At 73.8% G+C, this 47,895-nt stretch carries 39 protein-coding genes and 2 pseudogenes; 26 read left to right on the top strand and 15 right to left on the bottom strand.

Annotation, left to right across the window (positions count from 1 at the left end; translation table 11 throughout):
* The first annotated feature begins 354 nt into the window (after nucleotides 1-354).
* The 3 genes from AB0927_RS10035 to AB0927_RS10045 all read left to right on the top strand — a co-directional run bounded on the left by AB0927_RS10035 (nucleotide 355) and on the right by AB0927_RS10045 (nucleotide 2,670).
* The gene (locus AB0927_RS10035; RefSeq protein WP_366667056.1) at nucleotides 355-663 is read left to right on the top strand and encodes a hypothetical protein; all 309 of its coding nucleotides are present in this window, start codon (nucleotides 355-357) and stop codon (nucleotides 661-663) included.
* Nucleotides 664-720: 57 nt separating this feature from the next.
* Entirely contained in the window at nucleotides 721-1,980 is a 1,260-nt protein-coding gene (locus tag AB0927_RS10040; protein ID WP_366667057.1) for a nucleotide sugar dehydrogenase, read from the top strand.
* Between the two features lie 156 nt (nucleotides 1,981-2,136).
* Nucleotides 2,137-2,670, top strand: coding sequence for an EF-hand domain-containing protein (locus AB0927_RS10045; protein WP_366667058.1), 534 nt, complete (start codon nucleotides 2,137-2,139; stop codon nucleotides 2,668-2,670).
* A gap of 167 nt (nucleotides 2,671-2,837) precedes the next feature.
* Here AB0927_RS10045 and AB0927_RS10050 read toward each other — a convergent pair whose 3' ends face one another.
* Genes AB0927_RS10050 through AB0927_RS10075 form a run of 6 tightly spaced genes read right to left on the bottom strand, consistent with a single transcriptional unit; the run spans nucleotide 2,838 to nucleotide 8,585 of the window.
* Nucleotides 2,838-3,278 carry a hypothetical protein gene (locus AB0927_RS10050; RefSeq protein ID WP_366667059.1) on the bottom strand — a complete coding sequence of 147 codons (441 nt, stop codon included), beginning with the start codon at nucleotides 3,276-3,278 and terminating at the stop codon, nucleotides 2,838-2,840.
* The gene (locus AB0927_RS10055) at nucleotides 3,275-4,240 is read right to left on the bottom strand and encodes a Gfo/Idh/MocA family oxidoreductase (protein ID WP_366667060.1); all 966 of its coding nucleotides are present in this window, start codon (nucleotides 4,238-4,240) and stop codon (nucleotides 3,275-3,277) included. The genes AB0927_RS10050 and AB0927_RS10055 overlap by 4 nt, the downstream gene beginning before the upstream one ends.
* The gene (locus tag AB0927_RS10060) at nucleotides 4,237-5,352 is read right to left on the bottom strand and encodes an Ldh family oxidoreductase (RefSeq protein WP_366667061.1); all 1,116 of its coding nucleotides are present in this window, start codon (nucleotides 5,350-5,352) and stop codon (nucleotides 4,237-4,239) included. The genes AB0927_RS10055 and AB0927_RS10060 overlap by 4 nt, the downstream gene beginning before the upstream one ends.
* Nucleotides 5,353-5,360: 8 nt before the next feature.
* Nucleotides 5,361-6,641 carry a M20/M25/M40 family metallo-hydrolase gene (locus AB0927_RS10065; protein ID WP_366667062.1) on the bottom strand — a complete coding sequence of 427 codons (1,281 nt, stop codon included), beginning with the start codon at nucleotides 6,639-6,641 and terminating at the stop codon, nucleotides 5,361-5,363.
* Nucleotides 6,638-7,516, bottom strand: coding sequence for a sugar phosphate isomerase/epimerase family protein (locus AB0927_RS10070; RefSeq protein WP_366667063.1), 879 nt, complete (start codon nucleotides 7,514-7,516; stop codon nucleotides 6,638-6,640). Before AB0927_RS10070 ends, AB0927_RS10065 begins: the two co-directional genes overlap by 4 nt.
* A 1-nt stretch (nucleotide 7,517) precedes the next feature.
* Nucleotides 7,518-8,585 (bottom strand): Gfo/Idh/MocA family oxidoreductase, encoded by a 1,068-nt coding sequence (locus AB0927_RS10075; protein ID WP_366667064.1) that lies wholly within the window; start codon nucleotides 8,583-8,585, stop codon nucleotides 7,518-7,520.
* 377 nt (nucleotides 8,586-8,962) lie between these two features.
* On the opposite strand from AB0927_RS10075, the gene AB0927_RS10080 reads away from it, so the two are divergent.
* From AB0927_RS10080 to AB0927_RS10115, 8 genes are all read left to right on the top strand, one after another.
* Nucleotides 8,963-10,057 (top strand): DegT/DnrJ/EryC1/StrS family aminotransferase, encoded by a 1,095-nt coding sequence (locus AB0927_RS10080; protein WP_366667066.1) that lies wholly within the window; start codon nucleotides 8,963-8,965, stop codon nucleotides 10,055-10,057.
* The gene (locus AB0927_RS10085) at nucleotides 10,054-11,196 is read left to right on the top strand and encodes a DegT/DnrJ/EryC1/StrS family aminotransferase (RefSeq protein WP_366667067.1); all 1,143 of its coding nucleotides are present in this window, start codon (nucleotides 10,054-10,056) and stop codon (nucleotides 11,194-11,196) included. The genes AB0927_RS10080 and AB0927_RS10085 overlap by 4 nt, the downstream gene beginning before the upstream one ends.
* Nucleotides 11,197-11,317: 121 nt before the next feature.
* The gene (locus tag AB0927_RS10090) at nucleotides 11,318-12,292 is read left to right on the top strand and encodes a UbiA family prenyltransferase (RefSeq protein WP_366667068.1); all 975 of its coding nucleotides are present in this window, start codon (nucleotides 11,318-11,320) and stop codon (nucleotides 12,290-12,292) included.
* Complete coding sequence (locus AB0927_RS10095; RefSeq protein ID WP_366667069.1) at nucleotides 12,289-13,659, top strand: FAD-dependent oxidoreductase; 1,371 nt, start codon at nucleotides 12,289-12,291, stop codon at nucleotides 13,657-13,659. The genes AB0927_RS10090 and AB0927_RS10095 overlap by 4 nt, the downstream gene beginning before the upstream one ends.
* Nucleotides 13,646-15,217 (top strand): class I adenylate-forming enzyme family protein, encoded by a 1,572-nt coding sequence (locus AB0927_RS10100; RefSeq protein WP_366667070.1) that lies wholly within the window; start codon nucleotides 13,646-13,648, stop codon nucleotides 15,215-15,217. Before AB0927_RS10095 ends, AB0927_RS10100 begins: the two co-directional genes overlap by 14 nt.
* A 191-nt stretch (nucleotides 15,218-15,408) precedes the next feature.
* Entirely contained in the window at nucleotides 15,409-16,218 is an 810-nt protein-coding gene (locus AB0927_RS10105) for a methyltransferase domain-containing protein (protein WP_366667072.1), read from the top strand.
* On the top strand, nucleotides 16,215-17,951 hold the full coding sequence (locus AB0927_RS10110) for a CoA transferase (RefSeq protein ID WP_366667073.1): 1,737 nt from the start codon (nucleotides 16,215-16,217) through the stop codon (nucleotides 17,949-17,951). The genes AB0927_RS10105 and AB0927_RS10110 overlap by 4 nt, the downstream gene beginning before the upstream one ends.
* On the top strand, nucleotides 17,948-19,636 hold the full coding sequence (locus AB0927_RS10115; RefSeq protein ID WP_366667074.1) for a class I adenylate-forming enzyme family protein: 1,689 nt from the start codon (nucleotides 17,948-17,950) through the stop codon (nucleotides 19,634-19,636). Before AB0927_RS10110 ends, AB0927_RS10115 begins: the two co-directional genes overlap by 4 nt.
* A gap of 104 nt (nucleotides 19,637-19,740) precedes the next feature.
* Here the strand turns inward: AB0927_RS10115 and AB0927_RS10120 are convergent, their stop codons facing one another.
* Nucleotides 19,741-20,727, bottom strand: a complete 987-nt coding sequence (locus AB0927_RS10120; protein ID WP_366667075.1) for a L,D-transpeptidase — start codon at nucleotides 20,725-20,727, stop codon at nucleotides 19,741-19,743.
* Nucleotides 20,728-20,890: 163 nt separating this feature from the next.
* On the opposite strand from AB0927_RS10120, the gene AB0927_RS10125 reads away from it, so the two are divergent.
* Nucleotides 20,891-21,085, top strand: coding sequence for a hypothetical protein (locus tag AB0927_RS10125; RefSeq protein ID WP_366667076.1), 195 nt, complete (start codon nucleotides 20,891-20,893; stop codon nucleotides 21,083-21,085).
* Nucleotides 21,086-21,818: 733 nt separating this feature from the next.
* On the opposite strand, the gene AB0927_RS10130 is transcribed toward AB0927_RS10125, so the two are convergent.
* The 3 genes and pseudogenes from AB0927_RS10130 to AB0927_RS10140 all read right to left on the bottom strand — a co-directional run bounded on the left by AB0927_RS10130 (nucleotide 21,819) and on the right by AB0927_RS10140 (nucleotide 24,016).
* Nucleotides 21,819-23,030, bottom strand: a complete 1,212-nt coding sequence (locus AB0927_RS10130) for a HEAT repeat domain-containing protein (protein WP_366667077.1) — start codon at nucleotides 23,028-23,030, stop codon at nucleotides 21,819-21,821.
* Nucleotides 23,031-23,083: 53 nt separating this feature from the next.
* Nucleotides 23,084-23,722 (bottom strand): annotated as a pseudogene (locus tag AB0927_RS10135) (DUF6461 domain-containing protein).
* Between the two features lie 27 nt (nucleotides 23,723-23,749).
* Complete coding sequence (locus AB0927_RS10140; protein ID WP_366667078.1) at nucleotides 23,750-24,016, bottom strand: DUF6059 family protein; 267 nt, start codon at nucleotides 24,014-24,016, stop codon at nucleotides 23,750-23,752.
* 214 nt (nucleotides 24,017-24,230) lie between these two features.
* On the opposite strand from AB0927_RS10140, the gene AB0927_RS10145 reads away from it, so the two are divergent.
* The 4 genes from AB0927_RS10145 (at nucleotide 24,231) to AB0927_RS10160 (ending at nucleotide 27,916) form a co-directional block, all read left to right on the top strand.
* Entirely contained in the window at nucleotides 24,231-25,031 is an 801-nt protein-coding gene (locus AB0927_RS10145; RefSeq protein WP_366667079.1) for an AfsR/SARP family transcriptional regulator, read from the top strand.
* Nucleotides 25,032-25,146: 115 nt separating this feature from the next.
* Complete coding sequence (locus AB0927_RS10150) at nucleotides 25,147-25,947, top strand: alpha/beta fold hydrolase (RefSeq protein ID WP_366667080.1); 801 nt, start codon at nucleotides 25,147-25,149, stop codon at nucleotides 25,945-25,947.
* 116 nt (nucleotides 25,948-26,063) lie between these two features.
* A complete protein-coding gene (locus AB0927_RS10155; RefSeq protein WP_366667081.1) occupies nucleotides 26,064-26,477 on the top strand; it encodes a DUF4260 family protein in 414 nt (137 codons plus the stop codon).
* Nucleotides 26,478-26,650: 173 nt separating this feature from the next.
* Nucleotides 26,651-27,916 (top strand): cytochrome P450, encoded by a 1,266-nt coding sequence (locus tag AB0927_RS10160; protein WP_366667082.1) that lies wholly within the window; start codon nucleotides 26,651-26,653, stop codon nucleotides 27,914-27,916.
* A 27-nt stretch (nucleotides 27,917-27,943) separates the two neighbouring features.
* Here the strand turns inward: AB0927_RS10160 and AB0927_RS10165 are convergent, their stop codons facing one another.
* Entirely contained in the window at nucleotides 27,944-28,144 is a 201-nt protein-coding gene (locus AB0927_RS10165; RefSeq protein WP_366667083.1) for a hypothetical protein, read from the bottom strand.
* Nucleotides 28,145-28,285: 141 nt separating this feature from the next.
* A complete protein-coding gene (locus AB0927_RS10170; protein ID WP_366667084.1) occupies nucleotides 28,286-29,548 on the bottom strand; it encodes an FAD-dependent oxidoreductase in 1,263 nt (420 codons plus the stop codon).
* 194 nt (nucleotides 29,549-29,742) lie between these two features.
* Here AB0927_RS10170 and AB0927_RS10175 point away from each other — a divergent pair, with 194 nt between their 5' ends.
* The 10 genes from AB0927_RS10175 to AB0927_RS10220 all read left to right on the top strand — a co-directional run bounded on the left by AB0927_RS10175 (nucleotide 29,743) and on the right by AB0927_RS10220 (nucleotide 43,615).
* Nucleotides 29,743-31,671 carry an HAD-IIIC family phosphatase gene (locus AB0927_RS10175; RefSeq protein ID WP_366667085.1) on the top strand — a complete coding sequence of 643 codons (1,929 nt, stop codon included), beginning with the start codon at nucleotides 29,743-29,745 and terminating at the stop codon, nucleotides 31,669-31,671.
* Between the two features lie 208 nt (nucleotides 31,672-31,879).
* Entirely contained in the window at nucleotides 31,880-33,676 is a 1,797-nt protein-coding gene (locus AB0927_RS10180; RefSeq protein ID WP_366667086.1) for a fatty acyl-AMP ligase, read from the top strand.
* A gap of 1 nt (nucleotide 33,677) precedes the next feature.
* On the top strand, nucleotides 33,678-35,480 hold the full coding sequence (locus tag AB0927_RS10185) for an acyl-CoA dehydrogenase (RefSeq protein ID WP_366667087.1): 1,803 nt from the start codon (nucleotides 33,678-33,680) through the stop codon (nucleotides 35,478-35,480).
* Nucleotides 35,474-37,243, top strand: coding sequence for an acyl-CoA dehydrogenase family protein (locus AB0927_RS10190; RefSeq protein ID WP_366667088.1), 1,770 nt, complete (start codon nucleotides 35,474-35,476; stop codon nucleotides 37,241-37,243). Before AB0927_RS10185 ends, AB0927_RS10190 begins: the two co-directional genes overlap by 7 nt.
* Before the next feature lie 105 nt (nucleotides 37,244-37,348).
* Nucleotides 37,349-37,627: an acyl carrier protein gene (locus tag AB0927_RS10195; protein WP_366667089.1), complete on the top strand. Its 279-nt coding sequence runs from the start codon at nucleotides 37,349-37,351 to the stop codon at nucleotides 37,625-37,627.
* Nucleotides 37,627-40,686, top strand: coding sequence for a type I polyketide synthase (locus tag AB0927_RS10200; protein ID WP_366667090.1), 3,060 nt, complete (start codon nucleotides 37,627-37,629; stop codon nucleotides 40,684-40,686). Before AB0927_RS10195 ends, AB0927_RS10200 begins: the two co-directional genes overlap by 1 nt.
* A complete protein-coding gene (locus AB0927_RS10205) occupies nucleotides 40,683-41,714 on the top strand; it encodes a 3-oxoacyl-ACP synthase III family protein (RefSeq protein WP_366667091.1) in 1,032 nt (343 codons plus the stop codon). The genes AB0927_RS10200 and AB0927_RS10205 overlap by 4 nt, the downstream gene beginning before the upstream one ends.
* Nucleotides 41,711-41,983 carry an acyl carrier protein gene (locus AB0927_RS10210; protein WP_366667092.1) on the top strand — a complete coding sequence of 91 codons (273 nt, stop codon included), beginning with the start codon at nucleotides 41,711-41,713 and terminating at the stop codon, nucleotides 41,981-41,983. The genes AB0927_RS10205 and AB0927_RS10210 overlap by 4 nt, the downstream gene beginning before the upstream one ends.
* Complete coding sequence (locus AB0927_RS10215) at nucleotides 41,980-42,834, top strand: 2-oxo acid dehydrogenase subunit E2 (RefSeq protein ID WP_366667094.1); 855 nt, start codon at nucleotides 41,980-41,982, stop codon at nucleotides 42,832-42,834. Before AB0927_RS10210 ends, AB0927_RS10215 begins: the two co-directional genes overlap by 4 nt.
* On the top strand, nucleotides 42,746-43,615 hold the full coding sequence (locus AB0927_RS10220; RefSeq protein ID WP_366667095.1) for a 4'-phosphopantetheinyl transferase superfamily protein: 870 nt from the start codon (nucleotides 42,746-42,748) through the stop codon (nucleotides 43,613-43,615). Before AB0927_RS10215 ends, AB0927_RS10220 begins: the two co-directional genes overlap by 89 nt.
* Nucleotides 43,616-43,682: 67 nt before the next feature.
* Here AB0927_RS10220 and AB0927_RS10225 read toward each other — a convergent pair whose 3' ends face one another.
* The 3 genes and pseudogenes from AB0927_RS10225 to AB0927_RS10235 all read right to left on the bottom strand — a co-directional run.
* The gene (locus AB0927_RS10225) at nucleotides 43,683-46,427 is read right to left on the bottom strand and encodes a BTAD domain-containing putative transcriptional regulator (protein WP_366667096.1); all 2,745 of its coding nucleotides are present in this window, start codon (nucleotides 46,425-46,427) and stop codon (nucleotides 43,683-43,685) included.
* A 10-nt stretch (nucleotides 46,428-46,437) separates the two neighbouring features.
* Nucleotides 46,438-47,439, bottom strand: a complete 1,002-nt coding sequence (locus AB0927_RS10230; RefSeq protein ID WP_366667097.1) for an AfsA-related hotdog domain-containing protein — start codon at nucleotides 47,437-47,439, stop codon at nucleotides 46,438-46,440.
* 186 nt (nucleotides 47,440-47,625) lie between these two features.
* Nucleotides 47,626-47,895 (bottom strand): annotated as a pseudogene (locus AB0927_RS10235) (2-oxoacid:ferredoxin oxidoreductase subunit beta); the annotation flags it as partial.

A 47,895-nucleotide genomic window follows, 5' to 3' on the forward strand; every position in this document is an offset into this window, starting at 1 on the left:
CCAAGCCCTCGGGCACCCCGAAGAAGTCCGGGGTCAGCTGCACCAACCAGATCAACTACGCCGGTGACCCGAGGTCCAACGCCGAGATCAACTCCATCGGCGACCAGACCGGCTACTGCCCGCCGGTCCAGCACTGATTTCCCCCGGGTCCTGATCACAGACGGGACCGACACGAGCGTGACCGCCGCCCGCCAGGGGTGGCGGTCTTCTCATTTCCGGGAAAACGACGTTCCTGACGTCAACTTCGGTTGATCGTATCGCCGGTTCAGGTGCTTGCGAGAGGTTCTGCGCTTATCTGGTGTTCCGCTAGAAAATAATTAACTCAACGACAACGCCATCGAACTGGAGTGATACATGCGCCGTACCCGGATCGCCCTGCTCGCCGCGGCCAGTGCCCTGATCGCGGTCAGCGCCACCGCCGGCACCGCCCACGCGGCGGAAGAGGGCGACGTCGTGGTGTTCAGGACGGAACTGTCACCGTTGACCGTCTACCACGACCCGTACGGATGCCAGAAACTCCCGCTGGACGCACATGTGCTGACGAACCGCACCGACCGGCCGGTCACGGTGTACGGCGACCCCTTCTGCCTGACCCCCGGCCTGGTCGTGCTCCCCGGACACGGCTCGCACGTGGCGCCCGGCAGCGGCAGTTTCTCCGCCTGAGCCACAGCCGTCCTGTTCGCCTCACACCTGCTTCCACACCTTGGAGAACCTGCGCACATGGCCGCCGAACTCGTCGTCATGGGTCTCGGGCATGTCGGACTGCCGCTCTCCCGAGCCGCGGTCTCGGCCGGCCTGACGACCGCTGGATACGACGTGTCCCGCACGGTGGTGAACGGCCTGACCGACGGCCGCTCACACGTCGGCGGGGTCGACGACGACGATGTCGCGGCCATGTTGCGCGCGGGCTTCCACGCCACGGACGACCCCGCGGTCCTGGAAGGCGCGCAGATCGTGGTGATCTGCGTCCCCACCGGGCTCACGGACGAGGGACTGCCCGACCTGTCCGCGGTCGAGGGCGCGACCGAGGCCGTCGCCGCCCGGCTGCGCCCCGGCACGCTCGTCGTCCTGGAGTCCACCAGCTACCCGGGCACCACCGAGGACGTCGTACGGCCGCTGCTGGAGCGAGGCAGCGGGCTCCAGGCGGGTGAGGACTTCCACCTGGCGTACTCGCCGCAGCGCATCGACCCCGGCAACCCGGCCTGGGACATCCGCAACACCCCGAAGATCGTGAGCGGCCACACCGCGCTGTGCGCCAAACACGCCGTCGCGTTCTACTCCCGGTTCGTGGACCAACTCGTCGTCGCCCGGGGCACCCGGGAGGCGGAGATGGCCAAGCTCCTGGAGAACACCTACCGCTACGTCAACATCGCGCTGGTCGACGAGGTGGCCCTGTTCTGCCACGAGACCGGCATCGACATCTGGGACGTGCTGCACTGCGCCTCGTCGAAACCGTTCGGGTTCGCGCCGTTCGCTCCCGGACCCGGCGTCGGCGGGCACTGCATCCCCGTCGACCCCCGCTATCTGGCCGCCCGCGCGGAGTCCCAGGGCTTCGCCTTCCGTACCCTGGCGGCTGCCCACGACGTACTGAGCCGCATGCCCGACCATGTCGTGGACCGCGCGCTGACCCTCCTCACCGAGGCCGTCGGCCGCCCCGAGGGCGCACGGGCCCTGCTGCTCGGCGTCACCTACAAACCCGATGTGGCGGACATCCGCGAGACACCGGCACGTCAGGTGGCCGAGGGACTGCTCGCCGCCGGCGTCGAGGTGTCGTACCACGACCCCTACGTGCCCGAATTCACCGTCGGCGGCCGGGCGTTGTGCCGCGCCGAGAACCTTCAGGACGCCCTGGACCAGGCCGACGTGGCCGTCCTGCTCCAGGACCACGCCTGCTACGCGAGGGAAACGCTGGGCCAGGCCCGCTGCGCCCTGCTGGACACCCGCGGCAAGGCCGTGGGCAGCAGAGTCACCCTGCTCTGAGCCCTCATCTCCCGCCGGCCCCGTCCGGCGCATCCTCCGGCCGGCCCGAAGCCGGCCCCCCATAGCCCGCGCACCGGCACCGCCGTGCGTGGTTGCGGCCCTGCCCAGGCGCCGCGGTTCGTCATCACCGCAACACCGTCTAAAAAGGAGAAACACATGAGCACTGCTGCCGCCAACGAGCGTCTGGCGAAGCGTTTCGAGAAGTGGGACACCGACGGCAACGGAGTCCTCGACGCCGCCGACTTCCAGAGCGAGGCCGCGCGGATCGCCCAGAACCTGGGCAAGGACGCCGGTTCGCCGGAGGTGGAGGAACTCGAGAACGCCTTCAACGGGCTGTACGAGTACCTGGCCGACAAGGCCGGTGTCGAGGCCGGCGGCGCCATCAGCCGCCAGCAGTTCCTCGACGCCACCGGGGACATGCTGTTCAAGGAGGGAGAGGCCAGCTTCAACCGTGCCCTGTCGCCCGTCGTGAAGGCGCTCATCCGCCTCTGCGACGACGACCACGACGGCCAGATCGACGCCCGCGAGTTCCAGGCCTGGCTGGCCGGTGTCGGCGTGCCGGTCTCCGAGGCCGGGCTGGCCTTCCAGAAGGTCGACAAGAACGGCGACGGGCGCCTGTCCGAGGACGAACTCCTCGAAGTCGTCCGCGACTTCCACTTCGGCCGGCTCGAGGTCGAGCTGCTCGGCTGATCCACCGGACCGTCTCCGGTGAACCGGGTGGCGCCGCCGGGCTCAGCGGCCGGCGCCACCCGGGTGCCCGGCCACACCGGTGAGGAGGCGGAGGCCGGACCCGTACGGGCCCCGCACAGCCGTGGGCCCCTGTACCCGAAGGCGGGTACAGGGGCCCACTCGCGTGGTCAGGATGCTTGGGGCGCGCCGTCTTCCTCCCCGACCCGGCCCTGTGTGAAGGTGACGGCCAGCTCCGGCCGCAGCTCCAGGTCCCGGCCGCTGACCGAACGGTCCGCGTGGATCAGGATGTTGTAGTGGTTCGGCAGATGACAGGCGTCGAAGCCCAGCACCCTGCCGACCGCCGTGTCCCCGACACACACCACGTCACCCCGGTCGATCACCCCGCCGCACCCCAGCTCGACGAAGCCCAGGAAGCCCACCCGGTCGATCCGGGCACCGGGACGCGGCTCCCACTGGTCGGTGGTGACCAGCTCGTGCACCTCACCGCGCCGGACACAGCGCGCCGCGTGCTCCGCCACCCGCATGCCCCGGTCCGTGCGCCGGTGCACCAGCACCTTGACCAGGGTGCCGCGCACCACGCGCTTCGGGCCGTCCTCCGCCGGGTTCACCGGCCCGCCTCCGCCGTCGGCGCCTGCGTCGTCGGTACCTGCGCCGCGGGCAGGGCGCAGTCATAGGCCGCCGCCACCAACTCCAGCGCGGGCAGCCCCCCGTGCGCCCCCGGACCGGCCGGGCGGCGCGCCCGCACGAGCCCCGCGAACTCGCCGAGGATCGCCTCGTACTCGTGCCACAGCGACCCCTTGAAGGCGGTGTGCCCGGCGAGCATGTCCGCGCGCAGCACCGCCCCGTCGGCCAACTCGACCTCGACGTCCTTGAGTTCGCCCGGATACGACCAGTCGAGTTCGACCGACGCCGTCGCCCCGGTGCGGGCCCGCAGCCGGATCAGCGCCCGGCGGTCGACGCCGTGGCCGTCGCGCTCGACCGCGCAACCGGTGACGGTGAGGTCGCCGAGCAACAGCCGTACCACGTCGAGGGCGTTGGGACCGTTGTCGGCCAGGCAGCCCCCGCCGCACCGACCCGGGTCCAGGTACCAGTCCTCGCCGCCGAGATGGTCCTCGATGCGCTCCAGGTACCGCACGCGGACCGCGCGGACCTCCCGGCCCGCCGCCCGGCGCGCCAGGTCGCGGACGGCGGTGTTGTAGCGGCGGTGGAACGCCGTCATCAGCGGGACCTCGCGGTGGCGCGCCAGGTCCACCAGCACGCGGCCCTCGACCGCGGTCAGGGCCAGTGGCTTCTCCACGCACACCGGGACACCGGCGCTCAGCGCGTCCCGGCACACGGGCAGGTGCACGTCGTTGGGGACGGCCACGACCAGGGCGTCCGGCCGGGCCTCGGCCAGCAGCGTCCGGTGGTCGCGAAAGCGCGCCGCCGGACCGGGGAGCCGCTCCAGGGCCCCCGCACGGGTGTCGCACACGGCGGTCAGCTCCCAGCCGGGCAGCCGTGCGGCGGCGGCCAGGTAGTAGGGGGAGATGGCGCCGAGGCCGATGACCCCGAGACGCAGGGGCCGGTTCATCGGCGGCCCCCGAGCAGACCGAGCGCGGTCAGTTCCTCGTACAGATGCGGCGGCAGCGGGATGCCGTCGCGGCGGCGCTCGGCCGCCAGCTCCGCCTCCCACCAGCCCGGATAGCGCACCGGTTCGCCGTCGCGCACCGGCGGGCAGTCGGTGAGCGCGGCGAACAGGGACCGGGTCGCGCCCGCCACGTCCGCGTCGGGGCGCAGCACCTGCGGGGCGATGGCGAGCAGGAAGAAACCGATGTCGTCGTCGCTGCCATGCGGTCGGCCGTCCCCTTCCAGGGCTTCGGGCGCGGGACCCACGGCCGCGCCGGAGACCACGGCGGCCAGCAGCTCCACCGCGATGCCGAGCCCGAAGCCCTTGTGCACGCCGGTCTCGGCGCTGCCGCCGAGCCAGCGCAGGAATGCCTCGCCGCGGTCGAAGGCGGCCGGGTCGGTCACCGGCTCGCCCGCCGCGTCCTCCAGCCAGCCCGCGGGCACCGGGTCGCCGCGGCGGGCGGCGACGCGCACCTTTCCGGTGGGGGCGACGGTGGTGCTCATGTCCAGCAGGAACGGGTGTCCGTCGACGGCGGGCGCCGCGACGCTGAGCGGGTTGGTGCCGAGCATCGCCACCGCGCCGCCCGGGGGCCGCGCGATGCGCTGGCCGCCGCAGTTGCTGGCGACCACGCCGATCATCCCGGCGCGAGCGGCACGGGCGGCGTGGAACCCGGCGCACCCGAAATGGGTCGCGCCGCGCACCGACACCAGCCCGACACCGTGCCGGCCGGCCCGGGCCACGGCGTCGTCCATGGCCTCGGCCGCGGCCCACAGGCCCAGGGCGCGGCGGGCGTCCACGACCGCGCAGGCGCCCAGGTCGGTGAGGGTCCGCGGTTCGGCGCGCGGATCGCAGCGGCCGGAGGCGAGCAACGGCAGGTACAGGCGGCCGAGGTTGAACACGCCGTGGGAGTCGAGCCCGGTCAGATCGCCGTGGCAGAGCGCGTCCGCGGCCAGCCGGGCCCGCGCGGCCGGGATGCCGTGGCCGGCGAACAGGGCGGTGAGCGCGGTGTGCAGCTCCGCGTGGTCGACCAGGACAGGGGTGTGCGCGGCCGCTCGGGGAGCGGGTGGTGCCGTCATCGGATTCCTTACGGGAGGGTGGTTCGGTTCTCTTCGGCGAAGGACGTGACGAGCCGGCGGATCACGCGGGCGAAGTCCTCCAGGTCGGCGAGGTCCACGAACTCGCCGGGCGCGTGGGCGCGGTTGGCGGCCAGCGAGCCGGGCCCCAGCACCGCGGTGAAGGCGCCGTCGAGGCCCGCGGCCCAGACGGCGTCGCAGGTGAAGCCCGGGTCGTCGGCCGGGGGCCGGGCCCCCGCCCGGGCCAGGAGCGCCTCGGCCCACGGGTCGCGGTTGTCCAGCGCGGGCAGCCCCTGCTTGTCCCAGCCGAGCCGGGTGATCCGTCCCGCGTCGCGTGCGGTGCGGCCGAACTCCCGTGTGGCGCTGAAGAGTTCGGTGAAACGGCCGAGACCGTCGGCGAACTGCCGGGTCACCGCGGTCTTCAGGCGGCCGCCATCGGCGGTGGTGCGGTACGACAGGTTCAGCAGCAGCGTGCCGGTGCCGTGGACGCGGTTGTGGGTGCGGCCGGTGTGCAGCCCGGCGACGCACACCCGGGCGCCGGGCACGGCCCCGTCCAGACGGGCGGCGAGATGCTGGGCGAGGAAGCCGAGCAGCACGGTGGCGTTGTGCCCGGCGTCCGGATGGTCGTCCACCGCGTCCTCGCCCGCCACGGTGATCCGCGCGGTCATGGCGGCGGTGGCCCGGGGCAGCGCGCGCAGGCCGGTCGGCTCGCAGAACACGTTGAGCCGTCCGTGATGCCCCGCCTCCAGCAGCGGGCGGGTGCCGTAGGTGCCCAGGGCACCGCCCTCCTCCCCGGCGACGGCCTGGACCAGCACGGTGACGTCCCGTCCGACGGCGGGGTGCGCGGCGGCGGCCGTCAGCCCGGCGAGCAGGGCGACGGCGGGCCCCTTGGCGTCGACCGCGCCCCGGCCGGTGAACCGCGTGCCGTCGAAGACGGGCGGGGTATGACCGGCGACGGTGTCCAGGTGAACGTTGAACATCACCGTGTCCGCGCGGGGACGTTCGGGGCCCAGCCGCAGCAGCAGACTGGGCTGTCCGGCGAGGAAGCGCGGATCGCGGGCGGCGGCCCGGACCGTGGCCGGAACGCCGGGGCGGTCCAGGCAGCCGGCGGGCGGCGCGGCGAGCCGTACCGTGTGGAACCCGGCCTCGGCGGCGGCCGCCGCGTAGCGCTCCAGGAGCTGGGGCAGCCGGGAGGGCGGATCGTCCGGGGCCGCCTCCAGCGGGTTGACGCTCGGCAGCCGCAGCAGGTCCAGGAGCAGTGCGCGGTGCCGTCCGGTGAACACAGCGCTCACGCCGGGCCCTCCGGGAGGCCCGCCAGCAGGGCGGCCAGCGCCTGTCCGGCCCGGACGAAGAGGTCACCGGCGTCCGCACCGGCCCGGGCCAGTCCCTCGTGGGGCCGCACGGCGAGGTGCGGTTCGAGGGAGAGCGCCCCGGTGTAGCCGTGGGCGGCCAGGATCCGCAGGCACTCGGCCACCCCGGCGGCGCCCTCGCCGGGCAGGGTGTAGGCGGTGGAGCCGTCCGGCAGGCGGACGGCGTCCTTGATGTGGACGTGCGCGACGTGTGGCGCGAGCTCGCGGAGCATGGCCGGGGCGTCGTAGCCGTACGGGACGCCGTTGCCGGTGTCGAACAGCAGCCGCAGGGCGGGGCTGTCGACGGCGCGCAGCAGGCGCAGCGCGCGGTCGGCCCGGTCTCCGGCCCAGCCCGCGCAGTTCTCGTGCACCAGCAGCAGGCCCGCGCGCGCGGCGCGGTCCGCGAGGACGGCGGTGCGGGCCAGCACGCGGTCGGCCCATTCCCGCTCCGGCAGGCCGTCGTTCGGGTACGACATGATCCGCACCAGACGGCAGCCGAGGGCGGCGCACCGCTCGGCCAGCACATCGAGTTCGGCGAGGTCAGGGCCGAGGTCGCCGGTGACGGGACGCGACCAGTTCCCGATCCGGGACGCCACGGCGGTCACGGTGACGCCCGCGTCCGACAGCCGCCGGGCGAGCGTCCCGAAGGCGGTGGGGGAGAGGTCGGCCAGTGCGGTGCCGTCGACCGCGCGCAGTTCGATGGCGGTCCAGCCCAGGCGTCGTAGCGCGGCCAGTTGGCCGCCCGCGCCGGGCGCGGCCTCGTCCCCGATGCCGGCCAGCGGTCCGAAGCCGTGGGCGCCGACGTGCTGTGAGCCCATGTCAGCGGCTCCCGGCACGGGCCCGCGGTACGGTGGCGACCGGTACGGCGGCGGGCCGCGGTACGACGGCACAGTGCTCGCGGGCCTCGCACAGGAGGCGGGCGGTCGCGTGGGCCAGCGGGAAGTTCGCGGCGTCGGCCGTTCCCGAGGCGAAGCCGCGGTAGGCGCCCTCCAGGAAGTCGGTCAGGGCGTCGTCGCGGAAGACGTGGTGCCCGGCTTCGGGCCCGGCGTCCGGACCGTGCACGAGGAGCTGGGCATGGTCGTCGTCCTCGCTCAGCGGAAAGTGCGCCGTGGCCGTCCCGCCCTCGAACTCGCAGACGACGCTGCGCTGGCGGACGGGCGCGCCGAGGTCGGAGCGCAGCAGCGTCGTCACCCCCGACCGGTGCTCCAGCTCGACGTGCGCGCCGCCGAGCCGGGGCAGCGCGCGGTCCTCGCAGCGCAGGTCCCAGCAGCGCGCGGCGCCGAGTTCGGCCGGACCGGCGAGGTCCAGGGCGAGCGCCAGGGAGTGGGGGATCTCCACGTCCAGGGCGGTCGGATGGCCGTCGGTGGTCAGCGACCGCACGAAGCGGGGTTTGTGCTGGTCCACGGTGATGCGGCGGAGGGGGCCGAGTACCTCCTCGCGGACCAGCCGGCGCAGCCGCCCGGCGAGCCGGGAGCTGGTCCAGTGCGATACGACCACCACGTCGAGCCCTGCCTGCTCCCGGAGTCGGACCAGGGCGTCGAGTTCGGCCGCGGAGGCGGCGAGGGGTTTCTCCACGACCAGCCGGCGGACGCCGTGTGCGGCGAGCCGCGCGATCACCTCGTACCGCAGCCGGGGCGGCGTGCACACATGGGCCACCGCCGTGGCGGGGTCCACCCGGGCCAGGGCCTGGTCCAGCGTGCTGACGGCCGTGAGCTCACCGGGCGCGCCCGCGCTCCCCGGTGCGCCGGCGCGCGGGTCGCAGCCGACCGCGGGCAGGGCGATGAGCGGATCGTCCGTGGCCCCCGTGCGCCGGGCGAGCCGGACGAGGGTCCTCAGGTGCAGTCCGGAACCGGAACGGCCGAGCCCGACCACGAGGGGCTGCAGCACGGGGCCTCCTGGGAAAGGGGAAGAGGGGAAGAGGCGAGAGAACACCGGGCGCGGGACGCGCCGTTCGCGTCACCTCGCGCACAACTCCGGTGCGCCGCACGACTATTGCGGCCCGGTGAGGAAAGGGTCAAGCGATCCGGAACGCCGTTACCCACAAAGTGTGAAGATGATCCTTTCCTTTCTCCGTCAGTGGAAGAGTCCGACTAGCGTTGCCGTTCCACAGAAACGACGGGACGGGTGAGAGTTTGCCTTCCAGTGGACAGTTTCGGGCGTCGGCCGGGGGCGCGTCACCGACCGCCGCGGGGACGGCCGAACCGATTCCCTTCTTTTCCCAGGCCGCGACTTTCGAACGGTTGTGGCCATCCATCGAAAAAGCGTTGGACGACGTTTTCGACAGCGGCAAATTCAGCCACGGAAAACAGGTCGGACAACTCGAGGCGGCCCTCGCGCGGTACACCGGTGCCCGGCACGTGATCGGTGTCAACAGCGGCACCGACGCGCTGGTGCTGCTGCTGCGCGCCTGCGGACTGCGGCCCGGCGACGGGGTCCTGGTGCCGGCGTACTCGTTCTTCGCCACCGCCTCGGCCGTCGTACTCGCGGGCGGACGGCCGCAGTTCGTCGACATCGACCCGCGCACGTACGCGATGGACCCCGCGGCGCTCGACGCCGCCGTCACCCCGCGGAGCCGGTTCGTGATGCCGGTGCACCTGTTCCACACGATGGCCGACATGGCGGCGGTCGACGCCGTCGCCCGGCGGCACGGCCTGACGGTCGTCGAGGACAGCGCCGAGGCGATCGGCATGCGCCGGCGCGGCGTCCACGCGGGCCTGCACGGCATCGGCGGCGTCCTGTCCTTCTTCCCCGCCAAGACGCTCGGCGCGATCGGCGACGCCGGGGCCGTCCTCACCGACGACCCGGAGGTGGCGGCCACCGTCGCGGCCCTGCGCCACCACGGCAGGGGCGGCCGTACGCTGAACCACTTCCCGGCCATCTCCACCGAGAGCGCGCTGCCGGGCGCGAACAGCAAGATGGACGACATCCAGGCGGCCGTCCTGCTCGCCAAACTGCCCCTGCTTGAGGAGCACATCGCGCGCCGCGCCGAACTGGCCGCCGCCTACACCGCCCGGCTGCGGGACCTGCCCGGGATCCTCCGCCTGCCGCGGACCACCGCCGAGACGCCGGACGACCGCGACGTGCACTACGTCTACCTGATCGAGACCGAGCACCGGGACGCCCTGGCCGACCGCCTCGACCGGCAGGGCATCGGCACCGAGGTCTACTACCCGCTGCCGCTGCCCCACCAGCCCGCCTTCGGCCACCTGGGCCACCGGCCCGGCGACTTCCCGCACGCGGAGGCGGCCGCCCGGCGGGCCCTGGCCCTGCCGCTCCACCCCGATCTGAACCCCGGCGACCTGGACCGCGTCTGCGACGCCATCGGGTCCTTCCTCGCCACGACGAGGACCACCGCATGACCACCACGCCTCCCGCCGCCGTCCCCTTCTTCCCGCCCGCCCTCTTCGAGGCCGACCGCGGCGAACTGATCGGTCTCGTCCGCGAGGTGGGCCTCGACCCGGAGCAGCGTTTCATCCTGGGCGCGCGCACCGCCGCCTTCGAGGAGCTGCTGCGCGCCGATCTCGGCGCCGCCGACGCGATCGCCTGTTCCAGCGGCACCTCCGCGCTCTCGCTGGTGCTGCGCGCCATGGACATCGGCCCCGGCGCCGAGGTGATCGTCCCCGCCTTCGGCTGCGCGCCCCTGGCCTCCTGCGTCGTCGAGGTCGGGGCCACCCCGGTCTTCGCCGACATCCGGCCGGACACCATGACCATGGACCCGGACCACGCCGAACGGCTCGTCACCGAGCGGACCAGGGCGGTGCTGCCCGCCCACATGTTCTCCGTGATGGCCGACATGCCCCGGTTCGCCGAGCTGGCCCACCGCCACGGACTGCGCCTGCCGGAGGACTCGGCGGTCGCCCAGGGCGGCGTGCTGCGCGGCGTGCCGGCCGGACTGTGGGGCGAGGCGGGCGTCTACTCCTTCGTCCAGGTCAAGACGTGCGGCATGCCCGGCGAGGGCGGCATGGTGATCACCCGGGACCCGGCGCTCGGCGAGCGGGTGCGGATGCTGCGCAACCACGGCCAGCACCCCGGGCGGCGGTTCGTCCACCACGCCGTCGGCGTCAACAGCCGCTTCGACGAGATCCAGGCGGCCTTCCAGACGCACCGCTACGCCGGTTTCCCCGCACGCCTCGCGCGGCGGGCCGAGATCGCCGCCTACTACACCGAGCGCTTCACACCGCTGGCCGACCGCGGTGTGGTCCCGCCGCCGCCCGACGGGGACGGCCGGTGCTACTACGTGTACACCGTCCTCGCCGACGCCCGGGAACCGCTCGCCGCCCACCTGGCGCGGCACGGAGTGGCCACCCACGTCTACTATCCGCGCCCCCTGCCCGCGCACGGCGCCTTCGCCCCCTACGCGCCGCCCGGCGCGCGCTGGCCCGCCGCCGAAGAGGCCGCCCGCCGCCATCTGGCGCTGCCGGTGCACCACCTGCTGACCGATGCCCAGGTCCAGCGGGTCGCCGACCTCGTGTGCGCCTTCGCCACCGGACACGGCTGACGGGCGGCGGCCGTCCGCCGCCGACCCGTGCCGGCCGCCCGCCCCCGCGGGGCGAGACCCCCGCGGTCCCGCCCGGTGGGCGCGGGCACCACCTCACACAGACCCAACCTGAAAAGGCCCCATGACCGACAGCATCGTGGCCGGCCCTCCCACGGCCGCCGCCCACGCCCCCGGCAGACTGCGCGCCTACGCGCGACTCGGCAAGCTGGACGTGTACGACTACTACCTCGGCATCCTCCTCGCCCTGACCGCCGCCCTCTTCCCGCTCGGCGACTTCACCGTCCGCGCCGCGCTGGTCCTGGCGCTCTTCCTGGCCGGGGAGATCGCCGTCCTCATGGCGATGGTCGCCCTGGACGACGTCACCGGCTTCCGCGACGGCAGCGACCTCGCCAACTACGGCCCCGACAACCCGCTGCGCAGCAAGGCACGCAAACCCCTGGTCGCCGGGGTGCTGACGGCCTCCCAGGCACTGCGCTTCGCCTGGACCTGCGCGGCGGCGGGCGCGCTGCTGTGGACGGCCGCCGTCGTGCTCGCGCCCCATCGGCCGCTGTGGGCGCTCGTCGCCGCGGGCGCGCTGTTCGTGGTGTCGCTGCAGTACTCGTACGGCCTGAAAATCAGTTACCACGGCTTCCAGGAGGCGTTCCTCGTCGCCCTCGGAGCCGTGCTGGTCATCGTCCCGTACGGCCTGCTGACGGGGGAGTCCGCCGGCTTCCTGATGGTGCAGGCGGTGCTGTTCGGGTTCGGGCCGCTGATGTTCGGCGTCTACTCCAACACCAACGACGTCGAGGGCGACCGGGCCGTGGGCCGCCCCACCGTGGCCGCCCTGGTCTCGGAACGGGGCAACGCCGTCTTCATCGGGGCGCTGTCGGCGGCCGAGTTCCTCATCGGCGCCCTCGCCTCGCTCACCGGCGCGGCCCCCTGGTGGTTCGCGCCGCTGATGCTCCCGGCGACCGCGCTGCGCACCCGGCAGTACCTCACCGGGTTCGTCCGCGGCGACATCATGACCGCCCGCCGCACGGGCTTCACGGTGCACCGGCTCAGCGTGCTGCTGATGACCGTGGCCAACGTCCTCGTCGGATGGGGGGCCACCCGATGACACCCGAACTGGACGTCGCCGTCGTCGGCGCCGGCATCGCCGGGCTGACCGCCGCCCACGAACTGCGCCGCGCCGGGCTCTCCGTCCGCGTTCACGAGCAACTGCCGCACGTGGGCGGCCGGATGCGCAGCCTCCGGCACGAGGGCTGGACGATGGACACGGGCGCCGAACAGGTCGCCTCCCGCGGCTACCGCGCCACCTGGGAACTGCTGCGCCGGCTCGGCGTCACCGCGGCGGACGTGCCCCGGGTCGGCGGCGGGGTGGCCGTCTGGCGCGGCGGCCGCGCCCGTCCCGGCCTCGGGGAGAGCACCGCCGTGCTCACCGGCGCCGGGTTGTCCGCCCGCGCCCGGCTCGACCTGGCCGCCTTCTCCGCCTGGTCCGGGCGCCGCCGCGCCGGCTTCGACGGCGACCACCCGCAGAGCACCCCGCTGGGCGCCGCCACCGTCCGGGAGGCGACCGCGCGCTACCACCGGGATCTGCACGACTACCTCTTCCAGCCGGTCGCGGGCTGCTTCTTCGGCTGGGACACCGCCCGCTCGGCGGCCGCCCCCCTGGTCAGCCTGCTGCTGGAGGCAGGGTCCCCGTCCGGCTGGCGCACCTACCGGGACGGCATGGACTTCCTCGCCCGCCGGCTCGCCGACGGCACCGAGGTCGTCACCGGCCGCCCGGTGCGCGAGGTCGTCGACGCGGGCGGGCACGCCGTCCTGCGCTTCGACGACGGCGAGGTCAGGGCGCGGGCCGCGGTGCTCGCCGTACCCGCGCCCGTCGCCGCGGCCCTGCGCCCCGAAGCCCCCGCCTGCGAACGGCCGTTCCTCACCGCCTGCACCTTCACCCCGATGATGAAGGTGAGCTGCCTGCTGGACCGCCCGCTGGCCCCGGCCGCCCGGCGCCCCGTGCACATCCTGCTCACCCCGGCCGCCGAGGAACAGGTGCTCTCCGGGGTCGTCGTGGACCACGCCAAGGACCCCGGCCGGGCCCCCGCCGACCGCGGTCTGATCACCCTCGTGGCCGACCCGCACCGGGTCCCCGAACTGCTGGACGCCGACCCCGCGGAGGCCGCCGACCTGCTGGTCCACGCGGCCGAACGCTATGTCCCGGGCATCGGCGCCGCCCGCCGCCACCACTTCGTGCACACCTTCCGCCACGGCCTGCCGGAAGCCACCCCGGCGGCCCTCGCGGAACGCGCCGCCTTCCTGAACCGGCCCGTTGCCGCGGTGGAGTACGCCGGCGACTGGGTGATGCTCCGGCCCGCGTCCGAAGGCGCCGTCCGCGCGGGCGCGCTCGCCGCGTCCCGCGTCCTGAGCCGGCTGGGACGGCCCCGTCCGGCCGGCCCCGAGCGACTGGAGGAGACCGTTGCGACCGCATGACATGGGCACCCTGTTCGACGAGGCGGCGGCCGGCGGCGCCCGCACCGTGTTCCACCTGGACCGCCCCTTCGACCTGGCCCCCGAGGCCGGAACCCGCTGGAGCGTCGCCGACCTCGCGGACCTCGTCCGTGCCACCGCCGCCCGGCTGACCGACGCCGGAGTGCGGCCGGGGGACCGCGTGGCGATCGTCAAGGACAACCACTGGGACTACGACCTGCTCGCCTGCGCGGCCGTCCGGGCCGGCGCCGTCCCCGCGCTGCTGTCCGCCCGGCAGGCCCCGGACGGCCTGCGCACCCTGCTGGCACGGCTGCGCCCGGCCGCCCTGGTCACCACCTCCGACGTGCTCGCTCACTGCCGGGACGCGAGCCCGCCGGTCCGCGTCACCCTCGACCGCGCCGTGCCCGGCGCCGTCCACCTCGCCGCGCTGGACGCCACCCGGCCCCAGCCGCCGGTACGGCGGCCCGACGACGCCCCCCTCGTCATCCACCACACCTCGGGCACGACCGGGCTGCCCAAGCTGGTGGTCCACTCCACCCGGACCCTCGTGCACAAACTCGCCCGCTTCGAGGCGGTGCGCTACCCGGGCATCGGCATCCGCCGGGACGACGTCCTGCTCAACGCCGGCGCGTACGCCCACGGCCGGACCTTCTGCTGGACGGCGGTGGTGCTGTCGGCCCCACCCGCCGAGGTCGTCCTGCTCACCGGGGACGACCCGGACACCGCCGATCCGCTGCTGCGCGCCCACCCGCCCACCGTCGTCGAGGCCCTGCCCGCCACCTACGTCCGGCTGCGACCGCTCACCACCCGGCTGGACAACCCCTTCCGGCGGGTCCGCCTCTACATCAGCACCTACGACGCCGTCCACCCGCCCGCCCTGCGCGCCTACCTGGCCGCCAGCCGCCGCGCCCGCCCGCTGTGGATGCAGGGCTGGGGCCAGACCGAGACCGGACCGCTGACCTTCCGCTTCCACACCCGGCGCGGCACGCTCGCGCCGGACGCGGAGTCCACGGCGCGCCGACTGGGCCGCCCGGTGCCGGGCCGGACCCGGCTGCGCGCGGTGGACCCGGACACCCTGCGCCCGGTGCCGCGCGGCCGCCCCGGCCTGCTGCTGGCGCGCACCGCCGCCCTCGCCCTGGGCTACCTCGGCGAGGACGAGCGCTGGGACGCCAAGCGCGTCGGCGACTGGTGGTCCACGGGCGACGTGGGCGTGCTCCACCACGACGGCAGCGTCAGCCTCCTGGACCGCGAGGTCGACAGCCTGCCCGGCCTGAGCTGCCTGCGGACCGAGGACGTCCTGGAGGAACGGCTGCCCCAGGCCCTGGAATGCGTGGTCCTCGGCGCCGCGGACGGCGATCCGCTGCCCGTCGTCGTCACCGCCGACGGCCGACTGGACCCGGACGCCTGGAAACAGGCCACGAACGGGCTGCCGGCGCTGCGCGAACCCGCCGTCCTCACTTGGGACGACGTGCCCCGCACCGGCACCGGCAAGGTCCGCCGCGCCGCCCTGGCCCAGCGCCTGACCGGCGCGGGGCTCGCGGGCAGCGGGCGCTGGACCTGACCGGCCGCGCCGTCGGCGACCGTGCTTCCGGCCGGCCGCGTCTTCGCCCCACCACGTTCTCGTCTCACCGCCTCTCAGTTCAACCACCTTCCCTTCAACCACCTCCCAGTTCAACCCCCTTGTGGTTCAACCGCGTTCACGACCGGCCGCGTGATGAGCGGCCGACCCCTTCGATGAAAGGAGCCCCCCTCATGGCACCGCCGGCCCCCGCCCGCGCGGTCTTCGGCAACGGCACCGCGCACAGCCGCGACCAGCACCGCTGTCTGGAGGCCGCCTACGACCCGGTGACCCTGCCCCGCCTGGCCGCCGCCGGCGTCGGACCGGGCTGGCACTGCCTGGAACTCGGCGCGGGCGGCGGCAGCGTCTCCCGCTGGCTGGCGGACCGGGTCGCACCGGACGGCTCGGTGCTCGCCACCGACCGCGACCCCCGCGACCTCGTGCCCGGCCCGGGGCTCGACGTCGCCGCCCTCGACGTGACCCGCGACCCGCTGCCCGAGGCGGCCTACGACCTGATCGTGGCGCGCCTGGTGCTCCAGCACGTGCCCTCCCGCGACGCCGTGCTCCACGGGCTCGTACGCGCCCTGCGGCCCGGCGGGCTGTTGCAGATCGACGAGATCGACGCCTCCTACGAGCCGCCGCTGCTGACTCCGGACGCGGCGTCCGAGGAGCTGTACATCCGGTTCCTGCGGGCCAAGACGGCCGCGATGCGTGCCGCGGGCGGCGACCCGCACTGGGGACGGAGGGTGCCGGGTGCCCTGCGCGCGGCGGGGCTGACCGCCATCGACGTCCATCTGGCCATCGGCGTACGCCACGCCCAGGACCCGGGCCTGGGGCTCCAGTTGAACCACACCCGCAACCTCCGGGACCGCCTGGTGGAGCAGGGCATGACCGACGAGGAGCTGGACCGGGTGGGGCGGTTGATGCGGGACCCGTCGTTCCGCGCCGCCTCCAGCGTCTTCTACTCGGTGCAGGGCCGCCGGCCCGGCGAGGAGCACAGGTGACACCGAGCCCTCCTACCGTCGTACGGCCGGCGGTCGCCGCCGCCGGCGCCGACCGTCTGCTGCGGCACACCGGGCCGGGGGACCGGGAGGCGCGCCACACCATCGACTGGGCCGGCCCGGTCGCCCTGGACCTGCCGGACGAGCGTGCCGTACAGGCGGCCTGCGGGCTCATGCACGTGCACGGCCGGGCCACCGGCGGCCCCGTCCCGCTCGCCGTCGACTACGCCTCGGTGGTGGCCGGGGTGCTCGCCGCCCAGGGTGTCACCGCCGCCGGGATCGGGCGGGCCCGCGGGCTGGACCTGCGCGAGGTGCGGACCTCGGTGGCCCAGGGAGCGTTGCTGGCGGTCGGCCAGTACCTCGCCGCCGCGACGGCCCGCGAGGACGACGGCCCGCCCGAACCGTCGACGGCGGGACCCGAGCCGTACGCGTGCGGCCTGGCGACCCTGGAGGCGTCCGACGGCGCCCGCGTGGAACTGGAGACCCTCGACCCGCTGGCCTGGCGGGAGTTCTGGGCCCGGCTCGGCGTGCCGCCCGCCCTCGCGGGCCGTGGCTGGCTGCCCTTCCAGCAGCGATTCGCCACCGCCGTCTGCCCATTGCCCGGCGAACTGCGCGAGGCCGCCCGTCGCCGGACCCTGCCGGACCTGCGGGCCGCCGCGTACGCCACCGGCGTCAGCCTCCTCGTCGTCGGCTCCGACCCCGCCCCGGACGTACACCCCGGCCCCTGGCGCTTCACCCCCGCACCGGCACCGGCACCGGCACCGGCGCGGCCGGACACCGGCGTGCCCGCGCCACGCCGCGGCGCCGCCCCGCCTCTGCCGCTCGCGGGTCTGCGGGTGGTGGAGTCCACGCGCAGGGTGCAGGGCCCCCTCGCCGGGCACGTCCTGCGGATGCTCGGTGCCGAGGTGATCCGGATCGAGCCGCCCGGCGGCGACCCGATGCGCTGGCTGCCCCCGCTGGCCAAGGGCACCTCGGCCCGGTTCACGGCCCTCAACGCGGGCAAGCGGGTCGTCGAGGCCGACCTCGCCACGGCACAGGGCCGCGACGCGGTGCGTGCGCTGGCCGCCGACGCCGACGTCTTCGTGCACAACTGGGCCCCCGGCAAGGCCGGCCGGCTCGGTCTGGACGCCTCCGGCCTGCTGCGCGTCCGCCCCGCCCTGGTGTACGCGTGGGCCTCCGGCTTCGGCGACACCCTCGGCGACCGGCCGCCGCTGGGCACCGACTACCTCGCCCAGGTGCACAGCGGACTCGCCGCCGCCGTACGACCGGCCGACGAACCCCCGGCCCCCTCCCTGATGACCCTCACCGACGTGCTCGGCGGGCTGGTGTGCGCCCAGGGAGTGCTGGCCGCGCTGGCGGCCCGGGAACGGACCGGCCGGGGCGGCCGCGTCGACTCCAGCCTGGTCTCCGCGGCCGCCCTGATCCCGCGTCCCGCCCGTCGGGTCCGCTGGACCGAGCTGGACCGGCCGCTGCGCACCGTGGACGGCCACCTGTACCTCGGTCCCGAGGCCCGCGCGCATCCCGGGGAGGCCCGCCGCCTGCTGGGCCGCGCGGACTTCGCCTCCCTCACCACCGAGGAGGGGACACGACGGCTGGCCGAAGCGGGCCTGACCGCCACCCCCGTCCACACCGACCTGGCCGCCATGGCGGACGACCCCGCCTTCAAGACGGCCGTCGCACCACCGGAACCGGCCACCGGCCACGCCCGACCGCACGCGCCCTGGGAGTTCGCATGACCGTCGCCCCCGCCACCCTTCCCGCGGCCCCGGGCGGCCACCTGGTGTGGACCTCACGCGCCGGTGTGCCCTTCCCCGACCTCGTGCCCCGGGCCCGGCGCGAGGCCTGGGTGCGCGAGGGACTGTGCCCGGACACCGACCTGTACACGCTGTTCACCGCCCGGGTCCGTGCACATCCCGACCGCGCCGCCGTGGTGGACGACGCCGGGATGCTGTCCTACACGGCCCTGGGCGCCCAAGTCCGCCGTACCGCCGCGCTGTTCGCACGCTCGGGCCTCGCCGCCGGGGATGTGATGGCGCTGCGGCTGCCCGACGGACGCGACGCGGTGGCCGCGGAACTCGCCGTGTACGCGATCGGCGCGGTGGCCCTTCCGCTGCCCCCGGGCGGCGACGACCGCGACACCCGGGCCCTGCTCGCCCGCTCCCGGGCCCGCGCCGTCGTCCTCGCCCCGGCGGCGCGGAAACAGGCCGCGGTGGACCTTCCCCACCTGGACACCGTGTACGTACCCGGCCCGGACGACACACGCGCGCCCGGCCCGGACATCCAGCGGCCCCCGGCCCGCGAGTCCTGGCAACCGCGGCCCGTCGACCCGTACGGCCCCGCCCGCATCCTGGTGTCGTCCGGGTCCGAGACCGAGCCGAAGATGGTCGCCTACAGCCATCACGCCCTGGCCGGCGGCCGGGCCCGCTACGTCCGCTCCCTGCACCCGGACCCCACGGTGCCGCCCCGCCACCTCGTCCTCGTCCCGCTGGCCTCCTCCTTCGGCTCCCTCGGCACACCGGTCACCCTCGCCGTCCTCGGCGGAACCCTGATCGTGCCGTCGCGGTTCGACCCGGCGGGCGCGCTGCGACTGGTGGCCGAGCACCGCCCCACCCATCTGTTCGCGGTGCCCACCATGCTGCGGCGGATCACCGACCTGCCGACTCAACCGGGCGAGGACACCTCGTCGTTGCGTGCCGTCGTCGCCAGCGGCGCCGCCCTGCCGCCGGCCGTCGAGCAGGCATGCCGCCGGCGCTTCGGCCGCCCGGTGGTGACCGTCTACGGCTCCTCGGACGGCGTCAACTGCCATACGGCGGGGGAGAGTCGCCCCCCGGCAGGCAGCGCCGGCACCCCCGACCCCGCGGTCGCCCGCATCCGGATCACCGGCCCCGACGGCACACCGCTGCCCACCGGACGCAGCGGACAGATCGAGGCCCTCGGCCCCATGACACCCCTGTGCTACGTCAACTCACCGGAACTGAACGCGCGTTACCGCACCGCCGACGGCTGGGTGCGCACGGGCGACCTCGGCCGCCTGGACGAGCACGGCAGACTCCACGTCCTCGGCCGGCTCAAGCGCATCGCCGTACGCGGCGGCCGCAACATCAGCCTCGCCGAGGTCGAGCACGAACTGGCCGGCCACCCGTCCGTCGCCGAGGCGGTGTGCGTCCCGGTGCCCGACCCGGACCTCGGGGAACGCGTGTGCGCCTGCGTCCGCCCGGCCCCGGGCACGCCCCCTCCGGCACTGTCCGACCTCACCGCACACCTGCTGGACCGTGGCCTGGGCCGCCGGAAACACCCCGAACTCCTCCTGCTGGTGGACGAGATGCCCCTCGGCCCCACCGGCAAGATCTGCTACCGGACGCTCACCGCTCGGGCCGCAGCCGCCGGACGCGCAGCACGCTGGTCAGCATCGGGAGAGTGAACTCACGCGGGTGCTGGGCGCCGCTTCGAGCGCCCAGCGCACCGCGGCCCGCGCGTAGTCCGGCCGGTGCTCGGCGTACGCGACCGCGGCGCCGCCGCGGCGGATCACAGCCCCGCGGTCGTCCCCTCCCCGGAGGCGCTGCCCGCGAGCCACTGGTCCCAGCTCAGGTTGAAGTCGGCGTAGCCGTTGTCGGGCGACGCCTTGGCACGGGGCGAGCCGGTGATGGTGACGGGGTCGCCCTGCTTGACCTGGCCGTAGAACCACTTGGCGTCCGACAGGGACAGGTGGACGCAGCCGTGCGAGCCGCGGGCGCTGCCGCTGCCCGGGGACGGATCGCCGGTCGAGTAGTGCACGTACGTGCCGCTCTGGGTCAGGTGGACGTCCCAGGGCAGGGTGAGGTCGTAGTAGTTCGGGCTGCCCTTGTCACAGCTGATGCCGACGCTGCAGGAGGTCATGTGGACCTTCTCCTGCTTGTCGATGACGGCCATCGTGCCGTTCCACGTGGGGTACTGGGCGCTGCCCGCGTTGATGGACAGGGTGCGTTCCACCGTGCCGTTGCGGGTCACCTTCATGGTGTGGCCGGTCACCGAGACGTCCGCGCGCACGTCGTCGCCGATCGTGAAGGTGTGCGTGTAGTCGTGCACGCCGTAGCGTCCGGCGCCGTTGCCGACGCCCTTCAGCTCGGCGTCGATCTTCACCTTCGTGCCGGAGGGCCAGTACGACTTCGGCCTCCAGTCGGCGCGCCTGTCGCCGAACCAGTGCCAGGCACCCGCCACCGGCTGGGAGGTGCTCACCTTCATGTGCTTCTCCACCGTGGCCCGTGCCTTGGCCGCCACGGGGTTGGTGAAGATCACCGAGATCGGCATGGCCACGCCCACCGTGGTCCCGGTCTGCGGGGTGATCGTCTCCAGCAGCATCGGCGGCCCCGCGGGCTTCGTCGGCGACGGCGAGGCGCTCGCGGTCGGCTTACCCGGCGCCTTCGCGTCGCCCCCGCTCACCTTGTCGCCGCCGCCTCCACCGCAGGCACTCGCACCCACCAGCATCGCACCCGTGACCAGTGCGATCCCTATGCCGCCCTTGCGCCGTCCCACTACCTGCCCCGCTCTCTCGCTCCTCGGCCCTGACGAGCCCGACTCCCTGCCAGACAGAGAGACGACGGACCACAGTTGCGTGTGCCGCGCAAAGGTTGTCCCAAAACCTGTACGACGAGCAGCCGGTGGGCTGTCCTGGCGGTCCACCCACTGCCTTCCTCGCATGCAACGGGCCATCATCCTGAGCGCTCTCGCCGCGAACGGAACCGACACCGCGCCGCGGCGGCTCACCGAACTCGCCACCGAACTCGGCATACCGGCCGCCGACCTCTTCGTCGTCGCAGGCCACCCGGTGCCGACGGAACTCCTTCCCCGGAGCGCGACGCCGGGTCGAGTCTTCACGGCAGCCTCCCCCTGACCACCGCCCAGTTGCTTGAGACGGCGACGGAAGCGGATCGACTGAGCGCGCGCGAGGACCACGGCGTCTGGCAGCCCGTCTCCCAGGGCTTCGCCGAGGAGTGCCCGGACTTTTCCTGACGGGACCGCAGCTCAGGCCCACGCAATGATCTGGTGGACGGGACAGCGCGTCATGTGCCACCTGCGCGCCACTCCGTCAGGTCATGCGGATGCCTGATGACGGATCTGCGCGTCCCAGCATGTCAGCGAGAGGGATGCCGGTTCGGGCTGCTGCGACTCGCCGTGCTCGCAGCTGGGCTCGGGTTCGCGGGCGGAACTTGCGCTCCTTCCCGCAGCCACAGGGTTCGCGGCCCTCGTAACGGAGTCCGGCGTTCAGCACCGCGGCCACGACGGTCCATGCCTTGGTGTCCCTGCGCCGAGGAGCCGCGAAGTCGTGACCGGCGCAGATCATCGGCTCTGAACAGCGAGGACATCGGTGCTCGCCGGGCCCGGGCTGCCGCTTGAATGCGACACGGCAGCGTGCGCACGCGTAGTGCAGCTTGTAGGGCCTCGCGGCGTAATAACACACGAGGTGAACGTACCCGGCAGGGTGGCGGCCGACGAGACAGTTTTCGTGGCTCAGGTCATGGCTGCGTGAGGATGCTCGGCGTTCCGGATCCACTCCAGCAACAGGATTGGCGCATGCCGAGCCGCTGCATCGTCAGCTCGCCATGCGACGGTGCGGAAGCGCCAGCCTAATGGCCGGCCTGGGCGATCCCGGCGTAGATGCGCAGGTCAGAGGGCCTGGTCGGCACCTTCCACCGGCGCAAAGCGTCCATGGCACCGGATGGCCAGCCGGTCTCGTCCTGGTCGGCGACGAAGCGCACGACACGCTGCTGCACGTTGCTGAGGTCGGCGAAGCGTCGCGGGGGTTCGGTGGGATCGCCCGGAAAGGCCAGCGTGAACAACACCTGCGCCATGTAGTACCTGTCGTGGAACGCTTCGACGCCCGTAGCGCCGGCGAGGCCGGCCAGCATGGCATCGACTGCCTGGAGCGTCGTGGCGTCGGGTGTTTCGGCCAGGGCCATCGCCGCGAGGCCGCTGTAAGAGCCGCTCAGGAACGACATCGTCTCGGACTTCTCAGGCGGCCGGGCGACGACCTGTGTCAGCGCGTCGACGACGGCCTGGTCGGCGATGCCGAACCGCGTCAACGCGAAGGCGGAGGCCCAGCGCAGTTCGACGGTCGGGCTGTCCAGGTAACGCCTGACAAAGGGGACGGTGGCCGGCTCACCGAGCAGACCGAGGGCGACCACTCCCGTCGCCGCCGCGCCAGGCGAGCCTTCGTCGGCGATGAACGCTTTCAAGAGCGGAATCGACGTCGCCGCGGCCTCGGGGAACCACGCGAGCAAGTTCGCCGTCTCGGCCCGCAGTTCAGGGCTGTCCGAGCTCAGCAGGACAGCGAGTGCGGGAAGTGCTTCCCGGACGGCGTCATAGGAACGCACCACCGCCTCGGCGTCGGTGAGCACTTGCGCCCAGCTCCCCTCGCGCTGTTCGCGCTGCTCGTCGTCCGCCGCTTCGCGGATCCACTGAGCCCAGTCGTCGGCTTCACCGCGTAGATTCGCGAGGGAGGCACGGTCTTCCTCAGGGTCATAGCCGTTCGGCAGATAGTTGTCGTCCAGTCCGATCGCGATGGCGACCAGCAGACCGACGAACCGATGCCTGTCGACCAGTCTCGGGTCGAGAGCCATCCGCACCAGGAACGGAACGGTGTACGCCGCGGCCTGCGATCGCGTGCCCTGGTGCACGATACGGTTCGCGAGCTGCGCACCCGGCGGGTACCGGCCCTCCCGAACCCCCGCCCGCATCGCCCGGAGGTATCCGGGGACGTCGTCGGCCGTGCCGTAGGAGTGCTGCAGTCGGGCCCAGGGCACATCGTCCAGGCCGGTGAGAGGGTCGTCATCCGTCACAGCGGCGGAGCCTACTGGCGGACGCTCTTCGCTCATGCTGATCGCCGTCCGGGTCATCTGATTTTCGCGCTGCCGCAGATGAACGTCGTTCCCTGAAGCAGCTCTGGTGTGATGCGGACGCCGGTCAGATGCTCGGCCAGCGCGAACGCCGCTGGTTAGGACAGGCTCTCCGCGGTGTCGGAGGTCTCCGCCGAGAACTGGAAGCCGATGGCGTGCATGGCCTTCAGGAGTTCGTCGGGGGTGGTTCCCCATCGGCTGTCGGGGAATCCGGGCTCGAAGGCCAGGCGGCTCGTCGTGTCCTCGGCCCAGAGAAACGAGTCGACGCCGTTGATGTTGACGAAGTGCGAGACCCAGCGGGTGCCGGCGGATGCCGGCAGGGCCTTCTCCTCGGTGACACCGAGATAGCCGTTGGGCTCGATCAGCAGCGTCCACTCCCCGATAGCCGTCATGGCGACCAGTTGCCGGCTGTCGTCGGATTTCAGGAGGTCGAAGGCGGCCTCCACTATCTGCTCCGAACCGGTCCGCGGAGACTCCTCACGCCCCTGGAGACGGCGGAGAACCTCGGAAGGCGGCAGATTGTGCACCAGGGTGAAGCAGTATGCCTCCGCGAGTTCGGGGAAGCGCTCCTCGAACCACACGTAGTCCGCAGCGGTCGTCGTCATACACGGGATTCTCGCGGAGGCCACTGACATCGTGGGTCGAGGCCCGGGCTCCGGGTGTCAGCTTCCGGTTCGTTCCGTGTCGATGCCGAGGGACGCCCACAGTTCCCGCTCCTGGCGGCTCGGTGGGGTCGTGCAGTGTCGTTCCGGGTGGCCGGGGGGAGGGCCCGGAGGGGTTCTCCGGTGAGGGTGGTCGAAGCCGGTGTCCGAGTCGTCGTAGTGAACCCCCGGCAGGGGCCCGGTGAAGAAGACGCCGAGACCGCGGAGGTGGAGGAGCAGGTGCCCCGCGGCGGCGCCGGCCCTGCCGAGCCAGGTCCTCGGACTCATACGGCCCTCCTCCTTCGATCCGGTCCGGGGAGCGTGTCGGGCGGCCCCGTCGGAGCGATGGTCACCGGTTGGCCTGAAGCCTCGCTTAAGCCCGGGGGAGGTATGAAATTCTCATGTCCCGACCCGGCCAGATTCCTAGACGCGATCATGATCGGCTGAGTGTCGTTGCAGGCGGCTACGTGTCACTGTTCCGGCAGGTGGAAGGAGCACTGATATGAAGATCGGGGTTCTGGGACCGCTTGTTGTTGACATCTGCGGCACCTCCGTGGTGCCGAGCGCGGCCAAGCCGCGCCAGATGCTGGCGTTGCTGGCGGTCAACGCGGGCGGGGACGTGAAGGTGACGACCCTGACGGAGGAGTTGTGGGACGCGAGTCCCCCCACGGGGCCCGCCGGCGTCGTGCAGACCTATGTCAAGCAGCTGCGCCGGGCCATCGCCCAGGCCCTGGGACCGGGGCACGAGGGTGCGCCCAAGGAGGTCCTGAGCCGCAGCTACCTCGGGTACGTACTGAAGATGCCCACGTGCGTGGTCGACGCCGAGGTCTTCCAGCAGCTCACCGCCCGCGGGCTGCGGGCCCTGGCGGACGGCGACGACGAGACCGCGTCGAGGCTGCTGGGCGAGGCGCTCGCCCTGTGGCGCGGGCCGGTGCTCGCCGACGTACGGATCGGACCGGCCCTGCGTGTGGAGTCGCTGCGGCTGGAGGAGACACGGCGCTCCGCGCTGGAGGGCCGGATCACCGCGGAGCTGAGGCTCGGCAGGCATGCCGCGGTGATCGGCGAACTTCTCGTGCTCACCGAGCGGTTACCGCTTGAGGAGAACCTGCACGCGCTGCTGATGCTCGCGCTCTACCGAAGCGGTCGCTCGTGGCAGGCGCTTGAGATTTTTCGAAAGCTACGCGCGTCGACTGTCGAGGAGCTGGGAATAGAGCCTTCCCTGCGCATCCAGCGGCTACACCGGGCGATCCTCGCGGCCGACCCCCAACTCGACTGCTCCACATCGAGTTTGGCGGCCTTTTAGCGAACCGGGGCAGCCTGGGCGGGAAGCCGCCGGGCCCAGCCCCGAGAACCCGGGTGCCCCGCCCGGGACCCGGGTACCCCCACCCACCCCCTGGACGGAACCGAGACGGACCACCATGACGCGATACCTGTCCCGGAAGCGCCCGGATCACGAAACGGGCCCTGCGACACGGCTGTTCTGCTTCCCCTACGCGGGCGGCGGAGCGTCGGCGTACCGGCGATGGCAGCGCGGCCTCGACGCCCTGGACGCCGGAGTACGGGTGATGCCCGTGCAACTGCCCGGCCGCGAGGAGCGGTTCGGCGAACCCCGGTTCACCGATCTCGACGCTCTCATCGACGACATGGACGCGCAGCTCGACGAGGAGCTGTCCGAGCCCCACCTCTTCTACGGCCACAGCATGGGCGCGCTCATCGCCTACGCGCTCGCCCGGCGCCGCGAGCAGCGCGGTGCGCGCCTGCCCCGGGCCCTCGTGCTGAGCGCCTTTCGCGCCCCGCACCTGCCGGCCCCGGAGATCGCCGACCCGGACGCCGACGACGAGGAACTCCTCGCCGCGTTGGTGGAGTTGGGCGGCATCCCGCAGGCGCTGGTCGGCCATCCCGAGTTCCTCTCCGCCCTGCTCCCGGTGGCCCGCGACGACCTCCGGCTGTGTCTCGGCGGCACCGCCGTCCCCACCGGTCCCCTGCGGGTGCCGCTGCACCTGTTCGCGGGGCAGGCGGACCAGCTCGTCAGCGTCGACGAGATGCGCTCCTGGCGGCGGCACGCGGGGGCCGGCTGCACGGTGCGGACGCTGCCCGGCGGGCACTTCTTCGTGAGGTCGGACGAGAGCCTGTTCCTGCGCGAACTGGCCCGCCTGGCCCGCCGGTACGTCACGGACCGTGTCCCGGCGCACCAGGTGCCCGTCACGGCCGGGCCGTGAGAATCTCACTCCTCGCTCATCGACATGCCATGCCGGGGTGCCGCCGCGCGGGTGTCATCACGCCCGTACGGCGCGCCCCGGAGCGCTCACGGAACCATCGCGAAAGGAACAGCTCCGTGACCCACGACGCCACGCAGGGCGCCATCAGGAGCTCGGCCTCCCGGCAGGTCCGCATCGCCTGGGGGGTGTTGTCCACCGTCCTGCTGGCCTGGGCGGTGTTCGAGGCGGTGAAGTACGGCGGCTGGGTGATCGCGGCGGTCGTCGCCGGCGTCGTCGTACCCGACCTGTCGTTCCTGGCCGGTCTCTCCGGGCCGCACGAGCACGGGCGGCTGTCGCCCAGGGCCGTACCTCTCTACAACCTGCTGCACCGGCCCGTCGTCGCCTTCCTCATCATGCTCTCCTGTCTGATCCCCGACTCGCCGGCCGTCGCCGTTCCCCTGTTCAACCTCGGTCTGGTCTGGCTGCAGCACATCGCCTCCGACCGGGCCTTCGGCTTCGGCCTGCGCACGGCCGACGGCTGGCAGCGCTGACCGGGGCAGCCCCTGACCAGGCGCGGGAGCCGGCCGTCCGGGTGCGCTTTGCTCCCGCGCAAGCCCTTGCTGCGAGGCTCGTCCGGTCTCCGGCGGACGGGCCTCGCCGTCTCCCGGAGACCGGACCACCGCATGCCAGTACCCCCTCACCACCTGTTGCCCGGAGGAAGCGAATGGACACGACGGAGACGACGCAGGCGACGCAGCCGACCGAGCCGACTCAGGGCGGCGGACCGGAGACGGACCAGCCGATCCTCGCCTACCCCTTCCACCGCCCCTCGGCCGTCGAAGTCCCGCCCGTCTACGAGGAGTTGCGGGCCAAGTGCCCGGTCGCCCACGTCCGGCTGCCCAGCGGTGACGAGGGCTACGTGGTGAGCCGCTACGACGACGTGCGCACCGTGCTCGCGGACGCCAGGTTCAGCCGGGCCGCCACCATCGAGCCCGACGCGCCGCAGCTCACCGGCACGCCCCCCGTGCCGGGCAGCCTGTTCACCACGGACGCGCCCGAGCACACCCGGCTGCGCAGGCTCGTCTCCCGCGAGTTCACCGCCCGCCGGGTGCAGAACATGCGGCCGCGGATCCAGGAACTGGCCGACGGTCTGCTGGACGAGATGGCGAAGGCCGGGGGGCCGGTCGACCTCAACGCGGCGCTGGCCTTCCCGCTGCCCGTGATGGTGATCTGCGAACTGCTCGGTGTGCCCTTCGAGGACCGCGACCGGTTCCGCGAGTGGTCGGACGCGTTCGTCTCGCTGACCGCGCACACCGCGGAGGAGACCGCCGCGCAGCGCCAGCAGATGATCGAGTACCTGGCCGCGCTGGTCAAGCGCAAGCGGGACGAGCCGACGGACGATCTGATGGGGGCGCTCGTCGCCGCCCACGACGAGGAGGGAAGCCTCAACGAGTACGAGCTGATCGTCATGGCGGCGACCATCCTCGTCGCCGGTCACGAGACCACCGTCAGCATGATCGGCAAGATGGTCCTCACCCTGCTGCGCCACCCGGAGCACATGGCCGCGCTGCGCGAACGTCCCGAGCTGATGGAGCACGCCGTCGAGGAGCTGCTGCGCGTCAACCCGATCGGCGACGGCGGCCCGCTGCGGATCACCCTGGAGGACGTCGAGGTCGGCGGCACCGTCATCCCCAAGGGCAGCGCGGTCCTGGCGGCGGTCTGCTCCGCCAACCAGGATCCCGAGCGGTTCCCCGACGTGAAGCCGAACGAGTTCGACCCCACGCGGCCCGAGGCCGTCCACCACGTGGCGTTCGGCCACGGCCCGCACTTCTGCCTGGGCGCCGCGCTGGCCCGGGCGGAGCTGCAGATCGTCCTCACCTCGCTGCTGAGCCGTTTCCCCGGCCTGCGGCTCGCGGAGGACGCCGAGCCCCTGGAGCTGACCACCGGCATGATGGTGCACGGCCTGACCCGGCTGCCCGTCACCTGGTGACCGGCCCGTCGGAACAGCGCCCGGCCGTCACCGGCTGACGGCCGGCCCGCCGTACCCGCCGTACCCGCCGGCCCGCCGTACCCGCCGGGCCGCCGTACCCACCCGGCCGCCGTACCCGCCGTACCCGCCGGGCCGCCGTACCCGCCGTACCCGCCGGGCCGCCGTACCCACCCGGCCGCCGTACCCGCCGTACCCACCCGGCCGCCGTACCCACCCGGGCTGCTGCACCCGGGCACGACCCGCCGTACCGCTCGGGCACGGCCCACCGGTACCGCCGCTGAATGGCAGAGGGCCCTGGCCCGTACGTTCCCGTACGGGCCAGGGCCCTTTCGCCGCCCGCCGGCCCTCACTGGGCCGTGCCCGAAGCGGTCACCGGCGGGTGGCGGGCAGCTGCGCCTCCACGGCGTGCGGGCCCGGCTTCTGCAACTGGAAGTACGCACCTCCCAGCACCTTCTCCTTCAGCTTCTGGCTCTGGTCGACCACCCGGTACAGCGAGCGGCGCAGGACACCGCCCGCGCCGTGCAGGGCGAACAGCCGCTCCTGGCGCAGTTGCAGACCGCGCGACCTGCCCACCGCGTCCTCCCGCGAGCGCTGGAAGTCCTCGCACGCCCGCAGCAGCGCCGTCTCGCCCCCGCCCGCGTCGATCGCCTCGCGCACCAGCGGGGCCAGCGTGACCGCGTCGATGATCGCGTGGTTGACGCCCTGCCCGAGGATCGGCGTCAGCGTGTGCGCCGCGTCACCGATCAGGACCAGGCCCGGCATCGACCAGCGCGGCACCAGCGCGGTGAAGATGTCCAGCATCGAGGTGTCGGACCAGGAACGGATCTCGCTGCGCACCGACCCGGACAGCTCGGGCGCGAGCAGGTCGAGACGCTCGTACAGCGCGGGCAGCCCCCGGGCACGCAGCTCCTTCAGGCCCCCCTTGGGGATGTTGAAGCCGACGCGGACGCTGTTCGGGTGGGTCGGGATGAACAGCCCGTGCTGGTCGCCGCGGATGCGGATGCGATACGTACGGTCGTCCCACTCGGGCGGGAACGGCAGCTTCAGCCACACCACGTCACGGTCCAGCGGCAGCTTCGTGTACGGCAGGCCCGACATCTCGCGGACCTTGCTGAACCGGCCGTCCGCTGCCACGGTGAGCGCCGCCCGCACCGTGATCTCGCCCTCCGGGGTGCGCGCCGTCACCCCGGTGACCGGCCCGCCGCCGTCGGCCTCGCGCAGCAGCCGGGTGGCCGTGGCCCGGCGCACCAGGACGAAGTGCTCCGGGTGCTCCTCCTGCCCGAGGGAGGCCAGCGCCGACAGCAGCGCCGGCTGGGGCATCTCCACCGGGTAGGGGTGCGGGTACCGGAAGCGGCGGAAGTCGGCGCGCAGCACGGGGCTGCCGGAGTCGACGATCTCCATTCTGTGCATCTGCTGGTAGGCGCCGTTCAGGCGGCCGAGGACGCCCAGCCGGTCGAGCAGCCACACCGAGTCGGGGGAGACCGACTCGCCCCGGAACGACCGGTCGAAGTGCCCGCTCTGTTCCAGGACCACGACGGAGACGGAACGTTTGGCGAGCTCCACGGCCAGCGTGAGCCCCGCCGGGCCGCCTCCGACCACACACACCTCTGCGGTCAGCTCAGTTGTCGTCATCAACGCTGCCTTTCAGAAGGAGTCATCCTCCGCGGATGATCCTCAGCCCGCCTAAAGCAGCTCTTGCGGACGATGGAGCCGGCCCGCGCGGACGGCCCCCGGAGCGGGGCGGGCGCTCCGGCGCAAGCCCGTCTTTAGGGCCGGGGCACAAGCTCTGAGGAGCCCGCCCGCCCTGGCAGAGAGGCGAACAGACCGTGAGCACAGCAGTGACGAGGCCGTCCGGCCCGGAGCCCGCCGGCCCCCTCGACCGGCTGCGCGCGCTGTCCGGCGAGAAGAGGCTCGCCGCCGAGTATCCGGCGGTGCCCGCACTGCTCGCCGAACTCGCGCAGCGGGACGACGGGCCGGCCCAGATGTCCCGCGCGGGACGGCTGCTCGCCAAGGTCGCCCCCGAGGACATCGCCGAGTGGCACTCCGGCGTCGAACCGGCCGCCGTGGCCGTCACGGGACACGGCACGCTCGACGGGCTGACCGCCCCGCTCACCGCCGAACTCGCCCGGCACGGCGTCCCGTTGCGCGTCAGCACCGGCGACCACGACGCATGGCTGCGCGACCTCCAGGACCCCGGCAGCCATCTGTACGCCCCCGGCACGGAACTCGCCCTGTGCCTGCTCGACGCCCAGGTCGTCTTCGGTGAACTACCGCTTCCCTGGGGCGTGGAGGACGTCGCCAAGGCCGTCACCGGGAAGCTCGAACTCCTCGACGCGCTCGCCGCCCGCTACGACGAACTCGGCACCGGCACGCTCGTCCTCAACACCCTGCCGCTGCTCGCCGAGCACCCCCGGCAACTGATCGACCACTGCTCCCGCACCGAACTGTCCATCGTCTGGCGGGAGTTCAACATCGGCCTGCTGCGGCTCGCCGCCGCGCACCCGCGGCTGCACGTCGTCGACCTGGAACCGCTGATCGCCGAGGGCGGACCGGTGCGTGACACACGGCTCGCCGCCTACGCCAAGGTGCACCTGGGCGAGGAACTGCTCGCCCGGTACGCGCGTCAGGCGGCCCATCTGCTGCGGACCCTGCGCGGCCGGGCCCGGAAGGTCCTCGTGGTGGACCTCGACAACACCCTCTGGGACGGCGTCCTCGGCGACGACGGACCCGACGGCATCGCCGCCGCCACCACCTACCGCGGTGAGGCGTTCGGCCGGTTCCAGCGGGTCGTCAAGCAGATCGGCGGCCAGGGCGTGCTGCTCGCGGTGTGCAGCAAGAACGACCGCGAACCGGTCCTCGACGTGCTGCGCACCCACCCCGACATGACCCTGCGCGAGGACGACTTCGTGCGGATCAGCGCCGACTGGGAGCCCAAGGACGGCGCCATCCGCGCCCTCGCCGACCGGCTCAATCTCGGCACCGACAGCATCGTCTTCGCCGACGACTCGCCCTTCGAACGCGGTCTCGTGGCCTCCTCGCTCCCGGAGATCGCCCTGATCGCGCTCGACGAGGAGCCGGCGCTGCACATCGACCGGCTGCTCGCCGACGGCTGGTTCGACGTACGGGAACTGACCACCGCGGACCGGGGCCGCGCCGTGCAGTACCGCCAGGAGGCGGAGCGGGAGGACCTCCGGCGGACCGCCGGCTCGATGGCGGACTACCTGCGCGACCTCGGCGTGACCGTCGAGGTGGCCCCGGTGCGCGACCACGAGGTAGCCCGGATCGCCCAGATCACCCTGCGCACCAACCAGTTCAACCTCACCACCCGCCGGCTCCAGGTGCCCGACGTGCGCGAACGGCTCGACTCCCCGGACCACCTGGTGCTGGCCGTGCGCTCCCGTGACCGCTTCGGCGACAACGGGGTCGTGGGCGCCCTCTTCGTCCACCGCGAGGAGCAGGCGCTGCGCATCGACAACATGCTGCTCAGCTGCCGCGTCTTCGCCCGCGGCATCGAACAGGCCACGCTCGCCGCGCTGTTGCAGCACGCCAGGGACTCGGGCGCGCGGGAGGTGCGCGCGAGTTACCGGCCCACCGCCAAGAACCACAAGATGCGCGACTTCTACCCCTCGCTCGGCTTCGAGCCGGCGGCCGAAGCAACCGACGGCACGGTGGAGTTCAGGCACCCGCTCACCGAACTGCCCGAAGCCCCCGGGCACATCGCACTCGACGCCGACTTCCGCCGCGACGCCGGATGACCGGCGGCCCGTTCGTACGCACCCCCGGGACGGGCCGCGGCCGACCACGCCCGTGACGCCCGTACCCCCGGTCCCCCTGCCCCCCAACCCCACACCGCGAGCCGGACCCGCACAAGCGTCTCCTTAGCACCGCGGACGACGATCGTGATGTCACAGCGACCCGTGCCGGCGCCACGCCAGCGGATCTCGGAGAGGTCGGAGAAAGACGTTGACGAACTTCCGGACCTTCACGGAACTGGTTCTGGAGCGTACCGAAGCCCGCGGCGCCGCGGATGCCTTCACCTTCCTGCCCGACGACGCCCGCGGCTCGGTGCCCCGGCACCTCACGTTCGCGGGACTCGACCGGGAGGCACGCCGGATCGCGTCCTGGCTCCAGGCACGCGGCGCGGCGAACCGCCAGGTCCTGCTGCTCTATCCGTCCAGCCTCGACTTCATCGCGGCGTTCACCGCCTGCCTGTACGCCGGTGCCGTGGCGGTGCCCGCGCCGGTGCCCACGGAACAGGGCCGCAAGTTCACGCGGGTCCTGGGCATCCTGCGCGACGCCGAGGCGGTCGCCGTGCTCACCGACTCGGCCAACGCCCCCGAGATCTCCGCCTGGCTGGCCGCGGAGGGCCGCACGGACGTGCCCTGCCTGGCCACCGACGACCCGGCCCAGGGCGACGCGGCCGCCTGGCAGGCGCCCGCCCTCACCCCCGAGAGCCTGGCCTTCCTCCAGTACACCTCGGGCTCGACCAGCGAACCCAAGGGAGTCGCGGTCTCGCACCGCAACCTGCTCGCCAACGAGGCGGCGATCCAGCGGTCGATCGGCACCGGCCCGGACACCGTGTGCGGCGGCTGGCTGCCCTTCTACCACGACATGGGCCTGATCGGGCAGATCCTCCACCCGCTCTACCTCGGCAACCCCGCCGTCCTGATGGCCCCCTTCACCTTCCTCAAACGCCCCTACCGCTGGCTGAAGATGATCGGCGACTACGGCGTGACCACCGCCGGGGGCCCCAACTTCGCGTACGACCTGTGCGTGCGCAGGATCACCGACGCGCAGTCGCAGACGCTGGACCTGTCCACCTGGACGACCGCCAACAACGGCGCCGAACCGGTGCGGGCCGAGACGATCCGCGCCTTCACCGAGCGCTTCGCGTCCGCGGGGTTCCGTCCCGAGGCCTTCTTCCCCTGCTACGGCATGGCGGAGACGACCCTGCTGGTCTCCGGCATCCCGCGCACCGCGGGCCCCCGCGTGCTCGACGTCGACGCCGCCGCCCTGGAGCGCGGTGCGCTGGCCGGCCCGCGCGCGGGCGAACCCAGCCGCTCCCTCGCCAGCAGCGGGGTCGTACGCGACTTCGAGATCCGCGTCGTCGACCCGGAGACCCGCACCGAGCGGCCCGAGGGGCACGTCGGCGAGATCTGGCTCAAGGGCGACAGCGTCGCCCGGGGGTACTGGAAACGGCCGGAGACCAACAAGGAGGTCTTCGACGCGGCGATCGGCGACGGCACCGGCGGACACGACGGCGGCGGCTGGCTGCGCACCGGCGACCTGGGCGTCCTGAAGGACGGAGAGCTCTACGTCACCGGCCGGGTCAAGGAGGTGGTCGTGCTGGCGGGCCGCAACCTCTACCCGCAGGACGTCGAACGCGCCGTGCAGTCCGTGGACCCGGCCTTCGGCACCGGCGCGGGCGCCGTCTTCGCCGTCGACGCCGACCGCGAGCACCTGGTGGCGCTCCAGGAGGTCCGCCCCGGCGCCGTCTCCACCGGCCTGCCCGCCCTCACCTCCGCGGTCCAGCGGTTCATCAGCGAGGAGTTCGCGGTCCCGGCCGGCAACGTCCTGCTCGTACGGCCCGGCACCGTCCGGAAGACCACGAGCGGCAAGATCCAGCGCACCCTGATGCGCAAGCTGTTCCTGGAGGGCCGGATCACCGCGCTGCACGAGGTCCTCGACCCCGCCGTCCGCGGCCTCATCGCCACCGCTGCCGCCACCGACGCGGCCCCGTCCCCGGAAACGGTGGTCTGACATGGAACACCTGCCCTACCGGCTCGCCGAGGAGTTCGACTACCACCTCGGCGACCCGCACGACCCCGGTGAGGTCTTCTCCTACGCGCGCTGCGCGGAGCTGGACGAGAGGGAGGACTTCCCCGCCGACATCTGCCGCCGCTTCCAGGAATGGGGGCTGCCCGACCACTACGTACCGGTCGAGTACGGCGGCGGGCTGCGCGACTACGAGCAGGTGCTCCAGCTCGTGCGCGCCGTCGCCCGCCGCGATCTGACCTGCGCCATCGGCCACGGAAAGACCTACCTCGGCGGGGTCTGCGTCTGGATCGCCGGCTCGGCGGAGCAGGGCGCCCGGCTCGGCGCCGACATCATGGCCGGGGTCCCGGTCTGTCTCGGGCTCACCGAACGCGCCCACGGCAGCGACCTGCTGGCCGGTGAGGTGCGCACCGACGGCCAGGAGCCGGACCACGACGGCCACTGGCTGGTCAGCGGCGAGAAGTGGCTGATCAACAACGCCACCCGGGGCTCGGTGCTGTCGCTGCTGACCCGCACGCGCCCGGACGGCGGCCCGCGCGGCTTCAGCGTCCTCCTCGTGGACAAGCGGGAACTCGCCGAGGGCACCTACCGCCACCTCCCCAAGATCCGCACCCACGGCATCCGCGGCGCCGACATCTCGGGCATCGCCTTCGACCGGGCCAGGGTGCCGCGAAGCGCCCTCGTCGGAGCCGAGGGCGCGGGCCTGGAGATCGTGCTCAAGGCGCTCCAGCTCACCCGCACCATGTGCGCGGCGCTGTCGCTCGGCGCCGGCGACCACGGGCTGCGGCTCGGCCTGGACTTCGCCGAGGAGCGCGAGCTGTACGGCCGCCGGCTCGTCGATCTCCCGCAGGCCCGGCACGTGCTGACCGGTGCCGCCGCCGACGTCCTGCTGCACGAGGCGGTCGCCCTGGTCGCCGCCCGCGCCGTACAGGCCCAGACCGCCGAACTCGGCGTCACCTCGGCCGTCACCAAGTACCTGCTGCCCACCGGCACCGACCAGGTCCTCGCCGACCTGACCGGGCTGCTCGGCGCCCGCGCCTTCCTCAAGGGCGTCTACGCCGGCGGCCGGTTCCAGAAGGTCGTGCGCGACCACCGGCTCGTCGGACTCTTCGACGGCAACACCCTGGTCAACCTCAACTCCCTGGTGAACCAGTTCCGTTCACTGGCCCGCGGGTTCCGGCGCGGCACCGGCGACACGGCCGGCGCCGAGGTGGCCTGTGACCTGACGGCACCGCTGCCGCCCCTGGACCCGGCGCGGCTGACGCTGGTGGCCCGGTACGGCAGCGGCGTGACGGCGTCCCTGCCCGCCCACGTCGACGAGATCGCCCGGCGGGCGGCACGGAACCCCGCCCTCGCCCCGGTGGCCGAGGCCGCGCGGCGGCTGCTCGCCGTCACCACCGCGGTGCACACCGAGATGGAGGAGCACCAGGGCGTCCTCACCGAGGTCCCGCCCGCCGCCTTCGAGGTCGCCCGCCGCTACACCCTGTGCTGGGCGGGCGCGGCCTGCCTCGGCCTGTGGACGCGGAGCGCCGACCACCTGCGGGACGACCCGGACACCGGGCACCTGTGGCGCGACGGGCTGTGGCTGCACACCGCCCTCGACCGGCTGCTGCGCCGCCTCGGCGAACCGGCGGCGGCCGGCGAGGAGACGTACGAAGACCTGCTCGGCGCCCTGCGGGCGGCCCGCTCGGCGGGCCGGCTGTTCTCGCTGCTGCCCCAGCGGATCCCCGAGCGGCAGCCCGCGACCACCGCCGCGGCAGCCGGAGAGAGTGAGAGGACGTCATGCTGATCGGCACAGAGCCCCGGGGCGCCGTACCCGACGGTCAGGAGGCGACCGGGCAGGAAGCGCGGGCCGCGGCCCGCGTGGCCGAGCTGGACCGGCGGCTCGGCGACCCCACCGACGACGGCAACGAACTGTCCTACGCCAGGCTCCTGGAGGCGGACGAGGCCGGTGAACTCTCCCGGGCCGGCGAGCGCGCCCTCGACGAACTGGGCCTGGGCGCCGACTTCGTGCCGCGCGCCGAGGGCGGCCGCCTGGAGCGGCTCGACATCCTGGTACGGGTCATGCGCCAGGTGTTCCGCCGCGACGTCGCCCTCGGCCTGGGCTACGGCGTCACCTCCTTCATGGCCGCCGTCAACGTCTGGACCTCCGGCGACGCCGCGCAGCGCGAAAGGCTCGCGCGGATCCTCACCGGCGGCGGCAAGGTGGCGGTCGCCTACCACGAACTCGCGCACGGCAACGACTTCGTGCGCAACGAGTTCGAGGCCCGCCCCGACGGCGGCGGCTTCCGGCTGTACGGCGCCAAGCAGGTCATCAACAACGCCGGACGCGCCGACGCCTGGGTCCTGTTCAGCCGCACCAGCCCCGCACCGGGCAGCCGCAGCCACTCCGTGCTCCTCGTCGAGCGCGACGGCCTGGCGGCGGACACCTTTCGGATACTGCCCCGCTACGACGCCGTCGGCGTACGCGGCTGCCTCCTGTCCGGACTCCGGTTCGACGGCACGCCCGTGCCCGCCTCGGCCCTCGTCGGCGAGAGCGGCAAGGGCGTCGAAACCGCGCTGCGCGCCTTCCAGATCACCCGGTCCGCGCTCCCCGGCATGGCCGTCGGCACCACCGACACGGCGCTGCGGACCGTGGTGCGCTTCGCGCTGGGCCGGCAGCTGTACCGCAAGTCCGTCATGGAGATCCCGCACGCCAGGGACACCCTGTCCGGCGCCTTCACCGACCTGCTGACCTGCGACAGCCTCTCGCTGGCCGCGACCCGCGCGGTGCACCTGCTGCCCGAGCAGACCAGCGTCTTCGCCGCCGCCGCCAAGTACCTCGTCCCGAAGGTGCTCACCGACACCATGCACGACCTGTCCATCGTGCTCGGGGCCCGCTTCTACCTCCGCGACGGCGAGTACGGCATCTTCCAGAAGCACCTGCGCGACCTGCCGGTGCTCAGCCTCGGCCACGCCGGCTCCGCCGCCTGCCAGGCCACGATCATCCCGCAGCTGTCCCGGCTCGCCCGGCGCTCCTGGTTCGCCGACGAACCGGCCCCCGCGCGGCTGTTCCAGCCGCGCGCGGACCTGCCCGGGCTGCCCTACGACCGGCTCACCCTGGCGAGCGGCCGGGACGCGCTCAGCGCCACCCTGGTCGCCGCCGTGGACCGGCTGCCCGGCGCCTCGCCCGAGGAGCGGGCCGTCCAGCGGCTCACGCTCCAGCTGGTGGACGAGCTGCGGCAGGTCCAGGAGGCGAGCCGGGCGCTCGCACCCCAGGACCGCACGGCCCTCGCCGCACCCGCCGTCTTCGCCCTCGCCGACCGCTACGCCGTCCTGCTCGCGGCCGCCGCCGCGATCGGCGTCTGGCAGCAGGCCGCCCGCGACGGCGGCGACGCGTTCCTCGCCGACCCCGCCTGGCTCGCCGCCGCACTGCACCGTCTCGCCCGGCGCCTGGGCCGGCGGCCCGCCGGCCTCCCGGCCTCCGTGGACGCGCGCATGCACGAGGAAGTGCTGCGCAGATTCCGCGAACGCACCAGCTACGACCTGTACGACACCCCGCTCGCCGGCTGACGGACACCGGCCGGCCGGCGCGGGCGACGGCCCGCCCGCGCCGTCCGCCGGTCCTCACCGCCACGGCAGCACGCGACCACCGTTCACCCTCGCGAGGAGTGCACCATGCCCGTTCCGACCACCGGACACACCACCGAGTCTCTGACCACGTGGTTGGCCGAGCGCATCGCCCTCTATCTCACGCGGAGCCCCGCCGAGATCGACCCCGACGTGCCCCTCGCCGAGTACGGCCTGGACTCCGTCGCCGCCCTGAGCCTGTGCGGCGACATCGAGGACGACTTCGACCTCGTGATCGAGCCGACGGCCGCCTGGGACTACCCGACCGTCCACGCGCTCGCCGGCCACCTCGTCCAGGAGCTGGCCGCGAAGGACGGCGGCGCCTGATGGAGCCCATAGCCATCGTCGGCATCGACTGCAGATTCCCGGGGGCGCCCGACACCGGCGCCTACTGGGACCTGCTGATGCGCGGCGCGGACGGGGTGGGGGAGGTGCCCCGGCAGCGGTGGGACGCCAAGGAGTTCCACTCGGCGGCCGGAGAGGAAGGGCACTCCAACACCACCGAGGGCGGCTTCATCACCGACCCGGACGCGTTCGACAACGAGTTCTTCACCATCTCGCCGCGCGAGGCGGCCGCCATGGACCCCCAGCAGCGGCTGCTGCTGCAGTGCGCGTGGCGGGCGGTCGAGGACGCGGGAGTGCCGCCGCGGGCCCTCGCCGGCACCCGGACGGGCGTCTTCGTCGGCATCATGGGCAACGAGTGGGCCCAGCTGCACCTCACCGACTACGCCAACGTCACCGCGCAGGTCGGCTCCGGCAACGGCTACTGCATGACCGCCAACCGGATCTCCTACCACCTCGACCTCAAGGGCCCCAGCCTCGCCGTCGACACCGCCTGCTCGTCCTCGCTGGTCGCCGCGCACCTCGCGGCGAACGCGCTGCTGGCCGAGGAGTGCGACACCGCGCTCGTCGGCGGCGTCAACGTGGCCCTCACCCCGGCCCTGTCGATCTTCTACACCCAGGCCGGGCTGTCCTCCCCCGACGGCCGCTGCAAGCCCTTCAGCGCCGAGGCCGACGGCATCGGCCGCGGCGAGGGCGTCGGCGTGATCGTGCTGCGCAGGCTGCGGGACGCGGTCGCCGACGGCCAGCGGGTGTACGCCGTCATCCGCGGCACCGCCGTCAACCAGGACGGCCGCAGCAACGGGATCACCGCGCCCAACCGCTGGTCCCAGCAGGAGGTGATCACCGCCGCCTACCGCAGGGCCGGTGTCGAACCCGCCGACGTGGCCTTCACCGAGGCCCACGGCACCGGCACCGCGCTCGGCGACATGATGGAGGTCAGGGCGCTCGGCCACCACCACGCCGGCCGGGCCGCGAAGCCCATGGCGATCGGCTCGGTCAAGGGCAACCTCGGCCACACCGAGGGCGCCGCCGGCATCGCCGGACTGATCAAGGTCGCCCTGTCCCTGCACCACCGCACCGTCCCCGCCAGCCGCTTCGCGGCCAAGGAGAACAAGCGGCTCAAGCTGCGCGAGCACGGGCTGCGGCTCCTCAAGGCACCGCTGCGGCTGCCCGCCGGCCCCACCGTCGCCGGGCTCAGCAGCTTCGGCATGGGCGGCACCAACGCCCACGCCGTCCTGGAATCCGCGCCCGCCCGCGCCACGCGCCCCGCACCGGCCGACCGCGCCGCGCCGGGCGGGATCGGCGCCGCCGTCTTCACCCTCACCGCGCCGACCGCCGACGCGCTGCGCCGCAACCTGCTGGCCCAGGCGGACGCGGCGGCGGCCCGGCGCGTCCCGCTGGGCCCGCTGGCCAGGTCGAGCAACCGGGTCAAGACGGGACACCGCCACCGGTTCGCGACCGCCGCGACCGACACCCGCGAACTCGTCGCCACGCTGCGGGAGTCGGCCGCCGCCCCCGAGCTGCTGGCCCGGCTGTCGGCGAGGCCCGCCGGGCGGCCCCGCACCGCGTTCCTGTTCACCGGACAGGGCGCCCAGTACCCGAAGATGACCGCCGCACTGTACGAACAGGCGCCGCTTTACCGGCACTTCCTCGACGAAGCCGACGCCGCGCTGCTGCCGTACACCGGGAAGTCCGTGCGCGATCTGATCCTCGCCGGTGACGAGGCGGTGCATAGCACGCGCTGGACGCAGCCCGCCCTGTTCGCCGTCGGCTACGCCCTCGGCCGTACCCTGACCGGACTCGGCGTGCGCGCCGAACTGCTCCTCGGACACAGCGTCGGCGAGTTCGCCGCCGCCGTCCTGGCCGGCGCGCTCCCGCTGGACGGAGCCGCCCGGCTGATCGCCGCCCGGGGCGCCCTGATGCAGGAACTGCCCGAGGGCGGCGGCATGCTGTCCGTCCGCGCCGCCCGGGCGGACCTGGAGCCGCGGATCGAAGGCGAGCCCCTGATCGGCGTCGCCGCGGTCAACGGCCCCACGTCCACGGTGCTCTCCGGCGATCTGGAGACCCTGGACAAGATCGGTGCCGAGCTGACGGCCCAGGGCGTCACCGTCCGCCGCCTCCAGGTCTCGCATGCCTTCCACTCACCGCTGATGCGGCCCGTCCTGGACCGCTTCGCCGAGGTCGCCGAAGAGGTCGGCGGGGGAGTGCCCGAGATCCCGCTGTACTCGACCGTCCGCGGCCGGGTGCTCGACGGGGAGGCGATGGACGCCGCGTACTGGGTGGAACACGTCGGCTCCACCGTGCTGTTCGCCGACGCGGCCGGCGCCCTGCTCGCCGACGGGCCGACCCATCTGGTGGAGGCCGGACCCCAGCCGGTGCTCTCCGCGATGGTGCGTCGCCTCGCCGGCCCCGCCTCGGGGGCGGGCCCCGCGCACGTCCTGCCGGTGCGCGGTCCCGGATCCGCCGGCCGGGACCTCGCCGAGGCCCTCGCCGAGCTGTACCGGGGCGGCGTCGAACCCGACTGGGACGCCGCCCACGCACCCGAGGACCGGGTTCCGCACCCGCTGCCGCCGTACACCTTCTCCACGGAACACCGCTACTGGGCGAGGGAACCGGTGCACGGCCGGGGGACGGTCGCCGAACCGCCGGCCCAGGTGCTCGCGCCTCACCAGGGACCGCAGTCCGCGCCCGCCGCCGTCCTCACCCTGGACCGGCCCGGCGGCCCGGCGGACCCGGTCGCGGACGCCGTGCTCGGCGCCGTCCGGACGGTCGGCGGCTACACCGACGCCGAGGTCGGCCCGCACGACCGGCTGTACGAGGACCTCGGCTTCGACTCCGTCATGATCATGGAGCTGAAGAGCCGGCTGGAGTCCCGGCTCAGCGGCATCGGCACCCTGACGGTCCAGGACCTCCTGCCCCGTCTCTCCTCCGTCGGCGACCTCGTCGCCTTCCTGCGCGAGAGCGGCGCGGCGGTGCCCGGCCCCGCGGGCTTCGGCGACGCGGCGCAGAAGCGGACGCTCATGGACGAAGAGAGGACGGCATGACCACCCCGACCGCTGCCACCACGTATCTCGCCTCCCTCGGCACCGCCCTGCCCGGCGCGCCGGTGGACAACGCCACCCTGGCCAAAGTGCTGGGCATCAACGAGGACTGGATCGAGGTCTTCATCGGCACCAGGACCCGGCACTTCGCCCGGGACCTCGGCACCGGAGAAGTCCGCTGGTCGCTCGCCGACCTGTGCGCCCAGGCCGCGGAGAAGGCACTCGCCGCCCCCGAGGTGGACCCGGCCGAGATCGACTTCCTCGTCCTCGGCACCGCGACCCCCGACACCCTGATGCCCGCCACCGTCAACCACGTCGCCGACCAGCTCGGCCTGGACCAGGTGCCGACCTTCCAGCTCCAGTCCGGCTGCGCGGGTGCCGTTCAGGCCCTGAGCCTCGCGCAGACGATGATCGCCTCCGGCCAGTACCGCACGGGACTCGTCATCGGCGGCGACGTGTGCAGCAAGCACCTCGACCTCCAGCGCGACGTGGCCGGCGCCGCCCCCGGCGACCTCGTCAACTACGTCCTGTTCGGCGACGGCGCCGGCGCGGCCGTGGTCAACGACGAGCCGCGCGGACAGCGCCTCGCCCTGCGGCATGTCCTCAACCGCTTCACCGGCCTCGGCCGCAAGCCCGGCCAGGTCATCGAGTGGTTCGGGCTCGCCGACCGGTACGACGACCGCCAGGCCCTCATCGAGGACTACAAGGCCATCGAGGAGTCCGTGCCCGTCATGGCCGTCGAGATCCTCTGGGAGCTGCTCGGCGAACTCGACTGGGAGGCCGACCAGTTGGACTATCTGCTGCCGCCCCAGCTGTCCGGCCGCATGACCCGCCGCATCACCGAGGAACTCGATGTGCCGAGTGCGCGGGACGTCAGCTGCGTCGCGGACACCGGCAACAACGGAAACGCCCTGCCCTTCCTGCAGATCGAGAAGTTGCTGGAACAGATGGCCGAGGGCGAGAGGGCCCTCGCGGTCGCCGTCGAGTCCAGCAAGTGGATCAAGGCCGGTTTCGCCCTGGAGAAGATATGAGCGCCGACAGCACCGCCCCCGCGTCCGTCGCCGCCACCGGCGGCTTCACCCCGGACGACTACGTACGGCTCGTCACCGAGGAACTCGGGATGCCGCTCGCCCCCGAGCAGGTCGACGCCGACTTCGACGAACTCCCCGACTGGGACTCGCTGTACCTCCTCAAACTGGTCACCTCCCTGGAAGCCGCCATCGGCCGCAGGGTCCCGGTCGGCAAGGTCCTGGAGGCCCGCAGCCTGCGGGAGATCTACGAACTGGCGGTGCTCGGGTGACACCCGCCGTCACCGCCGAACGGCGCCGCCGCCACACCCTGTACTTCCTGGAGTGGGCGGCGGCCCAGCGGCCCGTGCACCTGGACACGGACATCGACATGTCCCGCGTACTGGCGCACCGCGCCGCCGCCCGCGCGGACGGCCGGCGCTACTCCGTCGTCAGCTACCTGCTGTACGCCACCGGCCGGGTCCTCGCCCGCCACCCCGGGGCCAACGCCGCGATGGCCCCCGGCTGGCCCGGCCGGCTGCGGCGCCCGAGGACCGTGCGCTTCGACGGCGTCACCGCCAAACTCGCCCTGGACCGGCCCGTCGAGGGCGAGCGCACCGTCCTCTCGGCGCTCCTGCCCGGCCTGGAGACGGCCACCCTCGCCGAGATCCAGGAACGCGTCGACCGCTACCGGGGCGAACAGGCCGCCGACCTGCCCGAGTTCAAGGGCGTACGGATGCTGAGCCGGCTCCCGGTGCCGGTCGGCCGGGCCGCGTTCGGCACGGCGCTGCGCGACCCGCGCCGCCGCGCCGCCGCGTTCGGCACCGTCTCGGTCAGCTCGCTCGGCCATCGCGTCGTGGACGGCTTCCACTCGTCCGGCGGCACCGCCGTCACCCTGTGCGCGGGCCGGGTCGTGGACCGCCCGGTGGTGCGCGACGGCGCCGTGGTGCCCGCGCCCGTGATGCGGCTCGGCCTCACCTTCGACCACCGGGTCATCGACGGCGCCGCCGCCGCCGATGTGCTCACCGATCTCCACGACACGATGGAGGCCTTCCATGAAGGCGCCGACGGCACCGGGCCGGACCCTCGGGGAGCCGATCGAGATCCGCGGCCCCTCAGGGGACTGGGGCAGGGTACGCGCTGACCTGGACCGGCACGGGGCCGCCGTACTGTTCGCCCGCCAGGACGCCTGGCGGCCGCAGCGGGCGGGCCTGCCGCGGCTGCGCGCGCTCCTCGGCCGGGACTGGGACCGCTATCTGGAGCTGACGCATCCGCAGGTCCGCGGCCGGTTCGCCGCCTCGCGCGTCCTGCTGAGGTTCGCGGCCGCGGCGGCGCTCGGCGTACGGCCCGAGTCGGTCGAGATCGGCTACGGCCTCACCGGGCGCCCCCAACTGCGCGGCTACGACGGCGTCCACCTCAGCCTCAGCCACACCGACGGCCTGCTGCTGGTCGGCCTGGCCACCGACGGCCCGATCGGCGTCGACGCCGAGCCGGACGAACGGATCCTGTACGGCCCGGGGCTGGACCGGCACCTGTGCACCCCCTACGAACGGGAGCGGATCGAGGCCCTGCCGCTCGCGGAACGCAACCCCGCCGTGCTGCGCCTGTGGACCCTGAAGGAGGCCTACAGCAAGGCCCTCGGGCTCGGCCTGCGCTTCCGCTTCACGGACTTCGGCTTCCCCCCGGACCGGGCCCCCGTGGACGTCCTGCGCCCCGACGGCACCCCCGCGTCGGTCGGCAGATGGACCTTCCGTACGGGCTCGCTCGACGACCGCTACACCCTCGGCGTCGCCGTGCAGGACGCGGGCTTCGGCCGTACGACGGACACGGCGGCGGGCACGGCGCTCGATCCGGGCATCGTCGACGCCGTGGTGGCGGCACTGGGGGAGGAGGAGCGGGCGGCGATCGCCGCCGACGCGTGGTGAGCCCGGGGGCCGCGCGCGGCGGGACCCCGGGGTTGACACCGCCCGCGCCCTCGCCGCGGGCGGCGCCTCAGACCGCGTACTCCGCGCGCCGGGCCGGTACCGACGGGCCGAAGAGCCAGACGCCCGGGCGGACTTCGAGGGGGATCGCGGTCGCCGCGGCCGGTCCGCCGGTCGCGAGGGCCGCGCGGACGGCGGACGCCGTGCGGTGGGCGTACTCGGTCCAGCGGCGGTCGCCCACGGAGCGCGCCGCGCGCTCGCACTCCGCCAGCCGGGCCAGCGCCTCCTCGTGACGTCCCTCGCGCACCGCCACCAGGGCCAGTCCGCGCAGCGCCTCCGCGGTGCCGCGCGCATCGCCGGCCGACCGGCTCACCGACAGGGCCCGCGCACAGGCACCCTCGGCCTCCGCGGCCCGACCCGTCCCGAGGTACACGTCCGCCTCCGCGGACAGGCAACGCCCCGCCGCGGCCCGGTCACCCCGCCGGGTGAACAGCTCCCCGGCGCGGCGGTACCGCTCGACCGCCGCCGACGTCTGCCGGCGCTGCCAGGCCAGGTCGCCCAGGGACCGCAGGACGACGGCCTCCGCGTGGCCGTCGCCGGACCTGCGGGCCGCGTCCAGCGCGAGACCGTGCGTCGCCTCCCACTCGTCCCACAGGGCGGCCGCCTCGTAGTAGCCGGCCGAGGCCGAGGCCAGGGCGCAGCACAGATCCCACCACCCGGCCGCGTGGGCCCGCCGCACCGCCTCCGACAGGCCCGCGGACTCCTCCTGGAACCACCGCAGCGGCGCACCGCCCACCACCTCCTCGGGCGAGATCCCGGCCGGCGGCCGGGCCTCGTGCGCGAGCCGGTCCCGGCCGGGCGTCAGCCGGGCGTCCGCGTGCCTGGCCAGCGTCAGGAAGGCGTGGCACAGCCGCTCCACGGCGGCGGAGCCCTCCTGCGGGTGCCGGTCCAGCGTTTCGAGGGACAGCGAGCGCAGCAGCGCGTGGAAGCCGTAGCGCACGGGGCCCCGCCGCTCCGGCTGCCGCCGCGCCTCCAGCAGATGGGCCTGCACCAGTTCCTCGACGAGCCGCTCGGCCTCCGCCGGGCCCGTGCCGAGCAGCGCGGCGGCGGTCCACAACGAGAAGTCGGGCAGCGGGGCCGGCCCCAGGATCCGGAAGGCGTGCCTGGCCTCCTCGTCCACATCCCGGTAGGCGGTCAACAGCCTGCCGCGTACGTCGAGATCGCCCAGCCGGAGCGCGGACAGCCGGGTGCGTTCGTCGCGCAGCCGCCGGGCGAGCCCGGCGGCGGTCCAGTGCGGCCGGGCCGCGAGCCCGGCCGCCGCCACCCGCAGGGCCAGCGGCAGCCGGCCGCAGAGCCGGGCGATCTCGCCCGCCGCCTCCGGGTCCTTCCGCATCCGCCGGCCCCCGCACGCGGTGAGCAGGGCCTCGGCCTCCGGCGCGGAGAGCACGTCGAGCGTCAGACGCTCCACCTCCTGGAGCGCGCCCAGGACATGACGGCTCGTCAGCACCACGGTGCTGTCCGGCACGGCCGACAGCAGCGGCCGTACCTGCGCCTCCGAGACGGCGTCGTCCAGGACCAGCAGCATCCTGCGGCCCGCGGTGCGTTCGTACAGCAGCTCCGCGAGTTCCGCCTCGGACGACGGCAGCGGCTCGGTCCCGGAGCCGGTTCCCTCACCCGCCGCGCCCGGGCCGCGCAGGCGGCGCAGCAGGGCGGTCAGCGCGGTCGTCGACGCGACGGCCCCCCCGCCCGCGTCCCGCAACGTCACCAGGACGCGCCCGTCGGGAAACCGGTCGGCGGCTCCATGGGCCAGCCGGACGGCCAGCGCGGTCTTCCCGGCGCCCGCCCGGCCCGACAGCAGCAGCACCTTGTTCCGGCCGGGAGCGTCGGTCGGCAACAGCCGCTCACAGACGGCGAGTTCTCTCTCCCGTCCGGTGAAGTCGGCCACGGCGGGCGGCAGCCACACCGTGGGCGCGGCGGCTGCCGTGGACCTCCCGGCCGGGCGGCCGGGGGAACCACCGGCCGGCACGGGCCGGCGCTCCGGCTCGCCGTGCCAGGCCAGGGAGGGGTCGGAGGCCAGGATCCGCTCCTGGAGCCCGCGCGGCACCGGGCCGGGCTCCACCCCCAGTTCGTCGACCAGCGACCGCCGTATCCGCTGATAGGCCCGCAAGGCGTCGGACTGCCGGCCGGACCGGTAGAGCGCCACCATCAGATGACCGTGCAGCGTCTCGCGCAGTGGGTGTTCGTGCGCCAGCGCCATCAGTTCGCCGATCAGCTCCTGGTGCAGCCCCAGCCGCAGATCCGCGGAGATCCGCTGCTCCAGCACCTCGGTGCGCAGCTCGTCCAGCCTGATCGCGGAGGCCTGCAACGAGGGCCCGTGCGGGATGCCCGAGAGCGCGGGCCCGGTCCAGAGCCCGAGCGCCCGCCCCAGTGCCCGCGAGGCGGCCGCGTACTCGCCCCTGCCGTACGCGGCCCGGCCCTCGGCCCGCAGCGTCTCGAAGACGGACAGGTCCAGGTCGCCGGGGGCCACCCGCAGCAGATAGCCGGGCGACCGGGTCAGCAGCGGCTGCGCCGCGTCCGGCTCCGCGGGGGCCTCGCCGGCCACCGCCACCAGCGCCTTGCGTAGTTGGGACACGTACACCTGGAGGGTGGTGGTGGCCGTGCGCGGGGGTTCGGCACCCCACAGCTCGTCGATCAGGGTGTGGGTCGACACCACGGTGTTGCACTGGGCCAGCAGGGTGGCCAGGACCGCGCGCAGCTTGGCCGCGGACGGGGTGCGGGCGGACATGCGCACGGGGCCGAGGACTCGGTATCTCATCTCGCGCGCCTCAGCAGTCCTGCACCACGGCCGCGGAGACACCCGCCACGACCCGTTCGCCCTGGCGGAACGACAGCCGCAGGTCGATCACCGGACGGCCGGCCTCGTCGCGGGACACCTGCCCGTCCGCGCGGCGCACACCCTCACGCACCGAGCACCGCAGCGGCACCCCCGGTTCGACGAGGCTCCGGAACGTGGCCTGCCACCGGGACAGCACGGCGTACGACGGCACGAATCCGCGCAGCTCCGCCGCTGCCAGCAGGCCCACCTGCCGGGACAGCTCCAGGAGCAGCACCGGCGGCAGCGCGCCGGGTGCGTCGGCCGGCAGCTCGGCGGCCGTCGTCGCGCGGACGGGGAAGACCAGGCCGCCCCCGTCGTCCGGGCCGGCGTACGCGGGCGGACCGACCAGGACGTCACGGCTGTCGAGGCGGCCCACCTGTTCGGGCAGCGGCAGGCCGGCGGACGCCGGTCCGGAGTCCCGGGCCGCCGCGGACCCCTCGCCCTCCTGCCCGCCGAGCGCACGAGGGCTCTGGTGGGCCTCCTGGGCGGGGAAGACCAGCCGCGCCGAGGCGGTGCCGCAGCGCTTGCCGTCGATCGAGACGGTGGCCTGGCACTCCAGGCCGCGCGGCACGCCGCTCACGACGTCGAGCGGCGTCATGCCGAGGTCGAGGGCGATCCCGGCCCGTCTGCCGTCGCGGCGCCAGGCGTCCAGACGCGTGACGGCGGCGCCGGCGGAGGCCATCACGAGGCGCCTGCCCGCCGGCACCCGGAAGTACCGGCGAGCCGCGAACGACATCGTCCGGCGCAGCGACTCCAGGGGGAACAGCAGGTCGTGGTACGGCGACGCGGAATCGCCGAACAGCGGGTTCTCCTCCGGGAGTTGTGCGGAGAAGGCGAAGTTCTGCCGGATCGGCGCGGTCGCCTTGAGCAGGAAGGCCTCGGGGCTGCCCGGCCTGTGGACCAGGTGGTGGGGGCCGAGGAAAGAGGGGGACGCGGGGGTGAAGGTGTCCATGGGGGTCCTCTACGGCGGTGTCCGGCGGCTCTGCGGAAGGCTTGCTGGGCACGTGCGCTTGACGGGGAGCACGTTGCCCGACTCCGCTGAAGGACCGGGGAAGCCGCGCTGAAGCGGGGCGGCGGCAGCGCCCTCGCCCCGGCGATCAGCCCGCCCGGACCACCTCGCCTCCGACGACGGCGCAGGTCATGAGGCCCCCACGGTCCAGGAGTCGCCGCCGGTGAGAAGAGCGCCGAGGTCGCCCTCGCCGCGCGCTCCGACGGCCCGCTCCAGTTGCTCGGTCATCTGCTCGTCGTAGACCGGCCGCTCGACCGAGCGGAACACGCCGATGGGGGTGTGGTGGAGGGTGTCGGGGTCGGCGAGGCGGGAGAGGGCGAAGGCGGTGGTGGGGGTGGCGGCGTGGGCGTCGTGGACGAGGAGGTCCGCCTCGTTGTCGGCCGTGACGGTGACCACGTC

The sequence above is a fragment of the Streptomyces sp. NPDC048106 genome, from assembly GCF_040706415.1.
GTDB lineage: Bacteria > Actinomycetota > Actinomycetes > Streptomycetales > Streptomycetaceae > Streptomyces.

Bases quoted from the DNA above. Each gene is read 5' to 3' on its own strand.
- AB0927_RS10035 (WP_366667056.1), top strand. From the start codon at position 355: ATGCGCCGTACCCGGATCGCCCTGCTCGCCGCGGCCAGTGCCCTGATC.
- AB0927_RS10040 (WP_366667057.1), top strand. From the start codon at position 721: ATGGCCGCCGAACTCGTCGTCATGGGTCTCGGGCATGTCGGACTGCCG.
- AB0927_RS10045 (WP_366667058.1), top strand. From the start codon at position 2,137: ATGAGCACTGCTGCCGCCAACGAGCGTCTGGCGAAGCGTTTCGAGAAG.
- AB0927_RS10055 (WP_366667060.1), bottom strand. From the start codon at position 4,240: ATGAACCGGCCCCTGCGTCTCGGGGTCATCGGCCTCGGCGCCATCTCC.
- AB0927_RS10060 (WP_366667061.1), bottom strand. From the start codon at position 5,352: ATGACGGCACCACCCGCTCCCCGAGCGGCCGCGCACACCCCTGTCCTG.
- AB0927_RS10070 (WP_366667063.1), bottom strand. From the start codon at position 7,516: ATGGGCTCACAGCACGTCGGCGCCCACGGCTTCGGACCGCTGGCCGGC.
- AB0927_RS10085 (WP_366667067.1), top strand. From the start codon at position 10,054: ATGACCACCACGCCTCCCGCCGCCGTCCCCTTCTTCCCGCCCGCCCTC.
- AB0927_RS10090 (WP_366667068.1), top strand. From the start codon at position 11,318: ATGACCGACAGCATCGTGGCCGGCCCTCCCACGGCCGCCGCCCACGCC.
- AB0927_RS10095 (WP_366667069.1), top strand. From the start codon at position 12,289: ATGACACCCGAACTGGACGTCGCCGTCGTCGGCGCCGGCATCGCCGGG.
- AB0927_RS10105 (WP_366667072.1), top strand. From the start codon at position 15,409: ATGGCACCGCCGGCCCCCGCCCGCGCGGTCTTCGGCAACGGCACCGCG.
- AB0927_RS10115 (WP_366667074.1), top strand. From the start codon at position 17,948: ATGACCGTCGCCCCCGCCACCCTTCCCGCGGCCCCGGGCGGCCACCTG.
- AB0927_RS10125 (WP_366667076.1), top strand. From the start codon at position 20,891: ATGCAACGGGCCATCATCCTGAGCGCTCTCGCCGCGAACGGAACCGAC.
- AB0927_RS10140 (WP_366667078.1), bottom strand. From the start codon at position 24,016: ATGAGTCCGAGGACCTGGCTCGGCAGGGCCGGCGCCGCCGCGGGGCAC.
- AB0927_RS10145 (WP_366667079.1), top strand. From the start codon at position 24,231: ATGAAGATCGGGGTTCTGGGACCGCTTGTTGTTGACATCTGCGGCACC.
- AB0927_RS10150 (WP_366667080.1), top strand. From the start codon at position 25,147: ATGACGCGATACCTGTCCCGGAAGCGCCCGGATCACGAAACGGGCCCT.
- AB0927_RS10160 (WP_366667082.1), top strand. From the start codon at position 26,651: ATGGACACGACGGAGACGACGCAGGCGACGCAGCCGACCGAGCCGACT.
- AB0927_RS10170 (WP_366667084.1), bottom strand. From the start codon at position 29,548: ATGACGACAACTGAGCTGACCGCAGAGGTGTGTGTGGTCGGAGGCGGC.
- AB0927_RS10185 (WP_366667087.1), top strand. From the start codon at position 33,678: ATGGAACACCTGCCCTACCGGCTCGCCGAGGAGTTCGACTACCACCTC.
- AB0927_RS10190 (WP_366667088.1), top strand. From the start codon at position 35,474: ATGCTGATCGGCACAGAGCCCCGGGGCGCCGTACCCGACGGTCAGGAG.
- AB0927_RS10195 (WP_366667089.1), top strand. From the start codon at position 37,349: ATGCCCGTTCCGACCACCGGACACACCACCGAGTCTCTGACCACGTGG.
- AB0927_RS10200 (WP_366667090.1), top strand. From the start codon at position 37,627: ATGGAGCCCATAGCCATCGTCGGCATCGACTGCAGATTCCCGGGGGCG.
- AB0927_RS10205 (WP_366667091.1), top strand. From the start codon at position 40,683: ATGACCACCCCGACCGCTGCCACCACGTATCTCGCCTCCCTCGGCACC.
- AB0927_RS10210 (WP_366667092.1), top strand. From the start codon at position 41,711: ATGAGCGCCGACAGCACCGCCCCCGCGTCCGTCGCCGCCACCGGCGGC.
- AB0927_RS10220 (WP_366667095.1), top strand. From the start codon at position 42,746: ATGAAGGCGCCGACGGCACCGGGCCGGACCCTCGGGGAGCCGATCGAG.
- AB0927_RS10225 (WP_366667096.1), bottom strand. From the start codon at position 46,427: ATGAGATACCGAGTCCTCGGCCCCGTGCGCATGTCCGCCCGCACCCCG.
- AB0927_RS10230 (WP_366667097.1), bottom strand. From the start codon at position 47,439: ATGGACACCTTCACCCCCGCGTCCCCCTCTTTCCTCGGCCCCCACCAC.